Raw genomic sequence first — 56,766 nt, forward strand, 5'->3', positions numbered from 1 at the left:
CGTCGTGCAGGCCGCCGCGATCGCGTTCGCGTTCGGCGGCATGCTCAACCTCGTGTCCGAGGGCGGTGTCGTCGACAAGGCGCTCCTCGAGAGCTTCCAGGCGGGCGGGGTCGGCGAACTCGGGTTCATGATCCACGGCGTAGTGGGCGCGGGCCTCATCCCCCTGCTCGCACTCGCGCTGCTCGTCGTCTCGTTCTTCGTGCGAGTACGCGGTGCCCGGCTGTGGGCGGCGATCGTCCTCGGCCTCGTCGTCCTGCAGGTGACGCTCGGGTTCTCCATCACCGACATGCCCTACCTCGGGCTGATCCACGGCGCGAACGCGCTGGCCGTCGTGGTCGCGGCGTCGATCGCCGCGATGCGCGTACGGCGCGCAGCGGTGGTGGCCGCGACAGACGCGTCGCCGGCGCCCGACCCGGCGCCCGAGCCGGCGCCCGAGGCGGCGAGCCCCGATGCCGTCTCGGCGTGAGCTCCTCAGGTGCGCCGTCGTCGGCGTCGCGGTCACGGCCGCGCTCGGCGCCGGTGCACTGGCCTGGAGCTCCACGCTGCTCGGGGAGTACTCGGTCATGACGATGGGCGGTCACGACAGCGGCGAGGGCGGCCACGGCGAGCACGCGGGAACCGGATCGGGTGCAGCCGAGGCATCCGTCGCCGCGGGCGCTGGCGCGGGCGGCGCGGTGAGCGTGACCTCGCTCACCGCCGACCCCGACCGAACTGCCGACGTGCACGTCGAGCTCGTCGCTCGTGCGGGCACGGTCGAGGTGCCGGGCGGACGTCCCGTCGAGGGCTACACCGTGAACGGCACGTCTCCGGGACCCGAGATCCGCGCCCGACAGGGCGATCTCGTCGAGGTCGAGTTCGTGAACGAGTCGGTGCCCGACGGTGCCACGCTGCACTGGCACGGCATCGACGTGCCGAACGCCGCCGACGGCGTCGCGGGCATCACGCAGGACGCCGTGCCCGTCGGCGGTCGTCAGGTCTACCGCTTCGAGGCGACGGATGCCGGCACCTACTGGTACCACTCGCACCAGGTCTCCCACGTGCAGGTCGAACGCGGGCTGCTCGGCGCGATCGTGATCGAGCCCGCCGCGGCATCCGAGTCCCCGGGCGACGTCGAGACGACGGAGTTCACCGCGCTGCTGCACGTCTACGGCGGCCAGCACACGCTCAACGGCCGCGCCGACGATGCGCGGGTGGCGGCCGACCCGGGCTCGACCGTGCGGGTGCGCGTGATCAACACCGACCAGGGCACCGCAGCCCTGTGGTCGGCGTCGCCGTTCCGCGTCGTCGCGATCGACGGCCACGAGGTGAACGAGCCGGGCGTCGTCGAGGACCGGCGGGTGCTCATCCCGGCCGGTGGGCGAGCGGATGTCGCGGTGCGCTCGCCGGCCACGGGCGACGCAATGCGGCTCAGGGTCGGCGGTGCCCGCAGCGTCGTGATCGGCGACCCCGCGGCATCCGTACCGCCCGACCCCCGCCAGCCCTCGACGACCCTCGACCTGCTCGCGTACGGCACGCCGATGCCGCTCGCGTTCGACGCATCGGCCCCCGACCGCTCGTACGACTACGTCATCGCCCGGCGCTTCGGCATCATCGACGGGCGCCCCGGCAACTTCTGGACGATCAACGGCCGCATGTTCCCCGACGTGCCGATGTTCGCGGTGTCGGAGGGCGACGTCGTGGTGATGCACCTGCGCAACGACTCGGGCGACGTGCACCCCATGCACCTGCACGGCCATCACGTCGTCGTGCTCTCACGCGACGGCGTCGCGGCGACGGGCAGTCCGTGGGTCGTCGACTCGCTCGACCTCCATCCCGGCGAGTCCTACGACGTCGCCTTCGTCGCCGACAACCCGGGCATCTGGAGCGATCACTGCCACACGCTCCCCCACGCGGTCGACGGGCTCGTCGCGCACGTCATGTACGACGGCGTCACGACGCCGTTCACGATCAACGGCGAGGCGGGCAATCGCCCGGAGTGAGGGCTCAACTCACGCGCGCCAGTCGTGGACGACGGCGATCGACTCCAGCAGGTGCAGGTCGAGTGCCGAAGCTGCCTCGCAGTCGAGGTAGACGCTGAGGGCCGGATGCCGCTGCAGGACCGATGCCGGCAGATCCGTGGTCACGGGGCCGGTCAGGGCGGCCCGCACCGCTTCGGCCTTCGCCGCCCCCGTGGCGATCAGGAGTGCAGCCCGTGCCCGCATGATCGTCGCGAGCCCCTGACTGATGGAGTGGCGGGGCACCTCGTCGCGGTCCGCGAAGAAGCGGGCATTGGCGACTCGGGTCGAGTCTGCGAGCTCGACGACGCGCGTCAGCGAGCGGAAGTCGCTGCCCGGCTCGTTGAATCCGATGTGGCCGTTCCGGCCGATGCCGAGCAGCTGCAGGTCGATGCCGCCTGCGAGGTGGATCGCCCGTTCGTATGCCTCTGCCGCTGCCGACGGGTCGGCGTCGCCGCCGTCGGGCACGTGCACGCTCCGGTCGTCGATGCCGAGCGGATCGGCGAAGGCGCGAAGGAGAACGTTTCGGTAGCGCTCGGCATGGTCGTCGGGCAGACCGACGTATTCGTCGAGCGCGAACGCGCGCAGGGAGTCGACGCGGAACGTGCCGGCGCTCGCCCGATCGGCGAGTGCCGCGTAGACCGGTTCGGGGCTCGAGCCGGTGGCGACGCCGAGCACCGGGCGCCGGACGCCGAGCAGGGCGACTTCGATGTGACGGGCGGCGAGCGCCCCGAGGCGCTCCGCACCGGGAAGGATGTGGATGATCATGGTGCGAATGCTCCGTCAGTCGGTGAGCGATGCCGTCTCGGCGGAGGCGTCGATCGCGAGCTCGGCGGCGCCGATGAGCTCGGGTTGGTCGAGGCGAGCCGCCGCGAGGGTGGGCTCGTAGGGGATGCGGCCCTTCAGCCTGCGGGCGATCGCCGGAACGAGCAGATCTGCTGCGGCGCGACCGAAGCCGCCGCCCAGCACCACGAGCTCGGGGTTGAGCAGCACGCTGGCGTTGCCGATCGCGAGCGAGAGATCGTCGACGACCTCGTCGAACACCGCGACCGCCTGCGCATCGCCGCTGCGGACGTGGTGGAGGAACTCTTCGGTGCCGTGCGGCTCGGGGTCGGTCGATGCGACGGCGTCGGAGGACCGCGAGAGGATGCCGGCGGCGCCGACCCTGGAGTCGAGGTCGCCGAAGCCCGGCCACGGGCTCGAGAGCGATGCCCGGCCGAGCAGGGTGTAGCCGAGCTCGCCTGCTGCGCCACCGGCGCCCCGGTACAGGTGCCCGTCGAGGATGAGCGCGGCACCGACTCCCGTTCCGATCGCGACCGTCAGCACGTCGCGGTGGCCCTGCGCTGCGCCGTGCCGGTGCTCGGCGAGGGCGACGAGGTTGACGTCGTTCTCGATCAGCACCGGCAGTTGCAGCCGCTCCTCGAGCAGGGCGACGAGCGGGAAGTCGAACCACTGCAGCGCGGGAGCGAATTCGACGCGGCCGCTGTGGCGACGCACCACGCCGGGAACGCCCACCGCCACCGCGTGCACCGGGGACTTCATCGCGGCCGCCTCGTCGACGAGTTCGGTGGCGAGTGCGGCGAGGGCGTCGAAGAAGGACTTCGCCGCCCGTCTCGTGTCCGCGGCGACGAGACGCTCTCGGGTGATCAGCACCTGTGCCTCGAGGTCGGTGACGGCTCCGGCGACCTTGCGCCCGCCGATGTCGATCGCGAGCACCGAGCGGGCAGCGGCATTGAACTCGACGAGTCGTGCCGGCCTGCCGCCGGTCGACTCCGCGACGCCGGTCTCGGAGAGCACGCCGTCGTCGACGAGTCGGTCGACCAGGCGGTTGGCGGTCGCCGTGCTCAGGCCGGTGCGACGTGCGAGCTCGGACCTGGACATCGGCCCCGACGCGCGCAGCACGTCGACCAGCACCGTGCTGTTCACGCGGGAGGCGGTGCGGTTCGATGCAGTTCGCGGCGCCGTGCGGCGTTCGCTCGAGTCGGGCATGTTTCTCATCTTGGCCGTTTCTCGTTCGGTTGGGCGCTCACAGCGCGGAGATGCCGCTGATGAGGGCGAAGACGCCGCCCGCGAGCGCGACGATGCGCGTCAGCAGGTTCGCGACCGACAGCCGGATGCGATGACGCACGGCTCCCCCGACCAGCGCACCGACGCCGACCGCGGTCGCCGCGACGACGAAGAGCGGCCACGGCACCGCCACCGGCCAGCCGTGTCCCAGCACCACGAACGGAACTGTGAGCAGCAGCACGACCTGCAGGTTGGGCACGAACGACTCGCCCCAGGACTTCGCCGCACCGTGGGCCGCAGCGGCCGGGCCGCCGAGGCCCGCGAGTGCGGCCGAGACCCCGGTCATCATCCCGGCCGCGACCGGCGAGCCGACCACGGTGAGCGCCGGCCCGGCCATCCGGACGCCGACGACGATCGTCGCCGCGACGACCAGGCCGCCCGCGACGATGTTCGATGCCGCTTCGCTGAGCGATCGAGCGAGGAGCAGGGCGGGGATCATCGTGACGAGGGTGACGGCGGAGAGTGCCACGATCGCCCTGGGCTGCAGCGAGCGCCAGGTCGCGGCAAGCGCGACGAGGCTCGACATCGCGCCGATCACGGCCACGAACGGAACCGCCTGCGTGCCGAGCACCGCGAGCGCCGCCGGAGTGGCGATGAGCGCGAACCCGAGTCCCGTGATCCGCTGCGCGGCCCCGGCGATGAAGATCGTCGCGATGAGTGCGAGCCATGCCGCCGTCACCTCGCTTCGCCGCGGCGCGCCCAGATCGGCGAGCTCCAGGCGTATTGCTCGTTGTGCTGACGGACCCGCACGTAGTACCAGTCCTCAGCGGCATCCGTGCCCTCGTCCTCGACGCTCCACTCGAGGTCGAGGGCCGACGACGGTTCGGCGCGCTCGAACACATACCCGCCGCTGATGAAGCCGCCGAGGAAGCCGACTCGGGGGCCGGCGAGCAGTTCGCCGACCGTGTGCACGACCTCGCGCCCGTTGATGCGAGCGCGCACGGTGGTGCGGTCGTCACCGGTCAGGTGCAACGCGATGCGCTGCGTGGCATCCGTCATCACGTTCGGGTTGCCGTTCGTGCGCGTGTTCAGTGCGACGCGTCGTTCGTCGAGCTGCTCCCACGACGAGAAAGCGTAGTGCTCGGGTTCGGCAGCACTGGGCGCGACGACGTCGTAGCCGTGCAGGCGCGGCTCGACCGCGTCGATCCTGCCGCCGTCGACCTCGATCTCGACGTCCCAGGCCGTGTCCACGCCGACCTCTCCCCACCCGAAGCCGAGGGAGACCACTCCGTGGAACCCGCCAGTTGTCTCGGCGCCCGGCGCCGGGCGTGTGCGTGCCACGACCTGGCCGTTGCGGACGAGTTCGACGTAGTCGATCGACGAGCCTCCGCGAACCGCGATGTCGAACCGGCGCACGCCGTCGGCCACGACATCGGATCCCATCGGTGCTCCGTCGAGCGAGACCGCCAGCATGATGCGGTCGCCCGTGACGCAGTACGTGCGGCGCTCCCGGATCGCCGACCAGATGCCCTCGCGCGTGAGTTCTTCGGCCCACACCATGGCGCGGCCGTACCCGTAGCTGCCCGGGTGGGCGCTGTGGTGGTCCGTCGAGCCGATGAAGCCGAACCGATGCCCGGCCGTCAGCCCGGCGTAGGCCATGCTGCCGACGTCGCGCGGCCCCATCGTGTGCAAGTACTGGCGCGGCGCGTGGTCGTCTTCACCGTTGCCGTGCATCGAGACCAGCTCGATGACCGGCGAGAGCTCTTCGGTGTACGTCGCCCAGTTGATGCCGCGAAAGCCCTTGAGGTAGCCGATGTGGTGCGGCAGCATCATGCCGGGAAGCCCCTGCCCGCCGAGGTTCCGCAACGACTGGCGGAGTTCTTCGAGGCTGCCCGAGCTCGCGGGCTCGAGCGGTCCGCGGCCGGCGCGGTAGTACACGCAGTGATCGCCGTAGGTCATCGAGTGCCACTCGAAGGAGAGGAACGAGACGAACCGGCCGTCTTCGTGCGCGGCCTCGGTGACGTCCTGCACGTGCTCCCAGCCGTCGCGCAGCCGGTCGAAGCCCTGCCTGTGGTAGTCGGCGACGTGCGCGGGGTCTTCGGGCATGTCGTGCCAGTTCGCATGGCCGGTGACCGTCGCGAAGTCGAGCTGCAGTTGCGCGTTGCGATACGCGTCCTCGATCGTGCCGTGGCCGTAGCTGATGCCGCAGTGGTTGTGCAGGTCGCCGGCGTACGCGGTGAGCCCGGCGTACCCGTCGAGCGAGGTGGTGGGTCTCAGGAGAGCCATGTCATCCTTCCGGTGCGTGCGGATTCGTAGGCGGCCTCGACGAGACGCAGGGCGGCCTCCGCATCGTCGAGGCCGGCGGCCGGGTCGCGGCCCTCGGCGAGGGCGTCGAGCAGGTCGGTGATGCCGAGGCCGTGGAAGCCGCCGGAGGAGAACACCGGCACGACGCCGAGGTCCTCCCATTCGCGTGCAGCTGCGGCATCCGCGCTGCGGCGCGCGACCCGTCGCAGCAGTGACTCGCCGCTGAGGCCTCGCGAGGCCATGTCGACGCCGCCGAGGTCGATGGTTGCGTCGCGGCCGTGCACTTCGATGCTGCCTGAGGCCCCGGCCATCGACCACGACGTCGTGATCGAGACGATCGGGCCGCGGCGGTACTGCACCGTGATCACGGCGGTGTCCTCCACCGCGAGGCCCGTCGCAGATGAGACGTGGGCGGTGATCGCATCCGGCTCGCCGAGCAGCCAGCGGCAGAAGTCGAGGGTGTGGATGCCCTCGTCGAGCAGCGCGCCGGCGCCCGCAGCGACCGGGTCGGTGAACCACGACGACCGGAACCCGTCGTCCCAGGCCTGCCAGTGACCGTGCCGGATCCGGACGGAGGCGATCGGGCCGAGCTCGCCCGCGGCGACCAGCCGTCGCACGGCGAGACTCGCCGGATCGAGCCGCTTCGGCAGGTTCTGGGCGAAGACGACGCCGGATGCCTCGACGGCCTGCCGTACGGCGGCGAACGACGCGAGATCGGCGGTCGGCGGCTTCTCGAGCAGCAGGTGGCAGCCGGCCTCAGCGGCCGCGACCGCGTCGTCGCGATGGTCGCTCGTCACCGAGGCGATGGCGACGACGTCGGCGTCCGCGAGGAGCGCCTCCCGCGAGTCCCAGGCCGTGGTGCCGGCCCCGGCGGCGAAGCGGGCACGGAGCACGGCGTCGCGATCCCAGACGCCGACGAGTTCGGCGTGAGGGTGCGCGGCGACCGCGGCGACCCAGTCGGTGGCGTGATAGTGGCTCAACCCGATGAAGGCCACCCGTTGCGTCTTCGTCATATCGTGCCCCGCTCCTCGCCGGGAAGTTCGATGGTGCGCTGTTCGCGCGCGGCCTGGCCGACGATCTCGGCGACGTGGAGTCCCCGCACCGCGTCACGCGCGGTGCCGTCATCTGCGCCTCGCCGCACCGAATCGATCCAGGCCCGATGGTGCCGGAATCCGAGGACCGGTTCGCGGTCGAGTTCGAGGGCCTGCCACTCGCCGCTGCGCCAATGGATGCCGATCGGCGATGACGGGGTGCGAAGCACGGCGGATGCCTCGGTGCCGTGTACCTCCATGGCGAACCGTTCGGTGCCGCCCGCCTCAGCCCAGCACTGCTCGTGCGAGACGAGCACGCCGTTCGCGAGGCGGTAGTGGGCGAGCGCGTGGTCGGGCACCGAGCTCTGGATGACCTCGCCGTCGCGCATCGTGCGCAGCGGCATCCGGGTCGCAGTCATGGCCTGCACCGAGGTGATGCGGCCGAGCAGGTGCTCCACGAGGTCGATGCCGTGAACTCCGAGTTGCCCTACGACGCCCGCCATCGGGCCGTTCCCCTGGTAGAACCAGCCGCCCCAGTCGGGCCCCGGCGTGGCGTTGCGGATCCTCGCGCTCATGATCTCGCCGAGCGCGCCGCTGCGGAGCACCGCCTCGAGCGCGACCGTCGCGTCGAGGTGCCGGTGCATGAAGCTCGCCGAGATGAGGTGCGGAGGCGAATCGGCGACGAGCGCTGCGGCATCCGCCAGCGACGCGGCCAGTGGCTTCTGCACCATCACCGCGATGCCCTCGGCGATGAGTGCGCGAGCGAGGTCGGCGTGCGTGTCGTCGGGCGTCGCGATGATCGCGACGTCGACGAGACCGCGGAGATCGCGCCAGTCCGTCAGCGCGTGCGGAGCGCCGTAGCGGGCCGCCGCGGAGACGGCCCGCTCTGGCCTGGTGGCGACGATCGCCTCGACCGGCGCATCCTCGAGCGCCGCGAGGGCGTCGAGGTGGTACGCGCTGATGAGCCCGGCACCGACGACGCCGACGCGACTGGGGAGAGGCGCGTCGCCGGTACCGGGAGTCATCTCGTGTCTCGCTTTCCGGGCCGGGTCAGCGACCGTCGGCGAACAGGAGCGCGTTGGCCATGGCCGAATCGTTCAGCCAGATCGGCTCGGTGACGTCCGTCGCGGTGCCGTTGCGCACCAGCATCTCCTGGTAGGCATTGACGCTGTCAGCGGCGTCGCCCGACTCGAAGATGTCGATGCCGCCCGGCAGGTCGACCCACTCGTAGAGGTCGATGGTGCGCTTCAGGTCCTCCTCCGTCTGCGTAACGCCCGTCTCCTCGTAGAAGCCCTGCGCGAGTTCGAGCGCCTGCTCGGGGTCGGAGGCGAACAACGCATTCGCGCGGAAGACCGCCTCGGTGAAGCGCGCGACGGCGTCGGGGTGCTCCTCGAGGAACTCCTTGCGCACGACCATCGTCGGATAGGCCGCGACGTCGAGCTTGCTCGTGTCGCAGATGTTCTCGTAGCCGTCGGCCTCGAGCTGGAACGCGAAGGGCGGGTACGCCGAGGCGGCGACGCCGTTGCCCGACTGCATCGCGGCGACGAGGTCGACCGGTGCGAGGTTCACCGCATCGATGTCGCTGATCGACAGGCCGAACTGGTCGAGGCAGCCCTCGAAGAACAGCTGGTCGGTCGAGCCCTGCGTGAAGAGCACCGGTTGACCTGCGAGCTTGTCGTCGGCGTTCTTCGCGGTGATGCCCGAGTCGCTCTTCACGTAGACGCCGTGCGCATGCGGTTCGTTGCCGAAGAAGCCGATGGTCTGGAGCTCCCAGGCGCGGCCGGCGTTGATTGCCGGCAGCTCGCCGGTGAAGGCGATGTCCCAGTCTCCGCGAAGGCCCGCCTCGACCTGCGGGGCCCCGTTCGGGTACAGCTCGGCGAGCTCGACGTTCACCTCGTTCTCATCGAAGTAGCCGAGTTCCTGGGCAGCCCACCACTGGGAGAGCGCGAAGACCGGCTGCGCCCCGACGCGGATGGTGACGTCGTCGACGGCACCCGCCGAAGCCGAGGGGTCGGGGGCGGGGGCGGCCGAAGGGGCGCAACCGGAGAGCGCGACGGTTGCAGCGGCGGCGATGCTCGCGCCGACGAGCGCGATGCGGGGAATGCGACGCATGAGTGTTTCCTTCCGTGTGAGTGGTGCAGGGGGCCATCCGGTGGGGATGGGGTGTGCTGTGGTGCTCGGTGCTGTCGTGCTGTGTTTGCTGTGTTTGCTGTGTTTGCTGTGTTTGCTGTTGCTGTGTTGCGGCTTGTGGGTCGGCGGTCGGTCAGGCTGGCCTGGGGCTCGAGATCTCCTCGCGGACCGAAGACCAGATGCGCTCACGCCAGTAGGCGAAGCGCTCGCTCGTGTAGGCGTCGTCGACGGGACCGCCGCGCCAGGCCTCACGGCCCTCGATCTCGACGTCCTCCTTGATCCGGCCGGGGCGCGCGGTCATCACGAGTACGCGATCGGACATGAAGACGGCCTCTTCGACGGCGTGCGTGATCATCAGGACCGTCAGCTGCTGCTCGCGGCAGATCCTGGAGATGTCCTCCTGCAGGATGATCCGGGTCTGGGCGTCGAGGGCGCCGAACGGCTCGTCCATGAGGAGCACGTCGGGTCGCATGGCCAGCGAGCGGGCGATCGCCACGCGCTGCTTCATGCCGCCCGAGAGCTGGCTCGGGTAGTGCTCCTCGAAGCCCGAGAGGCCGACCATGCCGAGGTACTGCTCGACGCGGGAGGCGCGCTCGGTCTTGCTGAGCCCGGCGACGCGGAGGCCGAAGTCGACGTTCTTGGCGACGGTCATCGCGGGATAGAGGGCGAAGCTCTGGAACACCATGCCGCGGTCGCGGCCCGGGCCGGTGACCTGCTTGCCGTCGACCGAGATCGTGCCCGACGTCGGGCTCTCGAGGCCCGCGACGATGTGCAGCAGTGTGCTCTTGCCGCAGCCCGAGGGGCCGACGAGGGTGACGAACCCGCCGCGCGGCACGTCGAACGAGACGGGGAGCAGCGCCTGGAGCGAGCCCGTGCGGGTGCTGAAGACCTTCGTGAGCTCGCTGATGCGGAGCTTCGGTGCGTCAGTGTCGGTCATCGGTGTTCCTCCAGCGCAGCAATGGGCGAGTGATGAGAATCAGGACCGTGTCGGCGATGAGGCCGATCACGGCGATGGTCAGCATGCCGACCACGATCAGGTCGGGTTGGAAGTCCTGCTGTCCGCGGATGATGAGGAACCCCAGGCCGGAGTCGGCGCTGACGAGCTCGGCGGCGATGACGGCCATGAGGCCGTTGCCGAGCGCCACGCGGAGTCCGCTGATGAGCTGCGGCAGCTCGGTCGGCACCACGACCTGCACGAGTTGGCGGGTCGCCCCGGCACCGGAGGTGCGCGCGGCCCAGACGATCTGGGAATCGATGCCGCGGGCGCCGTGGTACGCGTTGATCACCATCGGCGGGAACGCCGCGATGAACACGAGAGTCACCTCGGTCACCAGGCCCGTTCCCATCCAGAGGATGGCGAGCGGGATCCAGGCGAGCGGCGGGATGGATCGCAGTGCGTTGAACAGCGGGCTGACGACCGCGTCGGCGACCCGGAACCAGCCCATGATCAAGCCGAGCGGAACGCCGATGACGACCGCCATCAGGATGCCGAGGCCCCACCTGGTGAGCGACATGCCCAGATGCCCGAAGAGCGTCTGGCCGGCGTACGGCTCGACGACGAGCCGGCCCGCCGTCGAGACGACCTCCGTCAGCGGAGGAAGCGTGCGTGCCGGGATGAGGCCGAGCAGGTCGCCGAACACGAACCAGGCGGCGAGCAGGGCGACGATGGCGACGGCGCCGCGGGTGAGGGCGGTCGGCACGGTGCGCTTGTGCGCGGTGACCTCGGCCATGGCGATGGTGTCAGTGCTCACGGGATGCTCCGTCCCAGACGAGGACGCGTCGGAACGCGAACTTCAACAGGAAGGTCATCAGGATGCCGAGCAACCCGATGAGGATCATGCCGACCATGATGATGTCGGCTTGGAACGCTGAGCGGGCGATCTGCATCATGTAGCCGATGCCGGCCTGGGCCGCGAGCAGCTCAGCGGCCACGAGCGTCATCCAGGCGCCGGTGAGTGCGAGGTTCGTGCCGATCAGGATGCGCGGGAGCGCCGTCGGCACCACGACTCCGCGCAGCGTCGTCATGCGGGACGCGCCGGCCACGCGAGCTGCACCGATGAGGGCAGGGTCGACGCCGCGCACGGCCTCGTACGCGTTGATCACGCACGGGGCGAACGCCGCCATGACCACGACGAAGATGCGGGCGCCCGGCGTGATGCCGAACCACAGCAGCGCGAACGGCGTCCACGCGATCGGCGGGATCGGCCGGATCAGGTTGAACAGCGGCTCCAGGTACTCGCGCATGCGGCGGTTCCATCCGAAGAGCACGCCGAGCGGAACGCCGACGAGCACTGCGATGATCCATCCGGCCACCACGACCTGGAGGCTCGCCCAGAGGTGGGCCATCAGTGTCGAACCTTGGTACGGATTGCCCAGCATCCAGATGAACCGGCTCCAGACCGTGACGGGCGAGGGAAGCATGACCGAGGGGGCGAGCTTCCAGACGTCGCTTGCGAGGTACCACAACAGCACCGCGAGCACGACGGACGCCACCGAGACTGCCCCGAGTCGCATTCTCCTGCTCACCCGTCGCACCTCCATCCTTGTGATCGTTTGTTCTTCTCAGGTTGAGATGAAGGCAATACTGCATCGGCGGAAATCAAATGTCAACACTCGAATGACATTCGACCCCAACCCGCCGCCCGGTGGCCCTCGCAGGCCATACACGGCACGAGTTCGCGACATTTGTCGGGTCGGCGGGATTTCCAGTCTGACTTCATTCTTTTTTCTCTATTTGATATAAAGACCTCATGACGTTCTCTCCCATCGGAGCCACGACTCCGAGATTCGTCGGTATCGACATCGGCGGCACGAAGGTTCGCGCCATCGTCGCGGATGCCGAATGCCGCCGACTCGCCGACGCGACCGAGCCGACCTCCCAGGATGTCCTGGCGCAGGTTCGGCGTCTCGTCGTCGAGCTCGGGGAGGGCGCCGCAGCGGCCGTCGGCATCGGCGTTCCGGGCACCGTGGATCCGCTGAGCGGGATCGTCAGCAAGGTACCGAACGTCGCCGCGCTCGACGGCCTCCCCCTCGCCAGGCAGCTGGCGCTGGAATTCGGCATCCCCGTCGCGGTCGAGAACGACCTCATCGCGGCGGCCCTCGCGGAACTGCAGGTCGGCGGGCACGGCGACAGCATGGTCGCCGTCATCGCCGCCGGCACCGGCATCGGGCTCGGCCTCGTCTACCGCGGCGAACTCGTGCGCGGTGCGCGCGGCGCGGCCGGCGAGATCGCCGACATCCCACTCGACGGCGGAGGAGTGCTCGAGGACCGACTGTCGATCCGGGGTCTCATCGCCGGATATCGTCGCGCAGGCGGCCCCGTCGACCACGGCGTGCCCGAGATCCTCGCGCGCGCGGAACGCCACGACCCTGCGGCGTTCGCTGCGGTCGACGAGTACGCCCGGATGCTCGCGTTCGCCGTGCGGACGGTGGTCGCGGTCGTCGACCCGGCGCGCGTCGTCCTCACCGGCGGTCTGGGCAGCAGCGATCTCGTAGTCGGCAGGCTTCGCCTGCATCTCGACGAGTCGATGAGTCGTCGCGTCACTGCCAGCGAACTCGGCGCCGACTCACCCGCTCATGGCGCGATGCTGCTCGCGCTCAACGCCGTCTCGTCGCCCGTCCCGGTGGCGACGTCGTCGACGATCACGTAGAGCTTGCGCACGGTCTCGTGCACGACCCACACACCGCGCCATCCGCTCGGCATGACGAGCGTGTCGCCGGCCTCGAGGGTGACGGGCTCCTCGCCGTCGACCTCGATGGAGACGCGACCCGAGAGGAGCTGGCAGATCGCGGTGTAGCCGTCGCGCGTGGCGGTGAAACGACCCGGCGTGCACTCCCAGTAGCCGACGTCGAGGCCGTCGCGGCCCCAGAGCGAGTCGGATGCCTCGAGCACGCCGTCGGTCACGGCGGTGGCCTTCGGCGAACGGTCGCCGAGGTCGCGGTCGAGCGGGCGGAGCCCGGCGACGGTCGCGGCGGGATGCTGCTGCCGGGGAGGCTGGCCCATGGTCAGCGCCCTGCGACGAGGTCGGCGAGGTGGGCGATCGGCGAGGTGGTCGCGCGGCCGCGCAGCTCGGAGCGGTCGGCCGCGTGGTACGCCCCGTAGATGGCCTGCACCGCGAGCCAGCGGAGCGGCTCGATCTCCCACTTGCGGGCACGGTGCCCGACCCACGGCAGGCGGGTGAGCCCGGTGTCACGGCCGAGCACGAGGTCGCGCAAGGTGCGGCCGGCGAGGTTCGTCGCGGTCACGCCGGTGCCGACGTAGCCGCCCGCCCAGCCGAGGCCGGTGGCGCGGTCGTGGCCGACGGTGGCCGCCCAGTCGCGGGGAACGCCGAGCACTCCCGACCAGGCGTGGTCGATCGCGGCATCCGCTGCCATGGGGAAGAAGCGAGCCAGCAGCGCGCCGAGACTCTCGATCGTGGCCTGCTGGGTGCGGCCGTCCTGATCGACGCGCGAGCCGTAGCGGTACGGCACGCCGCGGCCGCCGAACGCGATGCGGTCGTCGACGGTGCGCTGCGCGTACATGTAGACGTGGGCCATGTCGCCGAGCACCTCGCGGCCGTTCCAGCCGATCTCGTCCCACACGGATGCCGCGAGCGGCTCGGTCACGATGAGCGACGAGTTCATCGGCAACCACGTGCGGTGCTCGCCCCGCAGGTCGGGCGTGAAGCCCTCGGTGGCACGCAGGATGTGGGCGGCGCGCACGGTGCCATGGTCGGTGCGAGCCTCGCCGGGACGGATCTCGGTGACCGTGGTGCCCTCGTAGATCGTCACGCCGAGGCGCTCGACCGCCGCGGCGAGGCCGAGGGCGAGCTTGGCGGGGTGGATGCGCGCACAGTGCGGATGCCAGGCGGCACCGAGCATGCCGGCGACGTTGACGCGAGCGGTCGCCTCCTTCGTGTCGAGCAGCTGCACGTCGGTCGCCGGCCAGGACTGCTCGGCCGCGACATACGACTTCAGGCGGGCGAACTGGGCCGGCGTGTACGCGACCTCGAGCTCGCCGCCCTTGTGCAGGTCGGCGTCGATCGCCTCGGCGCCGGCGACGGCGATGACCTCGTCGACGGTCTCGTTGAGCGCCACCTGTTGTGCGATCGCGGCCTCGCGCCCGTGCGTCTTCACGTACTGCTCGCGTCCGCCGGTGACGGAGTTGGTGAGCCATCCGCCGTTGCGGCCCGAAGCGCCGTACCCGGCGAAGCGCCGCTCGAGCACGGCCACGCGCAGGTCGGGCTGGTCGCGCTTCAGGTAGTACGCCGCCCAGAGGCCGGTGTAGCCGGCGCCGACGATCGCGACGTCGACGTCGACGTCGAGGTCGCCGGGCAGCGCCGGACGAGGCGTCGGCAGGCCGACCTGCTGCAGCCAGAACGAGACGCCGCCGTTCGCGGTCATGGGTTCCTCTCCGGTGAGATCGATGAAGTATCGGCGTGTTTTACAACAATGTTTTGAAACGTACCCGCGGTGGTGGCAGGCTGTCAACAGAGAGCTGTCAGGAGAGAGAGGGGGTCACCGTGCCGATCGACGTCGACGCCGATGCACGCCTCGCCGACATCGCCCGTGCGACGGTCGAGGTCGCCCGCGAGCGCGGCACCCGCGCCGTGACGCTGCGCGCCGTCGCCGATCGCCTCGGCCGCTCGACGGCGTACATCACCAACTTCGTGCCCTCGCGCGCGCACCTCATGGCCAATGCCCTCGACCACGCCCGCACGCAGTGGGACGCCGAACGCCGTGAGCACCTCGGCGAGCTCGTCGGCGTCGAGCGGCTCGCCGCGCTCGCCCGGTGGATGTGCACGTCCGACCCCGAGGAGAACGTGCTGCGCAGCCTCTGGATCGAGGTCATCGCCGACGTGCACGGCGCGAACGAGCGCGCCTACCGCGTCGTGCGAGGCGTGACGGATGCCACGTACGAGAAGTTCCTCGACGGCGCCGAGCACGTCGAGCACGACGGGGCATCCGTCGACCGCGAGACGGCCGCGCACATCGCCGACATCCTCTACCTCTACTGCCGCGGCTACGAGGTCAAGGCCGTCGAGGACCCGGCGTCGTGGACGGATGCACGTGTGCAGGCCTCGCTCGAGGTGCTGCTGCGCACGCTCGTGTTCGGGCGCCCGCCGATCTAGCCGACGCCCGATGACTCACGACGCCAGGGTCGCCCCGGGGATCGCCGCGAGGAGTTCGCGGGTGTACGGGTCCTGCGGGTCGTCGAAGATCTGCTCGGGAGTGCCGCTCTCGACGATGCGGCCGCGCTGCATCACGTGCACCTCGTCGGAGATCATGCGCACGACCGCGAGGTCGTGGCTGATGAAGAGGTAGCTGAGGCCGAGGCGGGCCTGGAGACCGGCGAGCAGTTCGAGGATCTGCGCCTGCACGAGCACGTCGAGCGCAGAGACGGCCTCGTCGAGCACCACGAGCTCGGGCTCGAGGGCGAGGGCACGGGCGATCGCGACGCGCTGGCGCTGGCCGCCCGAGAGCTCGTGCGGGAGGCGCGAGGACATCGCCGTCGGCAGGGCGACCTGCTCGAGCAGCTGCGCGACCCGCGTGCGGCGGCTCGCGGCGTTGCCGATGCGGTGCACCTTGAGCGGCTCGGCGATCGACTCCTCGACCGTGTACCGCGGGTCGAGCGAGGCGTACGGGTTCTGGAAGACGGGCTGCACGCGGCGCCGGAACGCGAAGAGCTCGCGGCGCTTGAGAGCCGTCAGGTCGGTGCCGTCGAAGGCGATGCGGCCCGAGGTGATCTGCTCGAGCCCGAGCACGAGGTTCGCCGTCGTGGACTTGCCCGACCCCGACTCCCCCACGATCGAGACCGTCTTGCCGCGCGGGATCGTGAAGCTCACGCCGTCGACGGCGGTGAACGTCGTCGGTTCCCCCGCCTTGGGCGACCGGAGGTGGAACTCCTTGCGGAGGTCGCTGACCTCCACGAGCGGACGGGTGTCGGCCTCGCCGCCGCGGATCGGCAGGGGCTCCCGGCGCGAGGCGAGGCTCGGCGCGGCAGCGAGGAGCTGCTTCGTGTAGTGGTGCTGCGGATTCTCGAGCACCTCCTGCGACGTGCCGGTCTCGACGATGCGGCCGCGGAACATCACGACGATGCGGTCGGCGCGCTCGGCGGCGAGCGCGAGGTCGTGCGTGATGAGGAAGACCGCGGTGCCCATCTCGCCGGTGAGCTGGTCGAGCTGGTCGAGGATGCGGCGCTGCACCGTGACGTCGAGGGCCGACGTCGGCTCGTCGGCGATCAGCAGTCGCGGCTGGCACGCGAGACCCATGGCGATGAGGGCGCGCTGGCGCATGCCGCCCGAGAACTCGTGCGGATACTGCCGCGAGCGCTGCTCGGGGTCGGGGATGCCGACGAGCTCGAGCAGTTCGACCACGCGGGCCCGCACGGCGTCGCCGGTGCCGTACCCGTGCACCTCGAGCGCCTCGCCGATCTGCTCGCCGACCCGCATGAGCGGGTTGAGGTTCGACATCGGGTCCTGCGGCACGAGGCCGATGCCCGCGCCGCGGAGCTTCACGAGCTCGTTCTCGCCGAGCTCCGTGATCTCCCGGCCCTCGAAGCGGATGCTGCCCGCGGTGATGACGCCGTTCTCCGGCAGCAGCCGGTTGATCGCGGCGGCCGTGGTCGACTTGCCCGAGCCCGACTCGCCCACGATCGCGACGGTCTCGCCGGCCGCGACGTCGATCGAGACGTCGTCGACGGCGGTGACGAGCTCCCCGCCCGAGCGGAAGGCGATCGAGAGGCCCCTGATGCGGAGCACCGGTTCGTTCGTGGTCATGGTCGCGTTCACTCCTGTGTGCTGAGGGCCGAGGCGAGCGCGTCGAGCACGCGCCGCCAGAGGATGTCGGTGGGTGCCGGCTCGGCCGCGAGCAGGCGGTTGCTCGCGAAGGCCACGGCGATGCCGCGCCCGGGCACGAAGCCCACGGCGCAGCCGGTGAATCCGGGGTGCCAGAGCAGCGGCATCCGCTCGCCCTGCACGATGAGTTCGCGACGCCGCCAGCCGAGCGCCTGCTCGGCGTCGGGTCCGGCGGCGATGACATCGGCCGTGATGTCGGGGTTCCAGAGCTCGGGCCGTTCATCGGCGCGGCTGAGCGCGGCGGCGACCTCGAGCACGTCGTCGACGGACCCGAAGAGCCCGGCATGCCCCGCGACACCGCCGAAGGCATGGAAGCAGTTGCCGTCGTTGGCCTCGCCGTTGACGGGCGCGGTGCGCCAGGCGAAGCCCGGATCGCTCCATGCGACGGGGTACGGATGCCCCGTGGCGACCATGCGGCGTTCGGCCTCGTCTCCGCGGGAACTCGTCGCGGCCTCGCCCTCGACGGGCCCGTAGCCGAGTGAGCTGAGGCCGAGCGGGCGCACGACGAGCTCGCGCACGGCCAGGTCGAGCGGCTGTCCGACCGCGGCCTCGACGACCCGGCCGAGGTGCATGAACCCGAGGTCGGAGTAGTGCCGCTCGCTGCGCGCGGCGTACCGGAGCGGCAGCGCGTCGATCGTGGCGAGCGGGTCGTCGCCAGGGGCGAGGTAGAGCGGCTGCCACTCCCAGAGCCCGGCGCGGTGCTGCAGGAGGTCGCGGATGCTCGTCTCGGCATCGCCCCCGTAGCTCGGCACGAACCTCGTGACGAGGTCGTCGAACCCGAGCTCGCCCATCGAGGCGAGACGGTGCAGCGCGGTAGTCGTGCCGACGACCTTGCTCACCGAAGCGAGGTCGTGCAGCGTGCCGCGACGCATCGCTGCGGCGACGGGCCGCTCGGGCGCGGCGAGGCCCGCCGCGGCGACGTGTCGTGCACCGTCGACGTCGATGCCGATCACGCAGCCGGCGGGTGCCCCGGCGATAGGCGCGACGATCGCCTCGGCAGCGGCGAGGAGGATCTCGTGGGCGCTCATGCGGCCACCTGCCTTGCGAGCCCGAGGATCCCGAGACCAGCAGCATCCGCGAGCACGGCTCGATCGCCCGCATACTCGAGCCCGCCGTCGACAGGGGACGTACGCAGCCACAGCCCGGCGTCGAGGTCGTGCACCGCTCCCGGGCGGATCGCGGCGGCGAGCGATGCGGCGGAGGCGACGCCCACGGCGCTCTCCATCATGCAGCCGACGAGCACCTCGACCCCCGCGGCCCGAGCCTCGTTGGCGAGGCGCAACGCCTCGGCGGGTCCGCCGGTCTTGGCGAGCTTGATGTTGACGAGGCCCGCGGCGCGGCGGCGCACGATCCGGCGCAGGTCGAGGCTCGTCCAGACCGACTCGTCGGCGAGGATCGGGGTGTCGACGGCGGCCGTCACCTCGGCGAGGCCGTCGAGGTCTCCGGCGGCCACGGGCTGCTCGACGAGTTCGAGGCCCACGCCCGCGTCCTCGGCCTCGCGGATGACCCGGATCGCGGCGCCGGGCGTCCACGCCTGGTTCGCATCGACGCGCAGCACGACCGCGGGTCCGAGTTCGTCGCGCAGCGCCACGAGTGCCGGCACGACCGCCTCGTCAGCCGCCGCCTTGACCTTGATGCAGCCGAACCCGTCGTCGACGTGCGCACGGGCGCGTTCCACGATTCCGTCGACGGAGCCCGCCGAGAGCGTCATGTCGGTGCGCACGTGCGCGATGCCCTGCTCGGCGCCGAAGAGGTCGGCGACGCGGCATCCGGCGGTCTGCGCAGCCAGGTCGGTCAGCGCGCACTCCACGGCGCTCCTCGCGGAGCTGTTGCCGACGACCGCTGCGGCGATGGCGGCCGCCCACCGCTCGTGCTCGACGATCGGGACGCCGAGCACGGCCTCGGCGATCGGCCCCGCGACGGCCGCCCGCACGCTCTCGGGGCTCTCCCCGGTCACGCGCCAGCTCGTGGGCGCCTCGCCCCATCCGCTGCGCCCGTCGCCGTCGACGGCCTCGACGAGCATCACGTCGATCTCGTCTGCGCGGCGGATCGCCGTGACGAAGGGGCGCACGAGGGGGCTCTGCACCCGGTGCACCCTGAGTTCGGCGAGCCTGCTCATGCGGGATCCCATCCACCACGGCGGAGCCGCAGCTCCGGCTCGCCGAACTCGGCTTGCGTGCGCGTTCCACCGTCTGGCAGCCATCCACGGCCCCGGTAGAACGCGATCGACGGCGCGTTCGCCGCGAAGACCCAGAGCGCCACGGAATCCGCGCCGCCGGCGCTGAGGGACTCGAACGCGGCATCGAGCAGGCGCGTGCCGAGGCCGAGACCCCTGGCGTCGGGCGAGACGTAGAGCGAATGCACCGCACCGGCGTCGCCCTCATGCCCTGGCGCGAAACGGGCGACGCCCTGCACGAGACCGTCGTGCTCGGCGACGAGCACCGTGCCCTCGGGCGAGGCGAGCACCCGGCGCCAGAGCGCCTGCGCACGGTCATCCGTCATCGCCTCGATCGCGGCGGCCGGCAGCACGCCGACGTAGCTCTCGCGCCAGCAGGCGAGGAAGACGGCGACGATCGCGTCGCGGTCGTCGCTCGTCGCGGGGCGAAGCGTCACGGCCATGGTTCAGCGACCCTCCTCGAGCACGAGCGACCGGAGGCCGTCGACCGGCTTCGGCAGCACGAGCGGGCCGTCACCCGGGGTGATGGTGCCGAGGATGCGGGGGGCACGGGCCCCGGTGCCGCCGGGAACGGTGGCAGGAATGCCGTGCAGGGTGCACCAGCCGATGAGGGCGAAGGCGATGGCCTCCTTGCTGTCGGCCGGGGCTCCGAGCTCGTCGGCGAGCACCACCTCGACGCCGGGAAGCGCCGCGCGCAGCCCGTCGAGGATCAGCGGATTGCGGCATCCGCCGCCCGAGACCGCCAGGAAGCCGATGCCGGCCGCACGCACGTCGCGGGCGACCGACTGCACCGTGAGCTCGGTGAGGGTGCGCACGAGGTCGGCGACCGCGAGCGAGCGGCCGAGCCGCGCCTCGGCGTCGCGCACGTAGGCGAGGTGGAAGTGCTCCTTGCCCGTGCTCTTCGGCGCGGTCAGCGCGTAGTACGGGTCGGCGAGGAGCAGTGCGAGCAGTTCGTCGTCGACGGTGCCGCCCGATGCGATTCGGGCGTCGTCGTCGTAACCGAGCTCGTTCAGCGCCTCGTCGACGACGACCGCGTCGACGAGCGCGTTCGCCGGACCGATGTCGTAGGCGACGAGCGAGCCCTCGCCGACGACGGTCATGTTGGAGATGCCGCCGAGGTTCAGCGCGGCCGAGACACCTGAGCGCCCGCGGAGCAGCAGCTCGTCGAGGAAGGAGACGAGCGGTGCGCCGTGACCGCCGGCGACGATGTCGCGAATGCGCACGTCGGAGACGACGGGCACGCCGAGCCGTTCGGCGATCCACGCGGGCTGGCCGATCTGCAGCGTGCCGAGCGCGTGCGCGCCGTCGACCCAGTGGTAGACGGTCTGCCCGTGAGAGGTGACCGCGTCGACCCCGCCGACCGCATCGCGAGCGGCGCGGGCCGCATCGGCGAACGCCTGGCCGATGAGCGTGTCGAGCTCGCAGATCTCGGCGAGCGTCGTCCGCGCCGGCGGCAGGGCGGCGATCAGCCGCTCGCGCAGGGCGGGCGCGTACGACGTCGTGGCGTCGTGGAGCACACGCCCCGAGAGCACGCCGTCTCGCTCGGAGAACTCGACGACGGCGACGTCGATGCCGTCGTGCGAGGTGCCGGAGATCATGCCGAGAACACGCATCATGCACCTTCCATCGCGGGCCGGAGCCGGCCGCCTGCTGCAGCCAGGCGCGCCTCGGCCTCTGACTGCGAGAGCCCGCGGGCGAGCACGAGCACCGAGGTCTTCACGTCATAGTCGTTGCCGTCGAGGGTGGCGGCCGCCCGCTCGCGCGGCACCCCGGCGATCTCGGCCACCATCCGCACCGCGCGGTCACGGAGCTTGTGGTTCGTGGGCTTCAGGTCGACCATGAAGCTGCCGTAGGTCTTGCCCTGGCGCACCATCACGATCGTCGAGAACATGTTGAGCACGAGCTTCTGCGCCGTGCCCGCCTTGAGCCGCGTCGAGCCCGTGAGCACCTCGGGGCCGACGGCCACCTCGATCGGGAACGCGGCGGCGGCGCTCAGCGCCGTGTCGACGTTGCACGAGAGGCCCACCGTGAGGGCGCCGAGCTCGCGAGCCCGTTCGACGGCCGCGATCACGTACGGCGTGCGACCGCTCGACGCGATGCCGATGACCGTGTCGAGCGGGCCGATCCTCGCCTCGTCGATCGCGGCGGCACCGGCGTCGGCGTCGTCTTCAGCGCCCTCCGTCGGGGTGACGATCGCCGACGCGCCGCCCGCCATGATCGCGAAGACCAGCTCGGGCGGCGTGCTGAACGTCGGCGGGCACTCCGAGGCGTCGACCACGGCGATGCGACCGGGGGTGCCGGCGCCCACGTAGACGAGTCGCCCGCCACGCGACATCCGCTCGCTCGCCGCCTCGATCGCCGGAACGATCTGCGGGAGGGCGCGTTCGACCGCGCCGGGGACCGTGGCGTCGGCCTCGTTCATGGCCGCGGCGATCTCCGCCACGCTCATGCGGTCGAGCTCGGCGTAGCGCGGGTTGCTCGCCTCGGTGGCGAGATCCGCCAGGTCGTCGTCGAGCGTCATTTCTTTCCTCTGTTTCTGGGGTCGAGTGCGTCGCGGAGACCGTCACCGAGCAGGTTCAGTCCCACGACGAGGAGGACGACGACCGCGCCGGGCGCGATCATGGTCCACGGCGCGATGCCGATGAGGGTGCGCGCCTCGAAGATCATGGAGCCGAGCGACGGGGCCGGCGGCGGTGTGCCGAGGCCGAGGAAGCTCAGCGAGGCCTCGGTCAGCACGGCCCACGAGAGCGAGAGCGTGACCTGCACGATGATGATCGACGTGATGTTGGGCAGCACGTGCCGGAACATCACCATCGAGCGGCTCTGCCCCGTGCTCGTCGCGGCCTTCACGTACTCGATCTCGCGGAGCGAGAGCACCGGCCCGCGGGTCACGCGGATGAAGATCGGCACGTAGACGATCGCGATGGCCACGGCGATCGTGAACCAGTTGCGATCGAAGACCGACGCGAGCGACAGGGCGAGGAGCAGCGGCGGGAACGCGAACAGCACGTTCGTGACGCCCGAGATCACGCCGTCGGAGACGCCGCGGTAGAACCCGGCGACGAGTCCGCAGAACGTGCCCACGAGGGTGGCGAACGCCACCGCGACGAGCGAGATGAGGGCCGAGTTGGCGACACCCGCCGCAACGCGCGAGAACACGTCCCGGCCGAACTGGTCGGTGCCGAACCAGTGCTCGGCCGACGGCGGCTGCAGCCGGGCCGGCGGATCCTGCGCGATCGGGTCGTACGGCAGCAGGCCGAACGCCGAGAGCAGGCTGAGCACGCCCAGCAGGACGACGATGATGAGGCCGACGAGGCCGCTCCGGCTGCGGAGGAGCAGGCGCACCCGCTCCATCGTCCGTCCGCCGCCCGGAGCGAGGGTCGCGGTCTGAGTGATGTCGGTCATGCGGCACGCACCCTCGGGTCGATCATGCGGTAGAGCACATCGGTCAGCAGGTTCACGATCACGAACGAGAGCGCGATGATCAGCACGGTGCTCTGCACGAGCGCGTACTCCTTCTGCTGGATGCCGAGCAGCACCTGGCGGCCGATGCCCGGCAGCGAGAAGATCTGCTCGACCACGACGGCGCCGCCGAGCAGGTAGCCGAACTGCAGGCCGGTCATCGTGACGATGGGTACGAGCGCGTTGCCGAGCACGTGCTTGGCCTGGAGCCGGCGGGGCGGAACGCCCTTCGCCTTCGCCGTGCGGATGAAGTCGTTCGAGCGGATCTCGAGCACGGCCGTGCGCGTCGTGCGCATGATGGGGGCCGCGATGCCGAAGCCGAGCACGATCGACGGCAGGAGCATCTGCTGCAGGTTCAGCCACGGGTCGTCGACGAGGTAGGCGTAGCCCTCGCCGTTGGGGTTGAACCCGAAGCTCGAGGCGAGCACCGCGAGGAGGGTCGTCGCGAGCAGGAAGGCGGGGATCGAGAGCCCCGCGAGACCGACGACCTGACCGAAGGCATCACGGGGAGAGTCGGGCCTCGACGCCGACAGCATTCCGAGCGGGATGCCGATGAGGAGCGCGAGCACGATCGAGAAGATCGCGAGCTCGATGGTCACGGGAAGCGACTGCGCCGTCAGCTCGAGCACGCTCTGCTGCGCGCGGGCCGAGAAGCCGAGGTTGCCGGTGAAGATGTTGCCGAGCCAGCTGAAGAATTGCACGATGAGCGGCTGGTCGAGACCGTAGTACGCCTCGAGCTGCTGCTGTTGCGCGGGTGTGAGGGCCGCGGCCTCGGTGCCGAGGCCGGCCGTGATCTGGTTGCCGGGGATCGCCCGCAACATGATGAAGACGAACACCGCGACGCCGAGCAGCGTCGCCAGTGCGGCGAGGATGCGCCGGAGCACCGGGTTCCTGAAGAGTCGTCGAAGCATGGTCTTCCGTGGGTTGGGCCGAACGGCGCGACGCGAGTGTGGGGACGCCGCGCCGTTCGGGGTCTTAGTTGACCGTCGTGGTGCGGAGGTACTGCAGCGAGCCGTTGGCCATGGGCGTGAAGCCCTGCACCTCGGACGACGCAGCGGTGTAGGAGTAGCTCGTGAAGAGCCAGACCCACGCGGCGTTGTCTTCGAGGTTCTCCGAGATCTGCGCGTAGATGTCCTTGCGCTCATCGGGGTCGGAGCTCTGCTTGCCCTCGGCGAACAGCGCGTCGAGTTCGGGAGAGCTGTAGCCGGCGACCTGGTTGAGGTTGCCCGTGCTCGTGAAGTAGCGGCCGTACATGCCGTCGGGGTCGGGGCGTCCGCCGTTCAGGGCGACGGCCGCGTCGAAGTCGGCGGCGATCCAGCGGTCGACGAAGGCGCCCGACTCGAGCACCTCGAGCTCGAGGGTGATGTTCGCCTCGGCCAGCTGCGCCTTCAGGTTCTGCGCCTCGTTGACGCTCGTCGCGTACTCGCCCTGCGAGACGATCGTCTTGATCGTCACGCCGTCGGACTTGCCGGCCTTGTCGAGGTACTCCGCGGCCTGGTCGAGGTCCCGCTCGGGGCAGGGCCGGGCGTCGGGGTCGGAGCGGTACGCCGGCGACGTGATCGGGCCAGTCACCTCGCCCTCGCCGAGGGCGGCGGTGTCGAGCACCTCCTGGCGGTCGACGGCGCACTGGATCGCGAGGCGCACGTTGACGTCGGCGAGGTCGCCGCGGCGTGCGTTCAGCTGCAGTGCGTGGTAGCTGAGCTGGGGCGTCTTCTCGACGGTGACGGTGCCGCTCTCGGCGGTCTGCGCGACGAGCGGGTCGTCGAAGACGGCGAGCTGCACGTTGCCCGACTGCATGGCCGAGACGATCGAGGACTCGTCGGGGATGACGCGGAACTCGACGGTGTCGAGCTTCGCGGCGTCGCCCCAGTAGGCGTCGTTCTTGGCGAGCGTCAGCGACTGGCTGGCCTTGCGGTCCTCGAGCACGAACGGCCCGGTGCCGTTCGGCGTCGTGTTGAGTTCGGCCTCGGTGTCGTCCGACGAGAGCATCGCCATGTTGATGACGGCGAGGTTCGCCGGCAGGGCGGCGTCGGGGGCGGTGAGCGTGAGCACGACGGTCTGCTCGTCGGGCGCCTCGATGGCGGCGACCGACGCGAGCGAGGTGCGCGAGACGGCGGCGGTCGCCTCGGCCTGGATGGCCTCGAGCGAGAACTTCACGTCTTCGGAGCCGAAGGTCGAACCGTCGGCGAAGGTGACGCCTTCGCGCAGCTTGAAGGTCACGGTGAGGCCGTCCTCCGACGCCTCCCACGACTCGGCGAGGCCGGGCACGACGTTGAGGTCGGCGTCGAACTCGGTCAGGGTGCCGTAGAGGTTCTGCAGCACGTTGACGGCCTGGAACTGGGTGGCCTTCCAGGGGAAGAGCGTGTCGGGGTCGCTCGTGACGCCGATGACGAGCGCGCCTCCCGCCGTGCCCTCGTCGGTCGGCGCGGGCTTCGCCGGGCTGCAGCCGGTGATCGTCAATGCGACGGCCGCTGCCAGGCCGACCGCTGCGAGGGCGCCGCGTACACCGCGGTTGCCTCCGTTCATGGGGGAACTCCTCAGGGCTATGTGCGCCTCGTCCGGGTGGTACTGCGCTGTGTGCGCCGGGTCGAAGAGCATCGGTGATCTCAGTAGGTCATAAAAGTACATCACATTGGCTAGGCGTGTAACAAAATTTCTTCTAGGGTGGTGTCAGCCCCCGACGGGTCATCGACAATCGACGAGGAGACTGATGCCCACTCACGAGCTCAGGGCCGACGAGCCCGGCCGTCGCCCGGTGCTCGTGCGCATCCGGGCGATCCTGCCCGAGCTGCGCCCGAGCGAGCAGCGCATCGCCTCGCTGTTCGTCGCGGAACCCGCGACGATCGCCGAACTCTCGATCGCCGAACTCGCCGCCCGCTGCGACACCTCGACCACCTCGGTCGTGCGCTTCTGCAAGCGGATGGGCTACGAGCACTTCAAGGACCTCCGCATGGATGTGCTCCGCGACGTCGCCCGTGAGACGTTCCAGGCGGCCGGGCTGCCGGAGATCTCGGGCGACATCGACCGCGACGACACGCTCGACGACATCGTGGCGAAGGTCTCGATGGCCGAGACGCTCTCGATCGCCGACACCGCGAAGGGGCTCGACATCGTCGCGCTGCAGGCCGCGGTCGACGCGGTCGGCACCTCCGCTCGCGTCGACATCTTCGGCGTCGGGGCGAGCTCGTTCGTCGGCCTCGATCTGCAGCAGAAGCTCACCCGCATCGGTCGCACGGCGCTGAACTGGTCGGACCCGCACGCCGCGTGGACCTCGGCGGCGACGCTGCGCCCCGGCACCGTGGCGATCGCCGTCTCGCACAGCGGCGGCACCGTCGACACGATCGAGTTCCTCGCGATCGCGCGCGCCTCGGGCGCGACGACGATCGCGATCACCAATCACGACCACTCCACGCTCGCCGAGCACGCCGACATCGTGCTGACCACCGCGGCCCGCGAGACCGGGTTCCGCTCGGGCGCGCTCGGCAGCCGCATCGCCCAGCTCATGGTCGTCGACTGCGTCTTCATCGGCGTCGCGCAGGCCAGCTACGACCAGTCGATGGAGGCGATCCGCAACACCTACGCGGCGGTGCACCACCTCCGCGCGCGCCGTCCGTGACCCCGTCGGTTCGAGGACTCTACGCCGCGTTCGCCGGCATGGGTGCGACCGCGGCGGCCATCCCCGCCGTGCTGCCGTCGGTCGAGCAAGTGGTCGGCGCATCCGTCGCGCCAGCGGTGCCCGCCCTCTTCGCCGGCCTGCTGGTCGGCGTGCTCGCGTCGGGCCTCGTGCTGCGTCGGGTGCGAGCCATGCACCTTGCGGCGATCGGATGCCTCGTGCAGGCGATCGCCCTCGGCGGCGCCGCCCTCGCCCCCACCGCACCGGCGTTCATCGCCTTCGCCGCACTCGCGGGCCTCGGGTTCGGGCTCACCGAGGCATCCGCGAGCGTCGCCTCGAAGGCCGTCTCGACGACCTCGACGGCCGCCATCCTCACCGCGCTCACGGCGACGGTCGCCGTGACCGCGGCGCTCACGCCCTCCCTCGTCGCTGCCGCGGCGGGCACCGGACGGCCGCCGCTCGTGCTCCTCGTGGTCGCCGCCGCGCAGGTCGCCGCCGCCATCGCGCTCGTCGTCGGCGCGCGCGGCGTCGCGGCGCCCGCCCCCGTCCACGGCGAGCGGCCACGCGGCCTTCGACGTGCGAGCCTGCTCGCCCTGCTTCCGCTCGCGATCGCGCTTCCCCTCTACGTCGGCGTCGAGACCGTCTTCGCCGGGTGGTCGGCCGTGATCCCCGCCGAGCTCCTGCAGGTCGACCCCGCCGCCGCCGCGATCGGCACCTCGGTGTTCTGGGCACTCATGGCGGTCGGCCGATTCGTCTCGTCGGCGATGCTGCGGAGCGGGGTCACCACGCGAACCGCCCTGCTCATGGGCCTCGTCACCGCCGCCGCGATGCTCGCCCTCGCCGCCGCCGTCACGCCGACGGCCCCGACGTTCGGCCTCGTCGCCATCGCCGTCGCCGTGGTCGGACTCGCCCCGACCTACGCCCTCACGGTCGGCCTCGCGCTCGATCGCCTCGACGACGCCGAAGCGGCGAAGGCGACCGGCGTGCTCGTCGCCTGCGGCGCGGCCGGCGGCAGCATCGTGCCCGCCGCGATCCTGTTCTTCACCGACGACCCCACCGCCCCCGCGACCTTCATCGCGACCGCCGTCATCTGCGTGATCGCCGCCGCGCTGTCGGCGATCCGCGTCGGCACCATCAGTCCAGCCGCCACAGGAAGCCGCACCGCATGACCGCGCCAGCCACCGCCAACCGCTCCGCCGTCGACCCCGGCGACACCCGTCTCGCCGCCGGCCTCCGCTTCGCGCTCGACGCCGCAGCCTCGGTCTCGACTCTCTCGCCTCCATCGGAGGCCCCGGCGGCCCCGGATGTCTCAGTCACCGAGTTCGATCGCATCGTCGCGGGAGTCGACGCTTCGCACGTGCTGCTGACGCCGTCCGCCGTGGTCACGCCTCGCAGCATCGAGCAGGTCGCGGCGGTGCTCGGCTTCGCGGCCGAGACGGGGCTCGGGGTCACCGTGCGCTCGGGCGGCACGAGCCTCTCGGGCCAGGCCGCGACGGAGGGAATCCTGCTCGACACGCGCACCGCGTTCCGCCGCATCCAGGTCGAGGCCGGCGGCGACCGCGTGCGGGTGCAGCCCGGCGCGACGGTGCGACAGGTCAACGCTCGGCTGCTCCGCCACGGCCGGAAGCTCGGGCCCGACCCTGCCAGCGAGATCGCCGCGACCATCGGCGGCGTGATCGCCAACAACTCGAGCGGCATGGCCTGCGGCACGCATCACAACAGCTACCGCACGCTCGCCGCCCTGACGTTCGCGCTGCCGAGCGGCACCGTCGTCGACAGCTCCGCGCCCGATGCCGACCACCGCCTCGCCGACGCCGAGCCCGCGCTGCACGCCGGCCTCGCCCGCCTCCGCGACCTCGTGCGCAGCCGCCCCGACCTCCGAGCCGAGATCGAGCGGCAGTATCGCGGCAAGAACACGATGGGCTACGGCCTGAACTCCTTCCTCGACTTCACCGAACCCGTCGAGATCCTCGCGCACCTCATGGTCGGCAGCGAGGGCACGCTCGGCTTCCTCGCCGAGGCGGTCTTCGACACCGTGCCGATCGCCTCGAGCGTCGCCACCGCGCTCGTCGTGTTCCCCTCGCTCGACGCGGCCACCGGCATCCTGCCGGTCCTCGTCGACACGGGCGCCGCCACGCTCGAGCTGATGGACGCGGCGTCGCTCCGCGTGATCCAGGCCGACTCCGCGGCATCCGGCATCATCGACGACGTCGTGATCGACGGGCACGCGGCACTGCTCGTGGAGTACCACGGCCGTGACGCCGACGACCTCGCCGGGCAGCTCGCACTGGCCGCCGCAGCCCTCGCGTCTGCCGGTGCACCCGCGCTCGACGTCACCCGCGACCCGAAGGAGCGCGCCCGGCTCTGGCACTTCCGCAAGGGCCTGTATGCGGCGATCGCCGGCGCCCGTCGACCGGGCACCACCGCGCTGCTCGAGGACATCGCGGTGCCCGTCGAGCAGCTGGCGGCGACCTGCGCGGCCCTGCAGACCCTCTTCGACCGCCACGGCTACGCCGACGCGGTCATCTTCGGGCACGCGAAGGACGGCAACATCCACTTCCTCCTCACCGAGGACTTCACCGCCGCCGATGCGGTCCCCCGGCAGGAGCGGTTCACCGAGGAACTCGTCGACCTCGTGCTCGGCGCCGGCGGCACGCTCAAGGCGGAGCACGGCACGGGTCGCATCATGGCGCCGTTCGTCGAACGCCAGTTCGGCCCGGAGCTCTACGGGATCATGCGCGAGGTCAAGGCGCTCTGCGACCCCGCCGGCGTGCTGAATCCCGGCGTGCTGCTCACCGACTCGCCGACCGCGCATCTCGAGCACCTGAAGCTCACGCCCGAGGTCGAGTCCGAGGTCGACCGCTGCGTCGAGTGCGGCTACTGCGAGCCCGTCTGCCCGAGCAAGGACGTCACGATCACCCCGCGTCAGCGCATCGCCGTGCGCCGAGCGCGAGCCGCGGCGAGGGCGGCGGGTGACACCGGCCTCGACGCTCGCCTCGCAGCCGCAGAAGAGTACGCCTCGGTCGAGACCTGCGCCGCCGACGGCATGTGCCAGACGGCGTGCCCCGTGATGATCAACACGGGCGACCTCGTGCGGCGCCTGCGCGAACAGGAGGCGAACGGGCCGGCCCGCACGATCGCCGCAGGTCTCGCGAAGACCTGGGCGCCGGTGTCGAGGGGCGCCGCGCTCGCCCTCACCGCGGCGAAGGCCGTGCCGCCGATCGCGGCGGCGGCGAGCGCCGCCGGGCGAGCGGTGCTCGGTACCGACGTCGTGCCGCAGTGGACGGGCGACCTGCCGCGCGGCGGGGCGAAGCGCGCGCACGTCTCGGCGCCGAACGGCGACGTCGTCTTCTTCTCGGCCTGTGTCGGCTCGATGTTCGGCCCGGCCGACGACGGCATCGGCGCGGCATCCGCGTTCCGCCTGCTCTGCGAGCGGGCCGGCGTCGAGCTCGTCACGCCCGCCGGCATCGACGGGCTGTGCTGCGGCACGCCGTGGAAGTCGAAGGGCCTCGCAGCCGGCTACGCGACGGCGATCGAGAAGACCGTGCGCGCCCTGCTCGCCGCGTCCGACGGCGGGCGCCTGCCGATCGTCTGCGACAACTCCTCGTGCACCGAGGGCCTCGTGCACGCGCTCGAGAACGTCGGGGAGCTCGACGGCGCACCCGTCTCGCTCCGCATCGTCGACGCGGTCGACTTCGCGGCCGAGCGGCTGCTGCCCACCCTCGACGTCGGCGAGCGGCTCGACTCCCTCGCGCTGCATCCGACGTGCTCGAGCACGAGGCTCGGCTCGAACGACCACCTCCGCGAACTCGCGAACGCAGTGGCCGTCGACGCGGTGGTTCCGGATGCCTGGGGCTGCTGCGCCTTCGCGGGCGACCGCGGCATGCTCCACCCCGAGCTGACGGCCTCGGCGACGGCCGCCGAGGCCGCGGAGCTCGCCGAACGCGACTTCGACGCGCACGCCTCGTGCAACCGCACGTGCGAGATCGGCATGACGCGCGCGACGGGCGAGTCGTACGTGCACATCCTCGAACTCCTCGAGCGCGCGACCCGCTGAGCGAGGTGCTGCTGCGGACGCTCGTGTTCGGACGCTGATCGGGTGATGGACGCTGTCGACGCGCGCAGCAGCGCTATCGGACACTGTTGTCCGGTTGCCGTACTGTGGTGCAGGCTTTGCTCAGGTCGATGAAGGGACTGTCCGATGGATCTTCAGCTCGTGCTTCCGGAATTGCGCGAGCCGATGAGGCGTGCGCAGGTGTCGGCGCCGCGCTGGCTTGTACGGATCGCGGTACGCCTGCTGCGCGTGCCGACCTCGAATGCCGTCCGCGTGACGAACGAGCGGACTGGATCGACCCGGATCCGGGTCTACCGGCCGACGAGTGCGCACAGCGGCGCCGCGCTGCTGTGGATTCATGGCGGCGGCCTGCTCTTCGGTGACGCGAAACAGGACGAGGCGCTGTGCCTGTCGACGGCAGAGCAGCTGGGGATCGTGATCGTGTCGGCGAACTACCGATTCGCCCCGGAACATCCCTTCCCCGCGGCCCACGACGATGTACTGACTGCCTGGTACTGGCTCCTCGCACACGCGAAGGAGCTGCGGGTCGACCCGGAGCGCATCGCCATCGGCGGCGAGAGCGCCGGTGCGGGGCTCGCGGCAGGACTGGTCCAACGGATCCACGACGAGGGCGAGGCGGCGCCGTGCGGGCAGTGGCTCTTCGCGCCGATGCTCGATGACCGCACGGCCGCGCGACGGGAGCTGGATGCCCTGCAGCACTTCGTGTGGGACAACGAGGCGAATCGGGAAGGCTGGTCCGGATACCTCGGCACCGCGCCGGGCGCCGCAACCGCCCCGCCGTATTCCGTTCCCGGCCGCCGCATCGACGTCTCCGGCCTCCCGCCGGCCTTCATCACGTGGGGCGACATCGAACTGTTCGCGGAGGAGGACCGGGCCTACGCCGACGCACTGCGGACCGCGGGTGTGCCGGTGACGACGGACGTCGTCGAGGGTGCGCCGCATGGATTCGAGAACTGGGCGCGGGACGCGCCGTCCGCGAAAGCCCTCGTGAAGCGCGCGCAGGAGTGGTTGCGCACCGTCACCGCCCCTGCGTGATCGTGAATCCGATCACGGCTCCGCCGACGGCTCATCCGACCCGCAGCACCACGCTCCCCCGCTTGCGGCCGGTGTCGACGTAGCGGTGCGCCTCGACGATCTCGTCGAGGTCGAAGGCGCGGTCGATGACCGGGCGCAACGACCCCGACTCGGCGAGCGCCGCGAGCCGCTCCATGCCCTCCCGTCCCATGCGGCCGCCGCGGTGGTCGACCACGAGGCCGCTCCGGCGCGCCTGCCCGCCGGCGGCCAGCATGCCGGGCAGGTCGGCGATGACGAGCAGCAGTGCGCCGCCCGGCCGCAGCAGATGTGCGACGCGACCGAACGGGGCGTTGCCCACGCACTCCACGATCACGTCGTAGCGGGTGCCGTCGGCGGAACCACCCGACCCGGAACCCGCCGCGAAGTCCTGGCGCGTGTAGTCGACGATCTCCGTCGCACCGAGCGAGCGAACGAACTCGGCATTCCGCCCGCTCGTCACGGCGGTCACGTGCGCACTCCGTGCCGCCGCGAGCTGCACAACGGCCGTGCCGACGGCGCCCGAGGCGCCGTTCACGAGCACCCTCGTTCCCGGCCCGATCGTCACGCCGTCGAGGTAGCGCAGCGCGGTGTGCCCGCCGAAGACGATCGCGGCGGCCTCCTCGAACGAGAGGTTCGCGGGCTTCGGGGCGACCTCGCCCTCGGCATCGACGACGACGAACTCCGCGTGGCAGCCCATGCGCGCACCGCGCATGACGATGACCTCGTCTCCGGGCTCGAACCGCACGACGCCCTCCCCGATGCGCTCGACGACGCCAGCGGCTTCCATACCCAGGACCGTCTTCCTCGGCCGGAAGAACCCGATGACCGGACCGACGACGAGGCCGAGGCCGCGCGGCACGCTGCGGCTCCGCAGTCGATGGTCGGCGATGCTCACCGTCGAGGCGCGCACGCGCACGAGGAGTTCGCCAGGCCCGGGCTCTGGCCGGGGCGCCGCAGCGACGCGCACGACCTCGGGTCCGCCGAAGCGGGCGGCGACCGCGGCACGCATGGTGGTTCGGGCGGCGGATGTCGCCGGCTTCAGTGATTCGGTGGACATGAGCAGCTCCCTTACGTTGTAAGACTTACGCCGTAAGATACGCCGTCGACGCGGCGGCGTCCAGTCCCGGAGGACAATTGCCTGACGTTGTAAGGTGAAGGCATGCCGCAGCGATCCATCGCACGCCCACAGCTCACTCGCGAGAGCGTGCTGCAGGCCGCGCTGCAGCTCGCCGACCGCGACGGCATCGCGGCGCTCACGATGCGCGCCCTCGCCGAACAGCTCGGCGTCGAGGCGATGTCGATCTACTACCACCTGCCCAATAAAGACGCGATCCTCGACGGCCTCGTCGAGGTCGTCTTCGCCGAAATCGAGCACGAGGTCGGCGGCTTCCCGCCTCCGCCCGCGACGGATGCCTCGAGCTGGGCGCCGACCCTCCGCGAACGCATCCTCGGTGCCAGGCGCGTGCTGCTGCGGCATCCGTGGCTGCCGAACGTCATGAACGCTCGCGGCGCCTCAGGACCCAACGCCATGCGCCATGTCGACGGCGTCGTCGGGATCATGCGCGCCGGCGGCATGTCGCACGACCTCATCCACCACTCGCTGCACGCGATCGGCAGCCGCATGTACGGCTACGTGCAGGAGCTCAGCGACGACGGTGCCACCCCGGCACCTGTCGAACTCGAGCAGCTGGCCGCGCTCGCACCGCATCTGGCCGCGATGCTCGCCGAGGTCGTGCACGACGATCCCGACTCGACGCTCGGCTGGTGCGACGACCAGACGGAGTTCGAGTTCGGGCTCGACCTGCTGCTCGAAGGGCTCGAGCGCCGGCTGGCGGCGCAGCCCGCCTGAGCCGAAGGTCTCGATACGCTCCTTCGTCGATACTCAACCGGCGGGGCCGGCCTCAGAGCGCCCCGGTCGCCGCCGTCTCGAGCACGGTGGGAGTGCCGTCGAAGACGAGCAGCCGGTCGGCGAGCTTGTCGACGAAGAAGCGGTCGTGGCTGACCACGATGACCGCGCCCGGGAAGTGCGTGAGCGCCCGCTCCATGACCTGCGTCGAGGTGATGTCGAGGTGGTTCGTCGGCTCGTCGAGCACGATCACGGCAGCTCCCGAGAGCAGGCACTGCGCGATCGCGACGCGGGCGCGCTGACCGCCCGAGAGCGTGCCGATCTTCTGCTTCAGGTCGGCCTCAGAGAACTGCAGCATCGCGAGGAACCGGCCGACGCTCTTCTTCGTCGCCGTGAAGGCGAGCGAGTCGGGGTAGGCGTTGACCGCGTGCCCGACCGTGTCCTCGAGGTCGAGCTCGGCGTACACCCGGTTGTACGAGACGTACCTGGCGCCCTTGGCCCAGCGCACCGTGCCGAAGTCGGCCTCGGTCTCGCCCGTCAGCACGTCGAGCAGCGTCGACTTGCCCGAGCCGTTCGAGCCGAGCACGGCGACCCGGTCACCCCGGCGCAGGTCGAACGAGAGGCCTTCGAAGAGCGGCGCTCCCCCGAAGCTCTTCGTGAGCCCAGTCACCGTGAGCAGGTCGTTCGAGACCCGCAGTCCCTCGTAGATACCCGTGATGATCTGGTCGATCGGGCGCGGCGCCTGCCGCTTCTTGATGTCGGCGAGCCGGCGGGCGACCGCGTTCGACGGGTTGCGAGCGGCCTCGCGGCGGGCGGCCGACGCAGCCTGCTCGTAGGCCAGCAGTTCCTCTTCGTGGGCGAACTGCTTCTCGAGCATCTTCAGGCGCGACTGCTTCGCGTGCACGTACGCCGAGTAGTCGCCGTCGTACTCCTGCAGGCGGTAGTTCTCGAGCTCGATGATGCGGGTGACGACCCCGTCGAGGAACTGGCGGTCGTGCGAGACCACGAGCACGGCGCCCGCGAAGCCCGAGAGCCAGTTCTCGATCCACTTCACGCCGTCGAGGTCGAGGAAGTTCGTCGGCTCGTCGAGCAGCAGCACGTCGGGCGACTGCACGAGGATCTGCGCCAGGGCCGCGCGGTTGCGCCATCCGCCCGACAGGCGTCCGACCGAGAGAGCGCGGCGCTCCTCGTCGAAGCCGAGGCGGGTGAGCACCGTGTCGATCGTGGTCTCGTAGGTCCAGCCGCCGATGTGGTCCATGCGTTCGAAGAGCTCGCCTTGCTCAGTGAGCAGCCGGGTCATCGCGTCATCCGCCATCGGCTCGGCGAGCGCCATGCCGATCTCATCGAGCCGGGCCTGCGTCTCGTGCACCTGCGCGAAGTGCCCGCTCAGGAGCTGCTGGATGCTCTGCTCGCCGTCGAGCTCCGAGAACTGCGAGAAGTACCCGATCGTGGTGCCGAGGGTGACATCCCGCGTGCCGCCGCTCGGCTCGCTCCGGCCCAGCACGACTTCGAGCAGGCTCGTCTTGCCGGTGCCGTTCTTGCCGATGAGGCCGACCCGGTCGCCCTGCTTGAGCTTCAGGAACGCCTCCTTCAGCACCGGGCGCCCGTCGAACTCGATGCTGACGTCGTTCAGGCGGATGAGGCTCACGAGTGTCCTTGCGGTGAAGAGGAGAGGTTCGGCGAGACGGATGCCTCGAGCCGCGCGCCAACTCTACCGACGCCGCCTGAGCGGCCGGCCCGTGCAGAGGAGCACGAAGCCGGCCGCGAGGCTGCTTGTGGGTGCCGGGCGCTTGACCACTTGCGCGAGGGCTCCGTCTCCGGCGCGCACGCCGGCGCCCCCGCCGCGACTACCGCACGCTCTCGAGGAAGTTCCGCGTTCGCTGGCGTTGCGGGGCGTCGAGCACGTCCTCCGGCCGGCCCGACTCGACGACGACACCGCCATCCATGAACACGACCTGGTCGGCCACGCCTCGTGCGAAGCCGATCTCGTGGGTCACGACGATCATGGTCATGCCGTCGTTCGCGAGCTCGCGCATCACATCGAGCACGTCACCCACCAGTTCGGGGTCGAGGGCGCTGGTCGGCTCGTCGAACAGCATCAGCTTCGGATCCATCGCGAGCGCGCGGGCGATCGCGACCCGCTGCTGCTGCCCGCCCGACAGCTGGGCCGGATAGTGAGCGGCGAAGTCCGCGAGCCCGACGCGGTCGAGCAACTGCTTCGCCCGGGTCTTGGCCTGCGTCCGCGGGCGCCCCGCGATCCCGATGGGGGCTTCGATGATGTTCTCGAGCGCCGTCATGTGCGGAAACAGGTTGAACCGCTGGAACACCATGCCGATGCCGCGTCGCTGGCGGGCGATCTGGCGCGGCGTCATCTCGTGCGCGTTGTGGCCCGACTGGCGGTAGCCGATGAGCTCGCCGTCGACGATGATGCGACCGCCGTCGATCGTCTCGAGGTGGTTGATGCAGCGCAGCAACGTGCTCTTGCCCGAGCCCGACGGGCCCAGCAGCACCGTCACCGTGCCGGCCGGCACCGCGAGGGAGACATCGCGCAGCACTTGGTGCGCGCCGAAGCTCTTGCGTACGCGCCGGATCTCGACGAGCGGGTTGGGAGACGTCCTCGTGGAGTGCTCCACCGGAAGGATGATGCTCATATGACGCTGACCGCCTTGGTCTCCGGCGCCGGCGCGACGCCGGGCCGACGGTTGGCGAATGCACGACGCATCCGCTGCAGGGGGGTGGGCGGCAGGGCGCGGGAGGTGCCCCGGCCGTACCGTCGCTCGAGGTAGTACTGCGGGATCGAGAGCACGCTCGTCATGAGCAGGTACCAGAGGCTCGCGACGATGAGCAGTTCGACCTGCTTGAGGTTCTGCGACGAGATGACGGTCGCCTGCGTGTAGATCTCGAGCACCGCGATGACCGAGAGCAGCGACGTGTTCTTCAGCATCGAGATCGTCTCGTTGCCCATCGGCGGGATGATCACCCGCATCGCCTGGGGCAGTAGCACCCGACGGAAGGTGTAGAGCGGCGACATCCCGAGCGAGTACGCGGCCTCGCGCTGGCCCTCGTCGACCGACAGCATGCCGGCCCGCACGATCTCCGACGAGTACGCCGCCTGGTTCAGTGTCAGCGCGAGGAGCCCTGCCACGAATGCGGTGATGAGCTGGTTGGTGTCGACCTGCCAGAAGACCACGGCGGTGAACGGGATGCCGAGCGCGAGCTTCTCGTAGAGGAGGCCGAGGTAGCCCCAGAGCACGATCTGCACCAGGAGGGGGGTACCGCGGAACACCCAGACGTAGAACCACGCCACCGTCGACAGCACGGGATTCGACGACAGCCGCATCGCGGCGATGACGATGGCCAGCACCGTCGAGACCAGCATCGAGATCAGGGTGATGAGCAGCGTCAGGGCGACGCCCTCGAGGATTCGCTGATCGAAGAGGAACTCGCCGATGGCGGCGAAATCGATGTTCGGATTCGTGAGCACGGAGTACAGGAATGCCGAGGCGAGCAACAGCACGAGCGCCGCGCTGATCCATCGCCATGGCCGTCTCAGTGGGATCGCCACGACATCGTCGTCGGTGGCGTCCTCCCCGAGCTCATTGCGGGTCTGCTCCAGGGCGGTCACTGATCCGACCCCTGGTTCACCTCGGCCGAGTCGACCGCGTACGCGCCGATGTTGTTGCGCTCCAGCACCTGCTGGTACGTACCCTCGTCGATGAGCGCCTGCAGCGCCTGCTGGATCGCATCGATGAGCTCCGTCTCGGCCTTCAGTACGCCGATGCCGCTGTACACCGGATTGAAGCCGGCCGGGTTCTCGGGGTCGCGCACCACGTCGAACGCATCGCCGTCGTCCGTGGTGGCGGCCACGTACTCGGCGACCACGGCGTCGGCCACGTAGGCGTCGCTCTTGCCCGCCCGCAGCGCAGTCTGGGCATCGAGATCGGAGGGCAGCTCGGTGACGACCACCGGGTCGGACCCGCACTCCGTCGCCCGCAGGAGGTCTCCCTGCACGGTCGCCTTCTGCACCGAGACCGTCATGCCGCAGAGGTCGGTCTGCGTCGTGATGCCGTCGGGATTGCCGGCCGGCACGAGGATCGCGAAGCCGCCGTGCGTGTAATCGATGAAACTCACCGTCTCCTGGCGCTCAGGGGTGTCGTTCATGCCGCTCATGATGATGTCGTTCTTGCCGGCCTGGAGCGAGGGGATGACCGAGTCGAACGCCTGCTTGTTGAGGGAGACGTCGATGCCGAGCTTCTGCCCGAGGAGGCGCCCGAGTTCGGGGTCGAAGCCGATCGCGCGATTCGAGTCGTCGTACATGGCCATCGGCGGGAAGGGGATGTCGACGGCGATGTCGAGACGGCCCTTCTCGGCGATCGCGGAGGGCAGCAGCGCGGTCAGCGTCGCGTCGACCGTGGTCGAGATCTCATCGTCGATCGGCAGGTCGGGCCCGGCTGCCGCGGCCTCACCGGAACCGGTGATGGCGGAGCATCCGCTGAGGAGCAGGGCGCCGGCGGCCAGTGCCGCTGCTCCGAGCAGTGTGTTGGTGCGTGCCTTCATGTGACTTCCTTGTCGTCGGGGGTACTCGGGTGGAAGGTGCTGGTCAGACGAGCACGCCGGCTCGCGCCGGAGCGTGCGTCGCGAGCAGGTCGGCGTACGTCTCCCGGCGCGTCACGAGCCTCGCCTCACCGTCGCTGACGAAGACGATGGCGGGCTTCAACGCGCCGTTGTAGTTGTTCGACATCGTGTACGCGTAGGCGCCGGTCGCCGTCATCGCCACGAGGTCGCCGACGTGCGCGGGCGGCATGGGTGCGCCGTCGACCAGCAGGTCGCCCGATTCGCATTGGCGCCCGACGAGCTGCACGCTCTCCGACCACGGCTCGAGCAGTCGATCGGCGAGCAGCGCCTCGTAGCGCTGCTGCGTGAGGGCGATGTCCATCTGATCGGCCAGGCCGCCGTCTACGGCAACGAAGGTGCGCCCGGTGCGCTTGACCGAGGTGACGCGGTAGAGCGTGACCCCCGCCCGGGCGACGATCGACCGGCCGGGTTCGATCATCAGGCGTGAGCCTGCGGGGAGGTGCTCCCGCGCAGCAGCGACGATCGCATCGAGGTACGACTCCACGCTCGGCGCCTGCTCGTCGTAGGTGTAGCTGACGCCGAGCCCCCCGCCGACGTCATAGGTCGAGAACGTGCCGACGGTCGAGATCTTCCCGACGGCCTCGGCGAACTGCGCCGTGTCGAGGATCTGCGATCCGATGTGCAGGTGCACCCCCACGAACTCCATCAGCGGGTGCGCCTGCATGCGGGCGATGGCGCGCTCGGCCTGGTCCATCGGGAGTCCGAACTTCGACCCCGATCCACCCGTGGCCTGCGACACGTGCGTCTTCGCCTCGACGCCCGGGATCACGCGCAGCAGCAGGCGCTGCGGGCGCACGAGGATCCGTTCGAGGCGGTCGAGCTCGTCGTCGTTGTCGACGATGATCGTGCCGATGCCGGCGTCGACGGCCATCTGCAGCTCGGCATCGGTCTTCGCGTTGCCGTGGAAGTACAGGCGCGCCGGGTCGACGCCGGCGGCGAGCGCGAGCTGCAGCTCTCCGCCGCCCGCGATGTCGATCGAGAGCCCTTCCTCGTGCGCGAGGCGGTACATGCCGACCGCCGGCAGTGACTTCGAGGCGAAGAGCACCTCCGAGTCGGGCCAGCGCTCGCCGAGTCCGTCGATGAAGCGACGGATCTGGCGGCGCAGGCCGACCTCGTCGTAGACGTGCAGCGGGGTGCCGAATCGCTCGGCCAGTTCGGTCACGGCGACTCCGCCGATCTCGAGCACGCCGTCGCCGCTCGCGGTCGCCTCCTCCGGCAGGATCCGCCAGAGTTCGCCGAGTCGGGTGCCGTTGGGTGCGGGTCGGGTCGGGGTCATCGTTCCTCCTTCAGCGCCGCGAATCGCGTTCGCCGGGGCCAGCCTAGAAACTTCGTGCTCGCCTGTGGTTGGCGATTTCGGATAGCTTTGCGCCATGGATGCAGCGAAATCTCCAACCCAAACGCCTCGTCCGCCCGGCGCCCGCGTGAGTCTCGTCGAGCTCGTCGAGCAGTTGGGGCCTCGTACGCTCACTGCGATCGGCCCGCTGGGCGACCGGGTCGCCGTCACCGGCACCGAGTTCCTCGACGTCGCCGATGAGGTGATGGATGCCTCGGGCACGCTCCTCCTCGCCCCATCGACCGCTTCGCTGAGCACGGCACGCATCGGCGCACTCGCGGCCGCTGCTGCCGAGCACGGTGCCGCGGGGATCGCGCTGAAGTGCAGTGCCGAGCGGATGCCGGCGCTGGCCGCGATCGCCGACTCCACCGGGCTCGCACTTCTCCGCGTCGCCGACCGCATCAGCTGGCGCCTCCTCGACGCCCAGCTCACCCACCTGCTCGGAGAGGCCGACACGGTGCTCGCGGCCCCGCAGGACCGTGGCGCAGAGCCGTTGTTCGCCATCGCGAACGAACTCGCCGAGTTCTTCGGCGGGTCGGTCGCGATCGAGGACCTGAGTCGCAACATCCTCGCCTACTCCTCGGTGCCGGGGCAGGTGATCGACGCGCTGCGCACCCACGGCATCCTGGCCCGGCAGGTTCCGGCATCCCCCTACAACGACGACCAGTACCGCACCGTGCTGCGGTCCGACCGGCCGATCAGCTACCCGCGCCTGGGTGACGAGGAGCCGCGGGTGGCCTTCGCGATTCGGGCAGGCGCCCTGCCGCTCGGCAGCATCTGGGCGATCGACGCGTCGGGGGCAGCACGTCTCACCGAGGAGCAGGAGCGCCGCATGCGGCACGCGAGCGCCCTCGCCGGGGCCCACCTGCTCGACGATCTCCGAGTGCACGCGACGAATCAGCGCCCGCGCGAGGATCGGCTGCGGACGTTGCTGACGGGCATCGATCTGACCGGAACCGAGTTCGCCGAACTCGGCATCCCCGAGGAGCGCGGTGCCGCGCTGCTCGCGTTCGACGTGCCGGGAGCCGGGCCGACGACCATCGCCCAGTTGCGCTCGACCGTCATCCGCCATCTCGCGCTGCAGCGCCCCGATGCGGTCGCGGTGCCGCATCGAGGCCGGGTCTACACGCTGTTCGCCGCAAGCTCGGTCGACGAGGCCGTGGGCGTTGCGACGCCGCTGCTGCCGCTCGTCGATCGGTTGGTCGGCGATGGCACCCGAGTCGCCGTCGCCGGGCCGGCTCACCGTTCTGGCGACGTCGCCGGTGCTCGCGAGCTCGCCGATCGTCTGCTCGAGGCCGCCGACCGCAGCATCGATCCGTCGACGTCTCGCATCGTCACGGCATCGAGTCTGCGGCCGATCCTCGTGGTCGAACGCGTCGCGAGGCTGTTCGCCTCGGCCGATGAGCTGCGCGACCCCGCGGTCGACGTCGTGCAGGCCTCCGATCAGACGCGGCCGATCGCCGAGACGCTGCTCGTCTGGCTCGAGTGCTTCGGCAACATCGCGCAGACCGCCGCCAGGCTCGGCGTGCACGAGAACACCGTGCGCCACCGCCTGCGCCGCGCGAGCGAGGCGCACGGCATCCGCACCGAACGCGCCGACCAGCGACTCGCGCTGTGGCTCCAGCTGCGCGCGGATCTCCACGGCGCCGGCCCCGCAACGGACGGTTGAGCCGGCAGCCGAGCGGTTCGCGGTCGAGCACGCCCGGCGCGTTCGGAAGGTTCTCGACGCCCGGCGCGTTGCCCACTGCATGAGAGCGATCGCGTATGCCAAGACCGGGGACTCGTCCGTGCTGCACCTCGTCGAGCGGGAGGCGGCCGAACCCGGCGCCGGTGAAGTGCGCGTGCGCATCGCCGTGTCGGGTGTCAACCCGACCGACTGGAAGGCGAGGGTCGGTTCGCAGCCGGGCGCTGCAACACCGTTCGCCGAGGTCGTGCCGAACCAGGACGGCGCCGGCGTCGTCGACGCCGTCGGCCCCGGCGTGGACGGGCTCGTGGTCGGCGACCGGGTCTGGGCCTACCTGGCCGCGCACGAACGACCGTCGGGCACCGCGCAGCAGTTCGCGGTGCTGTCGGCCGAGCACGTGGTGCCGCTGCCGGATGCTGCGAGCTTCGATGTCGGCGCCTCACTCGGCGTGCCCGCCATGACGGCACACCGCGCGCTCACCGTGTCCGAGGAGGGTCCGTCCCGGCTGGGCCCCGGCGCGCTCGACGGCCGCACCGTGCTCGTGGCCGGTGGCGCGGGCGCCGTCGGACACGCCGCCATCCAGCTCGCCCGCTGGTCGGGAGCCACGGTCATCACGACCGTGAGCTCGCCTGAGAAGTCCGCGCTCGCGACCGCGGCCGGGGCCCACCACGTCGTGAACTACCGCATCGACGACGCCGCCGCCGCGATCCGCGCGATCGCCCCGCACGGCGTCGACCAGGTCGTCGAGGTCTCGCCCGCCCGCAATGCCGCGCTGAACGCGAGCGTGATCGCGAACCACGGGACGATCGCCGTGTACGCGACCGACGGCGGCGCCGAGATGACCCTCGACGTGCGCCGGCACTTCGCGCTCAACGTTCGCTACCAGTTTCTGCTGCTCTACACCGTCGGCCAGGATGCCCTCTCTGCTGCCGCGGAGGACATCGGTCGTGCCCTCGCCGACGGCGCGCTGCCCGTGGGCGAGGACGCCGGCCTGCCGATCACGCGCTTCCCGCTCGAGCGCACGGCCGAGGCGCACGACGCCGTCGAGGCGGGCACCGTCGGCAAGGTGCTCATCGACGTCGATCGCGGAATCGGCTGATCCTTCCCGCGGCGAGCGGGGCTCAGCCGAGACGCGCTCAGCCGAGCAGGTGCGACAACTGCTCGACGACGAGCACCACTGCGAGCACGACCATCGCGGCGCCCGAGAGGCGGGAGACGAGACGCATGGCCGACGGCCGGGCGCGCAGCACCGTGCGAGCGCCCATGCCCACGACGAAGTAGACGAGCGCGCAACTGCCGACGAAGATGAGGCCGAGCACGGCGAGCTGCACCGGGATCGGCCAGTCGCCCGCGGCATCCGTGAACTGCGGCAGCAGCACGACGAGCACGAGCAGGCCCTTCGGGTTCAGGCCGCTGACGCCGGCGCCCTGCACGAGTCGGAGCCACGGCGGTGTCGTCGCTCCCACGCCGACGCCGGATTCGCCTGACGCTCTGGACACTCCGGCGACCGCGGCAGGCGGCTCGACGAGCACCCGCACACCGAGGTACAGCAGGTACGCCGCGGCCGCGAACGTGAGGCCGACGAGCACCCACGGCATGGCTGCCACTGCGGCGCCCACCCCGACCGCGACGGCGACGACCGCGGCGAGGTAGCCGATGAGGATTCCAGAGAGCGCCGGCAGGATGCTGCGATCGCGCAGGCCCGAGGCGATGATGTACGCCCAATCAGGGCCGGGCACGAGCACCATGAACGTCATCATCGCCCAGCAGGCGAGCAGCAATTGCGTGTTCACGGCGGCCTCCTCTCGACGGATACGAAGAATGTAGGCGCCATGCACCAGAAGCCGCTGCCGAATTCACCCCCGATCACGCCGTCTCGTGGAACAATTCACTCCATGGATGCCATCGATCTGAAGATCCTTGCCGAACTGCAGCAGGACGGCCGGCTGAGCCTCACCGACCTCGCCGCCCGCGTGCAGCTGAGCATGTCGCCGACCCACCGACGGCTCCATGCGCTCGAGGCATCCGGAGCCATCTCGGGTTATCGGGCGGTCATCGATCCGGAGGTGGTCGGGCTCGGCTTCGGCGCGCTCGTGTTCGTCACGATGGACCAGGCGAATCGGGCGACCATCCCCGCGTTCGACGCCGCGGTCGCCGAGATCCCCGAGGTGATCCAGGCGCTGCGCCTCTTCGGCGACCCCGACTACCTGCTGCGCGTCGCCGTGCCCGACCTGCCGGCGTACCAGCGCCTCTGGGATGAACGGCTCTCGGCGCTGCCGGGCGTGCGCCGGGTCGAGTCGACCCTGGTCATGAAGACGATCGTCGACGACCGGCCGCTGCCGATCTGACGGGCCGGCTCGGCCCGACGCGCGACGCAGGACGACGAGAGCCGCCCCTCGACGCCGTCGGCCGGTCGGCGTACCGTGGCCGTCGAAGCGACAGCCCCGAACGAGGAGGTTCCCGATGGCCGAGCTCTCACCCATCCAGCCGTGCCTGTGGTTCGACGAGCAGGCGCGCGAGGCGATGACGTACTACGTCGAGGTCTTCCCGAACTCGCGCATCACCCGCATCGACGAGTACCCCGACGAGTCACTCGACGAGCACTTCGTCGGCATGACCGGCAAGGTGCTGAACGGCCAGTTCACCCTGAACGGCGTCGACTTCGTCTGCCTCGACGGCGGGCCGCTCTTCGAGTTCAACGAGTCGGTCTCGTTCGTCGTCTCCTGCGCCGGTCAAGAGGAGATCGACTACTACTGGTCGAAGCTCTCGCATGTGCCCGAGTCGGAGCAGTGCGGCTGGTGCAAGGACCAGTTCGGCGTCAGCTGGCAGGTCATTCCGGCGAACATGGGCGAACTGACCCGGCGGCCCGAGCAGATCCAGGTGATGATGCGGCAGAAGAAGGTCGTGATCGCCGAGCTCGAGAACGCCTGAGCCGTCGGATTCCGCGGCTCGCCGTCATCGATCGGGTACGACGTCTCGTGGTTCGGCTGCCCCGTTCGCCCGAGTGAGCACGATCGCAGCGGGAAAACGCCCGACGACCCTGCGGAACGCTGGTTTCGACAGCGCCGCCGCCTCCGCGGGCTCGACCAGCCGGGGGCCGGTCGCTCGATGCTCGCGCCCCTTCCACGCGATCGTCGCTTCGCCTGCGACGAGCACGTTGCGGGCCCAGTTGGTCTTGGCTCCCCACGGCAGGCCGATGAGGAAGAGGCTCTCCGACACGGTCGGCACGAGCGCGATGGGCGTCGCGTACGCGGTGCCGCTGCGACGTCCGCGATGGTGGATGATCCCCCAGAGAGGCATCCATCGATGCCCGGCGAGCGCCCGGGCGAGCGGTTCGCTCGCCCGCACCGCCCACCGGGGCGGCCCTTTCCTGCGGCCGGAATCGCTCACGACCCCAGCATCCGCTCTCCGGGCGGATTCCGCACCCGCGATCTCCGCGCCCTGCCGCCGCACCGGTCGCCCAGCCGGACGATCTAGGCTCGAAGCACCGTCACCGAACTGCAGAAGGAGCATGCCGCCATGAGCGACGCCGCGAACCTCGACGTCTTCGACCGCCGCGAGTCGGAGGTGCGCGGATACGTCCGCGCGTTCCCCACGGTCTTCGACCGTGCGAGCGGCTCCACCCTCGTCGATGCAGACGGCCGCGAGTACCTCGACTTCTTCGCCGGTGCCGGCGTCTTGAACTACGGACACAACAACCCCGTGTTCACCCGCGCGCTCATCGAGTACCTCGAGCGCGACGGCATCATCCACGGCCTCGACATGGCCACCTCGGCCAAGCGCTCGTTCATCGAGGCGTTCGAGCAGTACGTGCTCGAGCCCCGCGGGCTCGACCACAAGCTGCAGTTCACCGGGCCGACCGGCGCCAACGCCGTCGAGGCGGCCCTGAAGGTCGCGCGCCAGGCCACCGGCCGCACCAACGTCGTCGCGTTCACGAACGGGTTCCACGGGCTGAGCGTCGGCGCCCTCGCCGCGACCGGCAACAGCACCTACCGCGAGGCCGCGGGCATGCCGCTCGACAACGTCACGCGCCTGCCGTTCGACGGGTACCTCGGGTCGAAGATCGACACGCTCGACCTGTTCGAGAAGATGCTCGACGACCCGGGATCCGGCCTCGACCTGCCCGCGGCCGTCATCGTCGAGGCCGTGCAGGGTGAGGGCGGCATCAACGTCGCGAGCGTGCCGTGGCTCCAGCGGCTGCGCGCCCTGACCGCCGACCGGGGCATCCTGCTCATCCTCGACGAAATCCAGGCGGGCGTCGGCCGCACCGGCACGTTCTTCGCCTTCGAGGCCGCGGGCATCGTGCCCGACATCGTGACCGTGTCGAAGTCGATCTCGGGCTCCGGCCTGCCGATGTCGCTCGTGCTGCTGCGCCCCGAGGTCGACGTCTGGAAGCCCGGCGCCCACACGGGCACGTTCCGTGGCAACAACCTCGCCTTCGTCTCGGCGCGCGTCGCCCTCGAGACCTACTGGGCCGACGCCGCATTCACCGACGGTGTGGCGGCGAAGTCGGCGCTGCTGCGGGCGGAACTCGACGCCATCGCTGCCGAGCGCCCCGAGCTCGGTCTCGCCCCGCGCGGCCGAGGTCTGATGTACGGCCTCGCCTGCGACGGCGACCGCACGCTCGCCGGCCGCATCTCGAAGGAGGCCTTCACGCGCGGACTCGTCATCGAGACCTCGGGTGCGTTCGACGAGGTGCTGAAGTTCCTGCCCGCGCTCACGATCACCGAAGACGAGCTGCGCGCCGGCCTCGCGATCGTGCGCGAGAGCATCGACGCGGTGCTCGCAGCCTGACAGCCCGGTCTGGGATTCAACATGTATCCTAGGCCGCGATGTCGAACTCCCCTGCACCGAAGCCAGTCCACCCGCTCGCGCGCAAGCTCCGCCTCGCGCGCATCCTGAACGTCGTGCTCGGCGCCGTGACGGCGTTCCTGCTCGTCGTCGTGATCGCGCAGTCGGTGCCGAATGCCGGGCAGGCTGCAGCCGGCGGCGGCGCGACGCAGACACCCGCGGCCGGCGAAGCGGGCGCGGGCGAGAACACGGCCGGCTCGGGCGCCGGCTCCGAGCTCGCGAAGCGAGACCCGAACGACCCCCTCGCGATCGGCGATGTCGACGCCCCCGTCGTGCTCGTCGAGTGGGCCGACTTCCGCTGCCCCTTCTGCGCGGTCGTCACGAACCAGACCCTGCCGACGATCTTCGAGGAGTACGTCGAGCAGGGCCTCGTGCGGTACGAGTTCCGCGACGTCGCATTCTTCGGCGACGAGTCGGTCGACGCCGCTGTCGCGGCGCGGGCCGCCGGCGAGCAGGGCAGGTTCCCCGAGTACCTCGAGGCCGTCTTCGCCGCCGCGCCCGAGAAGGGCCACCCCGACATGCCGCGCGAGAAGCTCGTAGGCTTCGCCGCCGAGGCCGGCGTGCCCGACCTCGCGAAGTTCGAGCAGGACCTCGATCGCGCCGACCTCCGCGATGCCGTGCTCGCCAGCACGGCGGAGGCGCAGAAGCTCGGCGTCACGAGCGTGCCGTTCTTCGTCGCCGGCGACCAGGCGATCGCCGGTGCGCAGGCGATCGAGAACTTCCGCGCCCTCCTCGACGAGCAGCTGGCCGCGGCGGGCGAGTGATCGACCTCGGGCTCGCGGGGGCCCTCGTCGGAGGCATCCTCACCCTGCTGAGCCCGTGCTCGGTGATGCTGCTGCCGGCGTTCTTCGCCTACGCCTTCACGAGTCCGAGCCGGTTGATCGCCCGCACCGGCGTCTTCTACCTCGGCCTCATTACGACGCTCGTGCCGATCGGCGTGCTCGCCGGCACCGTCGGCGCTTTCGTCAGCACGAACCGCACGCTACGGCGGCATCGTGCTCGCCGTCTTCGCCCTCGGCATGACCGTGCCGCTCTTCGTGCTGGCCTTCGCGTGGTCGCGGTCGCCGCGGCTCCGCGGCCTGCTGCGCCCCCGCACGGTGCGCATCGGTCGGTGGACCAACACGTGGACGCAGGTCGTCGGCGGCCTGCTCGGCATCGGCATCGGCGTGCTGCTCATCGTCACCGAGGGCACCGCCTCGCTCGGCGGCGTGCTCGGCGCCTCGCAGCAGTTCGCGGTCGAGAGCTGGGTGCTCGAACGAACCGCCGGGGTCTCCGACCTCGTCGTCGCGGGTGTCGCGATCGCCGCACTGGCGGCCGCCTGGGGCATCCACCGGTGGCGGCGCGGCACGGCACGACGAGCGGATGCCTCGCGCCACGGCTCCCCCGAGGCATCCGTGGCCGCGCCTGAAGGAGACGCCTCGTGACGCTCCCCGCGCACGAGACCGGGGCAGCGGATGCACCGGCGCCGACGCCGCGCCATGATGGTGGGATGCCGACCGTCGACAGCGCAGCAGAGCGCGCCCGCATCGCGATACGCGCCGGGATACTCGACGGCACCCACCGGCCCGACACGATGCTCAGCGAGAACGAGCTCGCCGCCGAGCTCGGCATGAGCCGCACCCCCGTGCGGGCGGCGCTCTCTCGCCTCCAGGACGAGGGCTGGATCACGATCTACCCGAAGCGCGGCGCGCTCGTGCGCTCGCTCAGCGACGGGGAGATCGCCGACCTCGCCGATGCGCGCCTCATCCTCGAGTCCGCCGGCGTGCATCGGGCCGGCACCGCGGCCCGTCGCGCGCTCGCCGACCGGCTCGAGCCCGGCCTCGACGCGCAGCGCGCCGCCCTCGAAGCGCGCGACCTCGACGGCTTCGTCACGCTGACGATCGCGTTCCACCGCTCGTTCGTCGAGGCGGGGGGCAATCGCACCCTCGCCGAGATCGGCGACCGGCTCACGGCACGGCAGCGCCTGCTGCTGAGCGCCCACCGCGATGCGCTCTTCGAGCGATCCGACCAGGTCATCGACGAGCATCGCGCCCTCATCGAGCGGCTGCGCGCCGACGACCCTGCCGGCTTCGCCGAGGCCCTGCGCACCCACCTCATGGAGACGCACGGCCCCGAACTCGGCCCGATCTGACCGGCAATCCCGCCCTCAGTCGTCTTCGGGCACCGGCACCGTGAGGCTCGCCCGCTCGTTCAGCAGCTCTGGCACGAATCCCGCCGCCTCCTTGTACCGGTTCGCGATCTCGGCGCGCTCAGCGTAGGGCACGACGAGTTCGATGTCGCCGAATCCGCCGGGAGCACGCTCGTAGGCAAGCTGCATGACCTGTTCCGGCCCCATCGACCGGTTGCTGAGCGTGATGGCCGTCGTGCGCGGACGGCGCTCGTCCTCGTAGGCGCCGAGCGCCGCCTCGACGGAGTCGATCGTTCCGAGCTGGAAGGCGAGGGTGCGGGCGTCGATGATCGCCTGCGACGCGCCGTTCGAGCCGATCGGGTACATCGCATGCGCGGAATCGCCGAGGAGGGTCTGCGAACCGAACGTCCAGCGCGGGATCGGATCGCGGTCGACCATCGGGTACTCGAGGATCTCGTCGGCGGCGCGGATGACGGTCGGCACGTCGAGCCAGCCGAAGTCCCAGTCGGCGAACCGGCCGAGCACGGCGCTCGGGTCGGCGCCGCGGTTCCAGTCGCTCGCGCCCGGCTCGGGGTCGTCGGATCGGTACTCGGCGATGAAGTTCACCGTCTGCAGTCCGTCATCGCCGACCTCGGACAGCGGGTAGGCCACGAATTTCTGCATCGCGTCGCCCGCCATGATCATCGTGAGCCCGTCGAGGTACGGCCGCACCCGCGCGGTGCCGCGCCAGAGGATCAGTCCGTTCCACACCGGCGCACCCTCGTCGGGGTAGTGCTGGCGGCGGAGCGCGCTGTGGATGCCGTCGGCGCCGATCACCACGTCGGCCGTCACGCGAGTGCCGGCGCCCGGACCGCCGAGCACCGCGACACTCGTGCGCGCGCCCTCGCTGCGGGCATCGCCGACCGGGCTGCCGAGGCGGATCGCGTCGGCGCCGAGGCGCTCGAGCACGGCGTCGCGCAGCATGAGCTGCAGACGCCCCCGGTGCACGGAGTACTGCGACCAGTGGTAGCCCGCGGCACGCCCGCGCGGCTCGGTCCAGATCTGCTGGCCGTGGCGGTTGAAGTACGACAGGGTGCTCGTGGCCACGCCGAGCCCGGCGAGCCGGTCGCCGAGACCGAGCTCGGTGAGTTCGCGCACGGCGTGCGGCAACAGGTTGATGCCGACGCCGAGCGGCCGGATCTCCGGCACAGACTCGTACAGGGTCACGTCGTCGATGCCCGCCGCGTGCAGCGAGAGCGCCGTCGTCAGGCCGCCGATGCCGGCGCCCGCGATGAGGACGTTCATGTGGTGGATCTCCAGTTCGATGGTTCGATTCGACAGGGCGAGCGCTCAGTTCTGCGGCGCGGCGTCCTCGAGTTCACCGGCCTCCGCGGCCACGGCGTCGAGGTTCCACTCGGGTCGCGGCACGGAGTCGATGAGCAGTCGCGTGTAGGGATGCTGCGGGTTGCCGAGCAGTTCGACGGTGCGGCCGCGCTCGACGATCGCACCGGTCTTCATGACGACCGTCTCGTCGCACAGGCGGCGCACGACGGCGAGGTCATGACTGATGAAGAGCACGGTGAGGCCGCGCTCACGGCGGATCTCCTCGACGAGGGAGAGCACCTGCGCCTGCACCGACACGTCGAGCGCGCTCGTCGCCTCGTCCATCACGAGCACGTCGGGCTCGATCGCGAGCGCCCGGGCGAGTGCGACGCGCTGCCGCTGTCCGCCCGAGAGGGTTCGCGGGCGCGCCTGGGCGTGCACGTCGCCGAGGCCGACCTGCTCGAGCAGTTCGAGCACGCGCTCGCGGGCATCCGTCGTGCTGAGGCGCCGGTGCAGTCGCATCGCGTCCTCGATCGCCTTGCCGGCGGTGATGCGCGGGTCGAGCGAGAGGTACGGGTCCTGGAAGACCATCTGCACTGAACGGGCGTGCTCGAGCCGCTCGACGCGCGAGCTCGGCACCGAGGTGCGCTCGCGTCCGGCGATGCGGATGTCGCCGGCATCCGCCTGCTCGAGGCCCACGATCATGCGGGCGAACGTCGACTTGCCCGAGCCCGATTCGCCGACGACGCCGAGGGCGCCGCCCCGTGGGATCTCGATCGAGGCGTCGATGACTGCGTGCACCGGCTCCTTGCCCCGGCGCGTGTACGTCTTCGAGATGCCGGTCGCCGAGAGCATCGGCTCGGTCGCAGGCACCGCGACCGTCGACGAAGCGGATGCCGCCCCGCCGGTCGACGCCGCAACCGCAGCGTCCGGGATCGTCGACGCCGCGGCATCCGTGCCCGCATCGGTGGGCGTCGACGAGTCGCGGACGACGATCGTCGGCGTCGCGGCGACGAGTCGCTTGGTGTACGCCGCCTGCGGGTTGCGGAACACCTGACGTGCATCGCCCTGCTCCTCGACCCTGCCGGCACTCATGACGTAGACGCGATCGCAGATCGCGGCGGCGAGGTTCAGGTCGTGGGTGATGAAGAGCATGCCCATGCCGCGGCTCGCCCGCTGCTCGGCGAGCACGCCGATGATCTCGGCCTGCGTCGTGACGTCGAGCGCGGTGGTCGGCTCGTCGCAGATGAGCAGCCGCGGCGAGCTCGTGAGCGCGCCGGCGATCATGACGCGCTGCAGCATGCCGCCCGAGAGCTCGTGCGGGTACTGATGCAGGTGCTCTTCGGGTCGCGGCAGGCGCACCGCCTCCATGAGCGAGATGGCGACGGCTCTCGCGTCGGCCGCCGAGCGGCCCTCGCAGAGTCGCATCGTCTCGGTGAGGTGGTCGCCGACCGTGCGCATCGGGTTGATGCCCGCCCGAGGGTCCTGGAAGATCATCGACGCACGGGTGCGGCGCAGCTCGAGCAGTTGCCGGCGGCTCGCGTCGAGCACCGACTGGTCGAGCAACTGCACCGAGCCGCCCATGGTCGCGCGGCTCGGCAGGAGCCCCAGGACCGAGCGGGCCGTGAGCGACTTGCCCGAGCCCGACTCGCCGACGAGGCCGACGGTCTCCCCTTCGGCGACGGTGAGGCTGATGCCGTCGAGCAATCGCTTGCCGTTCGGCAGGTCGAGCGTGAGCTCGGAGATGTCGAGGAGTGTCATGCGGGGATCTCGCCTCCGATGCGGTCCGAGAGTTCCTCGCCGATCACGTTGACCGCGACGACGACGAGCACGATCGCGACCGCTGGCACGAGTGCGGGAAGGAAGTAGCCGCCGATGAGGCCGGACTGCGCCTCGTTGACCATCGCACCCCAGTCGGCCGTGGGCGCCTGGACGCCGAGACCGAGGAACGAGAGGGCCGCGAGCTCGGCGAGCACGTAGCCGAAGTTCAGGGTCGACTGGGCGCCGACGATCGGCATCACGTTGGGGAGCACTCGGCGCAGCGCGATGAATCCGCCGCCGAAGCCCTGCACGCGATACGCGGCGACGTAGGGTCGCGAGCGCTCCGAGGCGATGAGCGACCGGGTCAGGCGCGCGACGAACGGGGCGTACGCGATGCTCATCGCGACGACCGGGGCCACGAGGCCCTTGCCGAAGAGCGCGACCGCCATGATCGCGAGGAGCAGCGCCGGGAAGGCGAAGATCACGTCGAAGATGCGGCCGAGCACGGAGTCGATCCAGCCGCCGCGCCAGCCGGCGAGCAGGCCGAGCAGCATGCCGACGACCGTCGAGAAGATCACGACGAGCAGCGGCGCGAGGAGCGCGGTGCGCGCTCCGTACATCATGCGGCTGAGGGTGTCGCGGCCGAGCGCGTCGGTGCCGAGCCAGTGCGCCGGGCTCGGCTCGGCCTGGATGTTCAGCAGGTCGACCTGGTTCGGCGGATACGGGGCGAGGAACGACGCGAAGATCGCGGCGATCGTCACCGCGCCGAGGAACACGGCGCTGATGAGGAACGTGGTGCTCGAGCGCCGCGCGCGGGGCGAGCGCAACACCTTCATGGCCATGGTGGGGGTCGTCATCGGGCACCAGCTCCTGCGGCGGCTCGGGGGTCGATCCACGGTTCGAGGACGTCGATGATCGCGTTCACCACGACGAACGCCGTGACGATGAGCAGCACGATCGCCTGCACGACCGGGAAGTCGAGACGGTCGACCGATGCCACGAGGAGCGAGCCGATGCCGGCGAGGCCGAACGCCGCCTCGACGATCGAGCTCGCGACGAGCAGGCCCGCCACGAGCACGCCGCTGACGGTGAGGATCGGGCCGATCGAGTTGCGGAAGACGTGACGACGGATGACGGTGCCGCGCTTCAGACCGCGGCTGGTCGCCACCTCGACGTGCTCGCGTCCGAGCTGCTCGACCATGGAGGAACGGGTGACCTTGCCGACGAGCACGACGAACACGATCGCGAGCGCGATCGACGGCAGCACGAGGTGGTAGATCGTGTCCCAGAAGCCCTCGCCCGACCCGAACGACGGGAACCAGCCGAGCTGCACCGCGAAGATCGCGATCAGCACGATGGAGCCGACGAACGACGGGATGGCCCCGAGCACGGTGAGGCCGATGAGCACGGCCCGGTCGAGCACCTTGCCGCGGTTCAGGGATGCCACGATGCCGGCCGTGAGGCCGACGATCGCGATCATCGTGCCCGCCATGACGACGAGGCCGAGGGTCACGGGCAGGCGATCGCCGATCACCTGCGAGACATCCTGCCGGTACTGCAGCGAGCGACCGAAGTCGCCCTGCAGCACGCCGGTCAGCCAGTTCAGGTACTGCTGCCAGGGCGGCAGGTCGAGCCCGTACTGCGCGGTGACCTGGGCCACGGCCTCGGGGCTGGGCTTCCGTCCGCGCAGCAGGAAGCTGACCGGGTCACCCGGCACGAGGAACCGCGAGAAGAAGACGAGCAGTGATGCGAGGAAGAGCGTGAGGAGCAGGGCGCCGAGCTTGCCCGCCACCCGGCGGAGCGTGGTCATCGGGTGACCGCCGCTCCGCCGAGGTGGACGAGGCTGCGCCCGTCGGTGCTAGCGTGCGCCAATGGTTGCTGCCCAGGGGTAGTACATGAAGGCGATCGACGGCGAGACACCGGTGATGCGTTCGCCCATGAAGAGCGTCACGGGAGCCTCGAACATCGGCAGCCACGGAAGTTCCTCGTTGGCGATCTGCTGCGCTTCAGCGGTCTTCTCCGAGCGCTCGGCGGGGTCCTGGATCGCGAGCGCCTCATTCACGACGGCGTCGAACTCGGGGTTCGACCATCCGCCGTAGTTGCTGAACTCGTCGGTGCGCAGCACGCTGTACATCTCGAGCGGGTCGGGGCTCGAGAGGTACCACGAGGTGTAGAACAGGTCGACGCCCTCGCGAGCCGTCGGGTCGGAGAACAGCGCGGTGTACGCGTTCGGCGTGACGGTCTCGATGTTGACCGTGAGGCCGATCGACTCCGCCGCTGCAGCAGTGGCCTGCGCGTAGACGTTGAAGTCGCTGCTGATCGGGGCGGTCACGTAGGTGAGCTCCGCGCCCGTCGCCCCTGCTTCCTCGACGAGCTTCTTCGCTGCTTCGACGTCGTAGGGGTACTCCTCGACGTCGCCGAAGGCCGTGGCGATCGCCGCATCGCTCGCCCCGTCCCACACCGACTCGGTCGTCAGCACGTCGGTCGTGGTGCCGTAGCCCTTGACCGCCGCGTCGACGATGCCCTGGCGGTCGAGCGCCATGAGCAGCGCCTGCCGCACGCGCACGTCGCCCAGCGGGCCGTCGAGATCGGAGATGATCAGGTTGTTGACCGCGGTGTTCAGGCCGAAGAGCATGTCGCCCTGGTCGGAGTCGAGCAGCTGCGGCACTGCGTCGGCCGGAATCATCCAGCCGCCGTCGACCTCGCCCGACTTCAGGGCGTTGGTGCGCGCGTTGGCGTCGTTCATGAAGATGAACTTCACCTCGGCGGAGCGAGCGGTGAGCTCGGGGTCCCAGTAGCCGTCGTAGCGCTCGAGGGTGATGGACTCGCCCGACTGCCACTCGCCGAAGCTGAACGGGCCGGTGCAGTTCACGCCGCCGGTCGAGTTGCCGTAGTCGGCGCCCTTGTCGGCCAGCGTCGCAGCGGACTCGATGACACCGGCGGAGCCGCCCATGCCGAGGTTGAACTGCGAGTCGGGGCCGGTCATCGTGACGGTGACCTGCATGTCGCCGGTCTGCTCGATCGAGGCCACGTTCTGGTACGTCGAGTACCACGACGATCCCACGGCGGGGTCGAGGTGGCGGTTCATCGATGCCACGGCGTCGGCCGCGGTCAGCGGGGTGCCGTCGTGGAAGGTCACGCCCTCGCGGATCTCGTAGACCCAGGTCTCGGGCGTCGGGTGCGCGACCGACTCCGCCAGGCCCGGGGAGAGGGTCCAGTCGGGGTTCAGGCGCATGAGCGACTCGCAGACGTTGGCGAGCACCATGTTGTCGGCGTAGTCGAACGCGTATGCGTAGTCGAGCGAGTAGGGCTCGGCGTAGTTCGCCCACGTGAACGACTCGAGGTCACCCGAGGGTGCATCGGTCGTCGACGTGAGCTCCCACTCCGCGGGCTGGGCCTTCTCGGGTTCGGCGCCGGAGCAGCCGGTCAGGACGAGTGCTGCTCCCAGCCCGGCGGCGATGATCGACGCGATGCGACGACCGGTGCCTCGGGAGGGCATGACGGGGGACGGGGACATGATTGCGGCTCCTCTTGGTCAGGCAGTGCGGGTGAAGGCGGACGTGCCCTCGATCCAGGTGGAGGTCACCGTCGCGCGGTGGATCTCCTCCTGGGGGAGGCTGAAGGGGTTCGGCTCGAGCACGACGAGGTTGGCGAGGTAGCCCTCGCGGATGTATCCCGTGTCGTGGTCGCGGTGGTTCACGTAGGCGGTGCCCGAGGTGTAGGCCGCCATCGCCGTCTCGAGGTCGAGACGCTGGTGCTCGCCGCCGAGCGGCTCGTAGTCGAGCCCTGGGGCGATGCGGTTGACGGCGATGTGGATCGCGTCCATCGGGTCGGCACTCGACACGGGCCAGTCGCTGCCCGCCGCGAGGCGCGCACCGCCGCGGACGAGGTCGCCGAACGGATACTGGCGGGCCTCGGCGCCGTCCTGGAGGAACGGCAGCGTGAGGTCGTCGATCTGGTCTTCGTGCGTTGCCCAGAGCGCCTGCAGGTTCGCGACCGCGTCGAGCGGCGCGAAGCGGGCGGTCTCCGACTCCTCGACGATCTGGAGGTGCGCGAGGTGGTGGCGGCCGTCGGTCGGGCCGTTGGCCGCGCGTGCCGCCTCGATCGCGTCGAGGGCCTCGCGCACGGCGCGGTCGCCGAGTGCGTGGAAGTGCACCTGCATGCCGGCGGCGTCGAGCTCGGTCACGACCTGCTTCAGGAAGGCCGGGTCGACGAACGAGAGCCCTGTGTTGTCGGTGTCATGGCCGTGGCTGTCGCGGTAGGGCGTGAGCATCGCGGCGGTCTGGTTCTCGGCGACGCCGTCGACCATGATCTTGGTGGTGCCGAGCGAGTAGCGCGCGGTCGTGCCGGCGGCGAGGAGTTCGTCGCGACGAGCGACCATCCGCTCGACCTGCTCGATGCCGCCGTCGCGCTCCCACCACTGGGCTCCCACGACGTGCACGCGCAGCGTGCCCTCGGCGACCGCGCGGCGGTAGATGTCGTCGACGCTCTCGATGCCCGAGATGCTGCCGATCATGGCGTCCTGCCAGCCGGTGATGCCGAGTGCGAGCAGCTCGTCCTGGGCACGCAACAGGCCCGCGTAGGCGAAGTCGGCGTCGACGCCCGGGCGCACGTGGTCGAACAGGTGCTCCGCGCCCTCGTGGAACGTGCCGGCGGGGAAGCCGTCGGCCTCGCGCTCGATGCGGCCGTCGACGGGGTCGGGGGTGGCGGCGTCGAGGCCGGCAAGCGTGATGGCGGCGGTGTTTGCCCACACGCTGTGGTGGTCGCGGCTCGAGAGCGCGACGGGGCGGTCGGGCACGACCGCGTCGAGCAGCGCACGCACCGGCGCTCCCCCGGGGTAGTGGTCCATCGACCAGCCTCCGCCGAGGATCCATGCCTCGTCGGGGTTCGCATCGGCGTAGGCCTTCACCGTGGCGACGGCCTCTTCGGCGCTCTCCGCCTCGGTGAGGTTGCACATGAGCAGCTCGACGCCGGCGCCGATCGGATGCACGTGCGCGTCTTGGAAGCCGGGGCTCAGCAACGCCCCGTCGAGCTGGATGACCCGCGTCCCCTCGCCGATGAGCGCAGACGCCTCGGCCTCGGGGACGACCGCTGTGATGCGATCGCCGGTGACGGCCACGGCGTGACCCTGAATTGGACGGCCGGTTCCAGTGAACACGGCCGCTCCGGTGAACAGCACATCGGCAGCTGACACGTCGCCCTCGCTTCCTCGTCGAACGGTTGGTGAAGGTGACGCTAGCGACGCCCAGCACCGCTGTCAACTGTGTTGACAACATTGTGCTCGCATTCGTTATGCTGACGATGTCAACCGCGGCCCAGACGCTTCCGTCCGCCGGGACGTGACACGATGAGACTTCGAACGAGGAGGAGGAGGCGATTTGACAGCGACAGGCTCCAACCGTGGCGGTGCCACCCGCGCATCGACCGGCCGGGCTCGCCTCGACCGCGAATCCATCGTGGCCGCAGGCCTCGAACTGGCCGCGACCTCCGCGACCCCCACGATCTCGGTACGCGAGCTCGGCACCCAGCTCGGTGCCGACCCCACG

The 56,766-nt window shown here is 70.7% G+C and carries 53 protein-coding genes (2 of these 53 running past the window's edge); 18 read left to right on the forward strand and 35 right to left on the reverse strand.

Annotated elements, in window-relative coordinates:
- Both ASD23_RS01060 and ASD23_RS01065 read left to right on the forward strand, forming a co-directional pair.
- Positions 1-466, forward strand: partial view of a hypothetical protein gene (locus ASD23_RS01060; RefSeq protein ID WP_056005108.1) — the 3' portion only. The gene continues 47 nt to the left of window position 1, outside the view; only the last 466 of its 513 coding nucleotides appear in the window; its start codon lies off the left edge, out of view; the stop codon is at positions 464-466.
- Entirely contained in the window at positions 450-1,979 is a 1,530-nt protein-coding gene (locus ASD23_RS01065) for a multicopper oxidase family protein (RefSeq protein WP_056005110.1), read from the forward strand. The genes ASD23_RS01060 and ASD23_RS01065 overlap by 17 nt, the downstream gene beginning before the upstream one ends.
- A gap of 9 nt (positions 1,980-1,988) precedes the next feature.
- On the opposite strand, the gene ASD23_RS01070 is transcribed toward ASD23_RS01065, so the two are convergent.
- From ASD23_RS01070 to ASD23_RS01115, 10 genes are all read right to left on the reverse strand, one after another.
- The gene (locus ASD23_RS01070) at positions 1,989-2,762 is read right to left on the reverse strand and encodes a glucosamine-6-phosphate deaminase (RefSeq protein ID WP_056005112.1); all 774 of its coding nucleotides are present in this window, start codon (positions 2,760-2,762) and stop codon (positions 1,989-1,991) included.
- A gap of 15 nt (positions 2,763-2,777) precedes the next feature.
- Entirely contained in the window at positions 2,778-3,983 is a 1,206-nt protein-coding gene (locus tag ASD23_RS01075) for an ROK family transcriptional regulator (protein WP_056005114.1), read from the reverse strand.
- 37 nt (positions 3,984-4,020) lie between these two features.
- Positions 4,021-4,740: a hypothetical protein gene (locus ASD23_RS01080; protein WP_056005116.1), complete on the reverse strand. Its 720-nt coding sequence runs from the start codon at positions 4,738-4,740 to the stop codon at positions 4,021-4,023.
- Entirely contained in the window at positions 4,737-6,287 is a 1,551-nt protein-coding gene (locus ASD23_RS01085; RefSeq protein ID WP_056005118.1) for a DUF3604 domain-containing protein, read from the reverse strand. The genes ASD23_RS01080 and ASD23_RS01085 overlap by 4 nt, the downstream gene beginning before the upstream one ends.
- Positions 6,275-7,318, reverse strand: a complete 1,044-nt coding sequence (locus ASD23_RS01090) for a Gfo/Idh/MocA family protein (RefSeq protein WP_056005120.1) — start codon at positions 7,316-7,318, stop codon at positions 6,275-6,277. Before ASD23_RS01090 ends, ASD23_RS01085 begins: the two co-directional genes overlap by 13 nt.
- On the reverse strand, positions 7,315-8,361 hold the full coding sequence (locus ASD23_RS01095) for a Gfo/Idh/MocA family protein (RefSeq protein ID WP_056005122.1): 1,047 nt from the start codon (positions 8,359-8,361) through the stop codon (positions 7,315-7,317). The genes ASD23_RS01090 and ASD23_RS01095 overlap by 4 nt, the downstream gene beginning before the upstream one ends.
- 25 nt (positions 8,362-8,386) lie before the next feature.
- Positions 8,387-9,448 carry an ABC transporter substrate-binding protein gene (locus ASD23_RS01100; protein WP_056005124.1) on the reverse strand — a complete coding sequence of 354 codons (1,062 nt, stop codon included), beginning with the start codon at positions 9,446-9,448 and terminating at the stop codon, positions 8,387-8,389.
- 151 nt (positions 9,449-9,599) lie between these two features.
- Positions 9,600-10,403, reverse strand: a complete 804-nt coding sequence (locus ASD23_RS01105) for an ABC transporter ATP-binding protein (protein ID WP_056005130.1) — start codon at positions 10,401-10,403, stop codon at positions 9,600-9,602.
- On the reverse strand, positions 10,390-11,217 hold the full coding sequence (locus tag ASD23_RS01110) for an ABC transporter permease (protein WP_129231034.1): 828 nt from the start codon (positions 11,215-11,217) through the stop codon (positions 10,390-10,392). Before ASD23_RS01110 ends, ASD23_RS01105 begins: the two co-directional genes overlap by 14 nt.
- Positions 11,207-11,992 (reverse strand): ABC transporter permease, encoded by a 786-nt coding sequence (locus ASD23_RS01115; protein WP_162248712.1) that lies wholly within the window; start codon positions 11,990-11,992, stop codon positions 11,207-11,209. The genes ASD23_RS01110 and ASD23_RS01115 overlap by 11 nt, the downstream gene beginning before the upstream one ends.
- A gap of 224 nt (positions 11,993-12,216) precedes the next feature.
- Between ASD23_RS01115 and ASD23_RS01120 the strand changes: the two genes are divergently transcribed.
- Positions 12,217-13,116, forward strand: a complete 900-nt coding sequence (locus tag ASD23_RS01120) for an ROK family protein (RefSeq protein ID WP_056005136.1) — start codon at positions 12,217-12,219, stop codon at positions 13,114-13,116.
- On the opposite strand, the gene ASD23_RS01125 is transcribed toward ASD23_RS01120, so the two are convergent.
- Entirely contained in the window at positions 13,041-13,469 is a 429-nt protein-coding gene (locus ASD23_RS01125) for a cupin domain-containing protein (protein WP_082571080.1), read from the reverse strand. The two genes, ASD23_RS01120 and ASD23_RS01125, sit on opposite strands and share 76 nt — an antisense overlap.
- Before the next feature lie 2 nt (positions 13,470-13,471).
- The gene (locus ASD23_RS01130) at positions 13,472-14,848 is read right to left on the reverse strand and encodes an NAD(P)/FAD-dependent oxidoreductase (protein ID WP_056005138.1); all 1,377 of its coding nucleotides are present in this window, start codon (positions 14,846-14,848) and stop codon (positions 13,472-13,474) included.
- Between the two features lie 119 nt (positions 14,849-14,967).
- Here ASD23_RS01130 and ASD23_RS01135 point away from each other — a divergent pair, with 119 nt between their 5' ends.
- Entirely contained in the window at positions 14,968-15,576 is a 609-nt protein-coding gene (locus tag ASD23_RS01135; RefSeq protein WP_056005141.1) for a hypothetical protein, read from the forward strand.
- 15 nt (positions 15,577-15,591) lie between these two features.
- Here the strand turns inward: ASD23_RS01135 and ASD23_RS01140 are convergent, their stop codons facing one another.
- From ASD23_RS01140 to ASD23_RS01180, 9 genes are all read right to left on the reverse strand, one after another.
- Positions 15,592-17,223, reverse strand: coding sequence for an ABC transporter ATP-binding protein (locus ASD23_RS01140; RefSeq protein ID WP_056007518.1), 1,632 nt, complete (start codon positions 17,221-17,223; stop codon positions 15,592-15,594).
- Positions 17,224-17,231: 8 nt separating this feature from the next.
- Complete coding sequence (locus tag ASD23_RS01145) at positions 17,232-18,329, reverse strand: serine hydrolase domain-containing protein (RefSeq protein WP_056005144.1); 1,098 nt, start codon at positions 18,327-18,329, stop codon at positions 17,232-17,234.
- The gene (locus ASD23_RS01150) at positions 18,326-19,420 is read right to left on the reverse strand and encodes a mandelate racemase/muconate lactonizing enzyme family protein (protein ID WP_056005146.1); all 1,095 of its coding nucleotides are present in this window, start codon (positions 19,418-19,420) and stop codon (positions 18,326-18,328) included. The genes ASD23_RS01145 and ASD23_RS01150 overlap by 4 nt, the downstream gene beginning before the upstream one ends.
- Entirely contained in the window at positions 19,417-19,920 is a 504-nt protein-coding gene (locus ASD23_RS01155) for a GNAT family N-acetyltransferase (RefSeq protein ID WP_056005149.1), read from the reverse strand. Before ASD23_RS01155 ends, ASD23_RS01150 begins: the two co-directional genes overlap by 4 nt.
- 3 nt (positions 19,921-19,923) lie before the next feature.
- Positions 19,924-21,093 carry an anhydro-N-acetylmuramic acid kinase gene (locus ASD23_RS01160; protein WP_235507593.1) on the reverse strand — a complete coding sequence of 390 codons (1,170 nt, stop codon included), beginning with the start codon at positions 21,091-21,093 and terminating at the stop codon, positions 19,924-19,926.
- A complete protein-coding gene (gene murQ / locus ASD23_RS01165; RefSeq protein ID WP_056005152.1) occupies positions 21,090-21,998 on the reverse strand; it encodes an N-acetylmuramic acid 6-phosphate etherase in 909 nt (302 codons plus the stop codon). The genes ASD23_RS01160 and murQ overlap by 4 nt, the downstream gene beginning before the upstream one ends.
- On the reverse strand, positions 21,995-22,882 hold the full coding sequence (locus ASD23_RS01170) for an ABC transporter permease (protein WP_082571081.1): 888 nt from the start codon (positions 22,880-22,882) through the stop codon (positions 21,995-21,997). The genes murQ and ASD23_RS01170 overlap by 4 nt, the downstream gene beginning before the upstream one ends.
- The gene (locus tag ASD23_RS01175) at positions 22,879-23,850 is read right to left on the reverse strand and encodes an ABC transporter permease (protein WP_056005155.1); all 972 of its coding nucleotides are present in this window, start codon (positions 23,848-23,850) and stop codon (positions 22,879-22,881) included. The genes ASD23_RS01170 and ASD23_RS01175 overlap by 4 nt, the downstream gene beginning before the upstream one ends.
- 64 nt (positions 23,851-23,914) lie before the next feature.
- Positions 23,915-25,465, reverse strand: coding sequence for an ABC transporter substrate-binding protein (locus ASD23_RS01180; RefSeq protein ID WP_056005158.1), 1,551 nt, complete (start codon positions 25,463-25,465; stop codon positions 23,915-23,917).
- A 184-nt stretch (positions 25,466-25,649) separates the two neighbouring features.
- Between ASD23_RS01180 and ASD23_RS01185 the strand changes: the two genes are divergently transcribed.
- The 4 genes from ASD23_RS01185 to ASD23_RS01200 all read left to right on the forward strand — a co-directional run bounded on the left by ASD23_RS01185 (position 25,650) and on the right by ASD23_RS01200 (position 31,662).
- Complete coding sequence (locus tag ASD23_RS01185) at positions 25,650-26,555, forward strand: MurR/RpiR family transcriptional regulator (RefSeq protein ID WP_056005160.1); 906 nt, start codon at positions 25,650-25,652, stop codon at positions 26,553-26,555.
- Entirely contained in the window at positions 26,552-27,721 is a 1,170-nt protein-coding gene (locus ASD23_RS01190; protein ID WP_157376970.1) for an MFS transporter, read from the forward strand. Before ASD23_RS01185 ends, ASD23_RS01190 begins: the two co-directional genes overlap by 4 nt.
- The gene (locus tag ASD23_RS01195; protein ID WP_056005166.1) at positions 27,718-30,609 is read left to right on the forward strand and encodes an FAD-binding and (Fe-S)-binding domain-containing protein; all 2,892 of its coding nucleotides are present in this window, start codon (positions 27,718-27,720) and stop codon (positions 30,607-30,609) included. The genes ASD23_RS01190 and ASD23_RS01195 overlap by 4 nt, the downstream gene beginning before the upstream one ends.
- A 144-nt stretch (positions 30,610-30,753) precedes the next feature.
- Positions 30,754-31,662, forward strand: a complete 909-nt coding sequence (locus tag ASD23_RS01200) for an alpha/beta hydrolase (protein ID WP_056005169.1) — start codon at positions 30,754-30,756, stop codon at positions 31,660-31,662.
- Positions 31,663-31,693: 31 nt separating this feature from the next.
- Here ASD23_RS01200 and ASD23_RS01205 read toward each other — a convergent pair whose 3' ends face one another.
- Positions 31,694-32,737 (reverse strand): NAD(P)-dependent alcohol dehydrogenase, encoded by a 1,044-nt coding sequence (locus tag ASD23_RS01205; protein WP_056005172.1) that lies wholly within the window; start codon positions 32,735-32,737, stop codon positions 31,694-31,696.
- A 102-nt stretch (positions 32,738-32,839) separates the two neighbouring features.
- On the opposite strand from ASD23_RS01205, the gene ASD23_RS01210 reads away from it, so the two are divergent.
- The gene (locus ASD23_RS01210; protein WP_056005175.1) at positions 32,840-33,529 is read left to right on the forward strand and encodes a TetR/AcrR family transcriptional regulator; all 690 of its coding nucleotides are present in this window, start codon (positions 32,840-32,842) and stop codon (positions 33,527-33,529) included.
- A gap of 52 nt (positions 33,530-33,581) precedes the next feature.
- Here the strand turns inward: ASD23_RS01210 and ASD23_RS01215 are convergent, their stop codons facing one another.
- The 5 genes from ASD23_RS01215 to lysA form a co-directional block, all read right to left on the reverse strand.
- Positions 33,582-35,174 carry an ABC-F family ATP-binding cassette domain-containing protein gene (locus tag ASD23_RS01215; protein WP_056005178.1) on the reverse strand — a complete coding sequence of 531 codons (1,593 nt, stop codon included), beginning with the start codon at positions 35,172-35,174 and terminating at the stop codon, positions 33,582-33,584.
- A 199-nt stretch (positions 35,175-35,373) separates the two neighbouring features.
- Positions 35,374-36,177, reverse strand: a complete 804-nt coding sequence (locus ASD23_RS01220; protein WP_056005181.1) for an amino acid ABC transporter ATP-binding protein — start codon at positions 36,175-36,177, stop codon at positions 35,374-35,376.
- Positions 36,174-37,151, reverse strand: coding sequence for an amino acid ABC transporter permease (locus tag ASD23_RS01225; RefSeq protein WP_056005184.1), 978 nt, complete (start codon positions 37,149-37,151; stop codon positions 36,174-36,176). The genes ASD23_RS01220 and ASD23_RS01225 overlap by 4 nt, the downstream gene beginning before the upstream one ends.
- Complete coding sequence (locus ASD23_RS01230) at positions 37,148-38,083, reverse strand: ABC transporter substrate-binding protein (protein ID WP_056005187.1); 936 nt, start codon at positions 38,081-38,083, stop codon at positions 37,148-37,150. The genes ASD23_RS01225 and ASD23_RS01230 overlap by 4 nt, the downstream gene beginning before the upstream one ends.
- 43 nt (positions 38,084-38,126) lie before the next feature.
- Positions 38,127-39,437, reverse strand: a complete 1,311-nt coding sequence (gene lysA, locus ASD23_RS01235) for a diaminopimelate decarboxylase (RefSeq protein ID WP_056005190.1) — start codon at positions 39,435-39,437, stop codon at positions 38,127-38,129.
- Between the two features lie 145 nt (positions 39,438-39,582).
- Between lysA and ASD23_RS01240 the strand changes: the two genes are divergently transcribed.
- Positions 39,583-41,163 (forward strand): PucR family transcriptional regulator, encoded by a 1,581-nt coding sequence (locus ASD23_RS01240; protein WP_235507594.1) that lies wholly within the window; start codon positions 39,583-39,585, stop codon positions 41,161-41,163.
- 79 nt (positions 41,164-41,242) lie between these two features.
- Positions 41,243-42,277, forward strand: coding sequence for an NADPH:quinone reductase (locus ASD23_RS01245; RefSeq protein WP_056005196.1), 1,035 nt, complete (start codon positions 41,243-41,245; stop codon positions 42,275-42,277).
- A gap of 37 nt (positions 42,278-42,314) precedes the next feature.
- Here ASD23_RS01245 and ASD23_RS01250 read toward each other — a convergent pair whose 3' ends face one another.
- Positions 42,315-42,971: a LysE family translocator gene (locus tag ASD23_RS01250; RefSeq protein ID WP_235507595.1), complete on the reverse strand. Its 657-nt coding sequence runs from the start codon at positions 42,969-42,971 to the stop codon at positions 42,315-42,317.
- Positions 42,972-43,073: 102 nt separating this feature from the next.
- On the opposite strand from ASD23_RS01250, the gene ASD23_RS01255 reads away from it, so the two are divergent.
- Both ASD23_RS01255 and ASD23_RS01260 read left to right on the forward strand, forming a co-directional pair.
- Positions 43,074-43,526, forward strand: coding sequence for an Lrp/AsnC family transcriptional regulator (locus ASD23_RS01255; RefSeq protein ID WP_056005199.1), 453 nt, complete (start codon positions 43,074-43,076; stop codon positions 43,524-43,526).
- Between the two features lie 115 nt (positions 43,527-43,641).
- Entirely contained in the window at positions 43,642-44,109 is a 468-nt protein-coding gene (locus ASD23_RS01260; RefSeq protein WP_056005202.1) for a VOC family protein, read from the forward strand.
- 24 nt (positions 44,110-44,133) lie between these two features.
- On the opposite strand, the gene ASD23_RS18950 is transcribed toward ASD23_RS01260, so the two are convergent.
- A complete protein-coding gene (locus tag ASD23_RS18950; protein WP_056005206.1) occupies positions 44,134-44,478 on the reverse strand; it encodes a nitroreductase family deazaflavin-dependent oxidoreductase in 345 nt (114 codons plus the stop codon).
- Positions 44,479-44,697: 219 nt separating this feature from the next.
- Between ASD23_RS18950 and ectB the strand changes: the two genes are divergently transcribed.
- The 4 genes from ectB (at position 44,698) to ASD23_RS01285 (ending at position 48,160) form a co-directional block, all read left to right on the forward strand.
- On the forward strand, positions 44,698-45,972 hold the full coding sequence (gene ectB, locus ASD23_RS01270; protein WP_056005209.1) for a diaminobutyrate--2-oxoglutarate transaminase: 1,275 nt from the start codon (positions 44,698-44,700) through the stop codon (positions 45,970-45,972).
- 38 nt (positions 45,973-46,010) lie between these two features.
- On the forward strand, positions 46,011-46,793 hold the full coding sequence (locus tag ASD23_RS01275) for a DsbA family protein (RefSeq protein WP_056005212.1): 783 nt from the start codon (positions 46,011-46,013) through the stop codon (positions 46,791-46,793).
- A gap of 231 nt (positions 46,794-47,024) precedes the next feature.
- A complete protein-coding gene (locus tag ASD23_RS19025) occupies positions 47,025-47,453 on the forward strand; it encodes a hypothetical protein (RefSeq protein WP_056005215.1) in 429 nt (142 codons plus the stop codon).
- On the forward strand, positions 47,450-48,160 hold the full coding sequence (locus tag ASD23_RS01285; protein ID WP_200941660.1) for a GntR family transcriptional regulator: 711 nt from the start codon (positions 47,450-47,452) through the stop codon (positions 48,158-48,160). Before ASD23_RS19025 ends, ASD23_RS01285 begins: the two co-directional genes overlap by 4 nt.
- A gap of 15 nt (positions 48,161-48,175) precedes the next feature.
- Here the strand turns inward: ASD23_RS01285 and ASD23_RS01290 are convergent, their stop codons facing one another.
- Genes ASD23_RS01290 through ASD23_RS01315 form a run of 6 tightly spaced genes read right to left on the reverse strand, consistent with a single transcriptional unit; the run spans position 48,176 to position 56,414 of the window.
- Entirely contained in the window at positions 48,176-49,441 is a 1,266-nt protein-coding gene (locus ASD23_RS01290) for a flavin-dependent oxidoreductase (RefSeq protein WP_056005221.1), read from the reverse strand.
- A 45-nt stretch (positions 49,442-49,486) separates the two neighbouring features.
- The gene (locus ASD23_RS01295; protein ID WP_056005224.1) at positions 49,487-51,220 is read right to left on the reverse strand and encodes a dipeptide ABC transporter ATP-binding protein; all 1,734 of its coding nucleotides are present in this window, start codon (positions 51,218-51,220) and stop codon (positions 49,487-49,489) included.
- On the reverse strand, positions 51,217-52,077 hold the full coding sequence (locus tag ASD23_RS01300; RefSeq protein WP_056005227.1) for an ABC transporter permease: 861 nt from the start codon (positions 52,075-52,077) through the stop codon (positions 51,217-51,219). Before ASD23_RS01300 ends, ASD23_RS01295 begins: the two co-directional genes overlap by 4 nt.
- The gene (locus tag ASD23_RS01305) at positions 52,074-53,030 is read right to left on the reverse strand and encodes an ABC transporter permease (RefSeq protein ID WP_056005230.1); all 957 of its coding nucleotides are present in this window, start codon (positions 53,028-53,030) and stop codon (positions 52,074-52,076) included. Before ASD23_RS01305 ends, ASD23_RS01300 begins: the two co-directional genes overlap by 4 nt.
- A gap of 48 nt (positions 53,031-53,078) precedes the next feature.
- Positions 53,079-54,737 carry an ABC transporter substrate-binding protein gene (locus tag ASD23_RS01310; protein WP_056005233.1) on the reverse strand — a complete coding sequence of 553 codons (1,659 nt, stop codon included), beginning with the start codon at positions 54,735-54,737 and terminating at the stop codon, positions 53,079-53,081.
- An 18-nt stretch (positions 54,738-54,755) separates the two neighbouring features.
- Positions 54,756-56,414, reverse strand: a complete 1,659-nt coding sequence (locus ASD23_RS01315) for an amidohydrolase (RefSeq protein WP_056005236.1) — start codon at positions 56,412-56,414, stop codon at positions 54,756-54,758.
- A 262-nt stretch (positions 56,415-56,676) separates the two neighbouring features.
- Between ASD23_RS01315 and ASD23_RS01320 the strand changes: the two genes are divergently transcribed.
- On the forward strand, positions 56,677-56,766 hold the beginning of the coding sequence (locus tag ASD23_RS01320; protein ID WP_235507596.1) for a TetR/AcrR family transcriptional regulator. Its footprint extends 531 nt past the window's final position; only the first 90 of its 621 coding nucleotides appear in the window; its start codon is at positions 56,677-56,679; the stop codon falls past the right edge of the window.

Source organism: Agromyces sp. Root1464 (assembly GCF_001427265.1).
In the GTDB taxonomy this organism is placed as follows: Bacteria; Actinomycetota; Actinomycetes; order Actinomycetales; family Microbacteriaceae; genus Agromyces; species Agromyces fucosus.

Bases quoted from the DNA above. Each gene is read 5' to 3' on its own strand.
- ASD23_RS01230 (WP_056005187.1), bottom strand. From the start codon at position 38,083: ATGAAGGCACGCACCAACACACTGCTCGGAGCAGCGGCACTGGCCGCC.
- ASD23_RS01255 (WP_056005199.1), top strand. From the start codon at position 43,074: ATGGATGCCATCGATCTGAAGATCCTTGCCGAACTGCAGCAGGACGGC.
- ASD23_RS01185 (WP_056005160.1), top strand. From the start codon at position 25,650: ATGCCCACTCACGAGCTCAGGGCCGACGAGCCCGGCCGTCGCCCGGTG.
- ASD23_RS01160 (WP_235507593.1), bottom strand. From the start codon at position 21,093: ATGATGCGTGTTCTCGGCATGATCTCCGGCACCTCGCACGACGGCATC.
- ASD23_RS01195 (WP_056005166.1), top strand. From the start codon at position 27,718: ATGACCGCGCCAGCCACCGCCAACCGCTCCGCCGTCGACCCCGGCGAC.
- ASD23_RS01105 (WP_056005130.1), bottom strand. From the start codon at position 10,403: ATGACCGACACTGACGCACCGAAGCTCCGCATCAGCGAGCTCACGAAG.
- ASD23_RS01210 (WP_056005175.1), top strand. From the start codon at position 32,840: ATGCCGCAGCGATCCATCGCACGCCCACAGCTCACTCGCGAGAGCGTG.
- ASD23_RS01120 (WP_056005136.1), top strand. From the start codon at position 12,217: ATGACGTTCTCTCCCATCGGAGCCACGACTCCGAGATTCGTCGGTATC.
- ASD23_RS01180 (WP_056005158.1), bottom strand. From the start codon at position 25,465: ATGAACGGAGGCAACCGCGGTGTACGCGGCGCCCTCGCAGCGGTCGGC.
- ASD23_RS01095 (WP_056005122.1), bottom strand. From the start codon at position 8,361: ATGACTCCCGGTACCGGCGACGCGCCTCTCCCCAGTCGCGTCGGCGTC.
- ASD23_RS01260 (WP_056005202.1), top strand. From the start codon at position 43,642: ATGGCCGAGCTCTCACCCATCCAGCCGTGCCTGTGGTTCGACGAGCAG.
- ASD23_RS01275 (WP_056005212.1), top strand. From the start codon at position 46,011: ATGTCGAACTCCCCTGCACCGAAGCCAGTCCACCCGCTCGCGCGCAAG.
- ASD23_RS01295 (WP_056005224.1), bottom strand. From the start codon at position 51,220: ATGACACTCCTCGACATCTCCGAGCTCACGCTCGACCTGCCGAACGGC.
- ASD23_RS01220 (WP_056005181.1), bottom strand. From the start codon at position 36,177: ATGAGCATCATCCTTCCGGTGGAGCACTCCACGAGGACGTCTCCCAAC.
- ASD23_RS01200 (WP_056005169.1), top strand. From the start codon at position 30,754: ATGGATCTTCAGCTCGTGCTTCCGGAATTGCGCGAGCCGATGAGGCGT.
- ASD23_RS01100 (WP_056005124.1), bottom strand. From the start codon at position 9,448: ATGCGTCGCATTCCCCGCATCGCGCTCGTCGGCGCGAGCATCGCCGCC.
- ASD23_RS01245 (WP_056005196.1), top strand. From the start codon at position 41,243: ATGAGAGCGATCGCGTATGCCAAGACCGGGGACTCGTCCGTGCTGCAC.
- murQ (WP_056005152.1), bottom strand. From the start codon at position 21,998: ATGACGCTCGACGACGACCTGGCGGATCTCGCCACCGAGGCGAGCAAC.
- ectB (WP_056005209.1), top strand. From the start codon at position 44,698: ATGAGCGACGCCGCGAACCTCGACGTCTTCGACCGCCGCGAGTCGGAG.
- ASD23_RS01205 (WP_056005172.1), bottom strand. From the start codon at position 32,737: ATGTCCACCGAATCACTGAAGCCGGCGACATCCGCCGCCCGAACCACC.
- ASD23_RS01065 (WP_056005110.1), top strand. From the start codon at position 450: ATGCCGTCTCGGCGTGAGCTCCTCAGGTGCGCCGTCGTCGGCGTCGCG.
- ASD23_RS01140 (WP_056007518.1), bottom strand. From the start codon at position 17,223: ATGACCACGAACGAACCGGTGCTCCGCATCAGGGGCCTCTCGATCGCC.
- ASD23_RS01150 (WP_056005146.1), bottom strand. From the start codon at position 19,420: ATGAGCAGGCTCGCCGAACTCAGGGTGCACCGGGTGCAGAGCCCCCTC.
- ASD23_RS01290 (WP_056005221.1), bottom strand. From the start codon at position 49,441: ATGAACGTCCTCATCGCGGGCGCCGGCATCGGCGGCCTGACGACGGCG.
- ASD23_RS01175 (WP_056005155.1), bottom strand. From the start codon at position 23,850: ATGCTTCGACGACTCTTCAGGAACCCGGTGCTCCGGCGCATCCTCGCC.
- ASD23_RS01310 (WP_056005233.1), bottom strand. From the start codon at position 54,737: ATGTCCCCGTCCCCCGTCATGCCCTCCCGAGGCACCGGTCGTCGCATC.
- ASD23_RS18950 (WP_056005206.1), bottom strand. From the start codon at position 44,478: ATGCCTCTCTGGGGGATCATCCACCATCGCGGACGTCGCAGCGGCACC.
- ASD23_RS01130 (WP_056005138.1), bottom strand. From the start codon at position 14,848: ATGACCGCGAACGGCGGCGTCTCGTTCTGGCTGCAGCAGGTCGGCCTG.
- ASD23_RS01075 (WP_056005114.1), bottom strand. From the start codon at position 3,983: ATGCCCGACTCGAGCGAACGCCGCACGGCGCCGCGAACTGCATCGAAC.
- ASD23_RS01125 (WP_082571080.1), bottom strand. From the start codon at position 13,469: ATGGGCCAGCCTCCCCGGCAGCAGCATCCCGCCGCGACCGTCGCCGGG.
- lysA (WP_056005190.1), bottom strand. From the start codon at position 39,437: ATGACCCCGACCCGACCCGCACCCAACGGCACCCGACTCGGCGAACTC.
- ASD23_RS01085 (WP_056005118.1), bottom strand. From the start codon at position 6,287: ATGGCTCTCCTGAGACCCACCACCTCGCTCGACGGGTACGCCGGGCTC.
- ASD23_RS01170 (WP_082571081.1), bottom strand. From the start codon at position 22,882: ATGACCGACATCACTCAGACCGCGACCCTCGCTCCGGGCGGCGGACGG.
- ASD23_RS01155 (WP_056005149.1), bottom strand. From the start codon at position 19,920: ATGGCCGTGACGCTTCGCCCCGCGACGAGCGACGACCGCGACGCGATC.
- ASD23_RS01300 (WP_056005227.1), bottom strand. From the start codon at position 52,077: ATGACGACCCCCACCATGGCCATGAAGGTGTTGCGCTCGCCCCGCGCG.
- ASD23_RS01145 (WP_056005144.1), bottom strand. From the start codon at position 18,329: ATGAGCGCCCACGAGATCCTCCTCGCCGCTGCCGAGGCGATCGTCGCG.
- ASD23_RS01090 (WP_056005120.1), bottom strand. From the start codon at position 7,318: ATGACGAAGACGCAACGGGTGGCCTTCATCGGGTTGAGCCACTATCAC.
- ASD23_RS01305 (WP_056005230.1), bottom strand. From the start codon at position 53,030: ATGACCACGCTCCGCCGGGTGGCGGGCAAGCTCGGCGCCCTGCTCCTC.
- ASD23_RS01070 (WP_056005112.1), bottom strand. From the start codon at position 2,762: ATGATCATCCACATCCTTCCCGGTGCGGAGCGCCTCGGGGCGCTCGCC.